General features: G+C 40.2%; 42 protein-coding genes, 19 tRNA genes and 3 rRNA genes (2 of these 64 only partly in view). 14 read left to right on the top strand and 50 right to left on the bottom strand.

From position 1 onward, the window contains the following. Positions 1-1,070: the 5' portion of an asparagine synthase (glutamine-hydrolyzing) gene (gene asnB / locus LJY09_RS03335; protein ID WP_098113554.1), read on the bottom strand. It extends 778 nt beyond the left edge of the window; the window shows 1,070 of its 1,848 coding nt (coding positions 1-1,070); the start codon lies at positions 1,068-1,070; its stop codon lies beyond the left edge, outside the window. 171 nt (positions 1,071-1,241) lie between these two features. Here asnB and LJY09_RS03330 point away from each other — a divergent pair, with 171 nt between their 5' ends. Beyond that, positions 1,242-1,802 carry a DUF2777 domain-containing protein gene (locus LJY09_RS03330; protein ID WP_028412409.1) on the top strand — a complete coding sequence of 187 codons (561 nt, stop codon included), beginning with the start codon at positions 1,242-1,244 and terminating at the stop codon, positions 1,800-1,802. Positions 1,803-1,887: 85 nt separating this feature from the next. Here LJY09_RS03330 and LJY09_RS27570 read toward each other — a convergent pair whose 3' ends face one another. The 3 genes from LJY09_RS27570 to LJY09_RS03320 all read right to left on the bottom strand — a co-directional run bounded on the left by LJY09_RS27570 (position 1,888) and on the right by LJY09_RS03320 (position 3,754). After that, entirely contained in the window at positions 1,888-2,022 is a 135-nt protein-coding gene (locus tag LJY09_RS27570; protein WP_255293414.1) for a hypothetical protein, read from the bottom strand. Positions 2,023-2,155: 133 nt separating this feature from the next. Continuing rightward, positions 2,156-2,503: a DUF1516 family protein gene (locus LJY09_RS03325; protein ID WP_013055360.1), complete on the bottom strand. Its 348-nt coding sequence runs from the start codon at positions 2,501-2,503 to the stop codon at positions 2,156-2,158. Between the two features lie 78 nt (positions 2,504-2,581). Then, a complete protein-coding gene (locus LJY09_RS03320) occupies positions 2,582-3,754 on the bottom strand; it encodes a DUF418 domain-containing protein (RefSeq protein ID WP_098625742.1) in 1,173 nt (390 codons plus the stop codon). Positions 3,755-3,952: 198 nt separating this feature from the next. Between LJY09_RS03320 and LJY09_RS03315 the strand changes: the two genes are divergently transcribed. From LJY09_RS03315 to LJY09_RS03290, 6 genes are all read left to right on the top strand, one after another. Then, positions 3,953-4,174: a spore germination protein gene (locus tag LJY09_RS03315; RefSeq protein WP_013055358.1), complete on the top strand. Its 222-nt coding sequence runs from the start codon at positions 3,953-3,955 to the stop codon at positions 4,172-4,174. Between the two features lie 30 nt (positions 4,175-4,204). After that, entirely contained in the window at positions 4,205-4,480 is a 276-nt protein-coding gene (locus tag LJY09_RS03310; protein ID WP_014461637.1) for a spore germination protein GerPB, read from the top strand. A gap of 89 nt (positions 4,481-4,569) precedes the next feature. Further along, positions 4,570-5,286 carry a spore germination protein GerPC gene (gene gerPC, locus LJY09_RS03305; protein ID WP_098625741.1) on the top strand — a complete coding sequence of 239 codons (717 nt, stop codon included), beginning with the start codon at positions 4,570-4,572 and terminating at the stop codon, positions 5,284-5,286. Then, positions 5,283-5,459, top strand: a complete 177-nt coding sequence (locus tag LJY09_RS03300; protein WP_013055355.1) for a hypothetical protein — start codon at positions 5,283-5,285, stop codon at positions 5,457-5,459. The genes gerPC and LJY09_RS03300 overlap by 4 nt, the downstream gene beginning before the upstream one ends. 12 nt (positions 5,460-5,471) lie before the next feature. Further along, on the top strand, positions 5,472-5,903 hold the full coding sequence (locus LJY09_RS03295) for a spore germination protein GerPE (RefSeq protein WP_014461639.1): 432 nt from the start codon (positions 5,472-5,474) through the stop codon (positions 5,901-5,903). A gap of 61 nt (positions 5,904-5,964) precedes the next feature. After that, the gene (locus LJY09_RS03290; protein ID WP_013055353.1) at positions 5,965-6,183 is read left to right on the top strand and encodes a spore germination protein; all 219 of its coding nucleotides are present in this window, start codon (positions 5,965-5,967) and stop codon (positions 6,181-6,183) included. Between the two features lie 46 nt (positions 6,184-6,229). On the opposite strand, the gene LJY09_RS03285 is transcribed toward LJY09_RS03290, so the two are convergent. The 8 genes from LJY09_RS03285 to LJY09_RS03250 all read right to left on the bottom strand — a co-directional run bounded on the left by LJY09_RS03285 (position 6,230) and on the right by LJY09_RS03250 (position 22,753). After that, positions 6,230-6,535: an HNH endonuclease gene (locus LJY09_RS03285; protein ID WP_155010436.1), complete on the bottom strand. Its 306-nt coding sequence runs from the start codon at positions 6,533-6,535 to the stop codon at positions 6,230-6,232. Between the two features lie 14 nt (positions 6,536-6,549). Next, the gene (locus tag LJY09_RS03280) at positions 6,550-9,942 is read right to left on the bottom strand and encodes an SbcC/MukB-like Walker B domain-containing protein (protein WP_155010437.1); all 3,393 of its coding nucleotides are present in this window, start codon (positions 9,940-9,942) and stop codon (positions 6,550-6,552) included. Beyond that, positions 9,939-11,123, bottom strand: coding sequence for an exonuclease SbcCD subunit D (locus tag LJY09_RS03275; protein WP_098625737.1), 1,185 nt, complete (start codon positions 11,121-11,123; stop codon positions 9,939-9,941). The genes LJY09_RS03280 and LJY09_RS03275 overlap by 4 nt, the downstream gene beginning before the upstream one ends. A 53-nt stretch (positions 11,124-11,176) precedes the next feature. Then, the gene (addA, locus tag LJY09_RS03270; protein WP_155010438.1) at positions 11,177-14,914 is read right to left on the bottom strand and encodes a helicase-exonuclease AddAB subunit AddA; all 3,738 of its coding nucleotides are present in this window, start codon (positions 14,912-14,914) and stop codon (positions 11,177-11,179) included. Further along, positions 14,907-18,407, bottom strand: a complete 3,501-nt coding sequence (gene addB / locus LJY09_RS03265; protein ID WP_228307483.1) for a helicase-exonuclease AddAB subunit AddB — start codon at positions 18,405-18,407, stop codon at positions 14,907-14,909. The genes addA and addB overlap by 8 nt, the downstream gene beginning before the upstream one ends. Positions 18,408-18,670: 263 nt before the next feature. After that, positions 18,671-19,411: a 3-oxoacyl-ACP reductase FabG gene (gene fabG, locus LJY09_RS03260; RefSeq protein ID WP_014461644.1), complete on the bottom strand. Its 741-nt coding sequence runs from the start codon at positions 19,409-19,411 to the stop codon at positions 18,671-18,673. A gap of 580 nt (positions 19,412-19,991) precedes the next feature. Continuing rightward, complete coding sequence (locus LJY09_RS03255; protein WP_028412419.1) at positions 19,992-20,609, bottom strand: TVP38/TMEM64 family protein; 618 nt, start codon at positions 20,607-20,609, stop codon at positions 19,992-19,994. A 164-nt stretch (positions 20,610-20,773) separates the two neighbouring features. Then, positions 20,774-22,753: a S9 family peptidase gene (locus LJY09_RS03250; RefSeq protein WP_098999233.1), complete on the bottom strand. Its 1,980-nt coding sequence runs from the start codon at positions 22,751-22,753 to the stop codon at positions 20,774-20,776. Positions 22,754-22,929: 176 nt separating this feature from the next. On the opposite strand from LJY09_RS03250, the gene LJY09_RS03245 reads away from it, so the two are divergent. Beyond that, on the top strand, positions 22,930-23,166 hold the full coding sequence (locus LJY09_RS03245) for an IDEAL domain-containing protein (RefSeq protein WP_028412421.1): 237 nt from the start codon (positions 22,930-22,932) through the stop codon (positions 23,164-23,166). Positions 23,167-23,361: 195 nt separating this feature from the next. Here LJY09_RS03245 and aceA read toward each other — a convergent pair whose 3' ends face one another. The 28 genes from aceA to LJY09_RS03105 form a co-directional block, all read right to left on the bottom strand. Further along, on the bottom strand, positions 23,362-24,645 hold the full coding sequence (gene aceA / locus LJY09_RS03240) for an isocitrate lyase (protein ID WP_028412422.1): 1,284 nt from the start codon (positions 24,643-24,645) through the stop codon (positions 23,362-23,364). A gap of 392 nt (positions 24,646-25,037) precedes the next feature. Further along, a complete protein-coding gene (locus tag LJY09_RS03235; protein WP_154973623.1) occupies positions 25,038-26,297 on the bottom strand; it encodes a M48 family metallopeptidase in 1,260 nt (419 codons plus the stop codon). Between the two features lie 209 nt (positions 26,298-26,506). Then, positions 26,507-26,578, bottom strand: a tRNA-Glu gene (locus LJY09_RS03230). Positions 26,579-26,582: 4 nt separating this feature from the next. Beyond that, positions 26,583-26,657: transfer RNA gene (locus tag LJY09_RS03225), tRNA-Asn, on the bottom strand. 3 nt (positions 26,658-26,660) lie between these two features. After that, positions 26,661-26,737 (bottom strand) — tRNA-Ile (locus tag LJY09_RS03220). Positions 26,738-26,743: 6 nt separating this feature from the next. After that, positions 26,744-26,817 (bottom strand) — tRNA-Gly (locus tag LJY09_RS03215). 11 nt (positions 26,818-26,828) lie between these two features. Continuing rightward, positions 26,829-26,904: transfer RNA gene (locus LJY09_RS03210), tRNA-His, on the bottom strand. A 10-nt stretch (positions 26,905-26,914) separates the two neighbouring features. Continuing rightward, positions 26,915-26,990, bottom strand: a tRNA-Phe gene (locus LJY09_RS03205). Between the two features lie 8 nt (positions 26,991-26,998). Beyond that, positions 26,999-27,074: transfer RNA gene (locus LJY09_RS03200), tRNA-Asp, on the bottom strand. Positions 27,075-27,078: 4 nt separating this feature from the next. Continuing rightward, a tRNA-Met gene (locus tag LJY09_RS03195) sits at positions 27,079-27,155 on the bottom strand. Positions 27,156-27,180: 25 nt separating this feature from the next. Continuing rightward, positions 27,181-27,273: transfer RNA gene (locus tag LJY09_RS03190), tRNA-Ser, on the bottom strand. 27 nt (positions 27,274-27,300) lie between these two features. Continuing rightward, positions 27,301-27,377: transfer RNA gene (locus LJY09_RS03185), tRNA-Met, on the bottom strand. A 30-nt stretch (positions 27,378-27,407) separates the two neighbouring features. Then, positions 27,408-27,483 (bottom strand) — tRNA-Ala (locus LJY09_RS03180). Between the two features lie 5 nt (positions 27,484-27,488). Then, positions 27,489-27,565, bottom strand: a tRNA-Pro gene (locus tag LJY09_RS03175). Between the two features lie 4 nt (positions 27,566-27,569). Then, positions 27,570-27,646 (bottom strand) — tRNA-Arg (locus tag LJY09_RS03170). Between the two features lie 6 nt (positions 27,647-27,652). Further along, positions 27,653-27,727: transfer RNA gene (locus LJY09_RS03165), tRNA-Gly, on the bottom strand. Between the two features lie 9 nt (positions 27,728-27,736). Beyond that, positions 27,737-27,809: transfer RNA gene (locus LJY09_RS03160), tRNA-Lys, on the bottom strand. Between the two features lie 4 nt (positions 27,810-27,813). Beyond that, positions 27,814-27,888: transfer RNA gene (locus LJY09_RS03155), tRNA-Gln, on the bottom strand. 6 nt (positions 27,889-27,894) lie between these two features. Beyond that, positions 27,895-27,978: transfer RNA gene (locus tag LJY09_RS03150), tRNA-Tyr, on the bottom strand. Between the two features lie 8 nt (positions 27,979-27,986). Beyond that, positions 27,987-28,062: transfer RNA gene (locus tag LJY09_RS03145), tRNA-Thr, on the bottom strand. Between the two features lie 4 nt (positions 28,063-28,066). Beyond that, positions 28,067-28,142: transfer RNA gene (locus LJY09_RS03140), tRNA-Val, on the bottom strand. Positions 28,143-28,248: 106 nt separating this feature from the next. Further along, positions 28,249-28,364, bottom strand: a 5S ribosomal RNA gene (rrf, locus tag LJY09_RS03135). Positions 28,365-28,427: 63 nt separating this feature from the next. Further along, positions 28,428-31,363, bottom strand: a 23S ribosomal RNA gene (locus LJY09_RS03130). Between the two features lie 258 nt (positions 31,364-31,621). Further along, a 16S ribosomal RNA gene (locus LJY09_RS03125) occupies positions 31,622-33,173 on the bottom strand. Together the 16S, 23S and 5S rRNA genes with 19 tRNA genes alongside form the textbook arrangement of a ribosomal RNA operon. 411 nt (positions 33,174-33,584) lie before the next feature. Continuing rightward, positions 33,585-34,361: an enoyl-CoA hydratase-related protein gene (locus LJY09_RS03120; RefSeq protein ID WP_047751671.1), complete on the bottom strand. Its 777-nt coding sequence runs from the start codon at positions 34,359-34,361 to the stop codon at positions 33,585-33,587. Between the two features lie 35 nt (positions 34,362-34,396). Beyond that, a complete protein-coding gene (locus LJY09_RS03115; protein WP_028412536.1) occupies positions 34,397-35,929 on the bottom strand; it encodes a fatty acid--CoA ligase family protein in 1,533 nt (510 codons plus the stop codon). 169 nt (positions 35,930-36,098) lie between these two features. Then, the gene (locus tag LJY09_RS03110; RefSeq protein ID WP_098626103.1) at positions 36,099-37,088 is read right to left on the bottom strand and encodes a lipoate--protein ligase; all 990 of its coding nucleotides are present in this window, start codon (positions 37,086-37,088) and stop codon (positions 36,099-36,101) included. A gap of 15 nt (positions 37,089-37,103) precedes the next feature. After that, entirely contained in the window at positions 37,104-37,835 is a 732-nt protein-coding gene (locus LJY09_RS03105; RefSeq protein WP_034267959.1) for an MBL fold metallo-hydrolase, read from the bottom strand. Positions 37,836-38,063: 228 nt separating this feature from the next. Between LJY09_RS03105 and yhfH the strand changes: the two genes are divergently transcribed. Then, positions 38,064-38,195, top strand: a complete 132-nt coding sequence (yhfH, locus tag LJY09_RS03100; protein ID WP_013055337.1) for a protein YhfH — start codon at positions 38,064-38,066, stop codon at positions 38,193-38,195. A 39-nt stretch (positions 38,196-38,234) separates the two neighbouring features. On the opposite strand, the gene LJY09_RS03095 is transcribed toward yhfH, so the two are convergent. From LJY09_RS03095 to LJY09_RS03085, 3 genes are all read right to left on the bottom strand, one after another. Beyond that, positions 38,235-39,818 carry a response regulator gene (locus tag LJY09_RS03095; protein WP_047751673.1) on the bottom strand — a complete coding sequence of 528 codons (1,584 nt, stop codon included), beginning with the start codon at positions 39,816-39,818 and terminating at the stop codon, positions 38,235-38,237. Next, positions 39,796-41,616: a cache domain-containing sensor histidine kinase gene (locus tag LJY09_RS03090; RefSeq protein WP_154990706.1), complete on the bottom strand. Its 1,821-nt coding sequence runs from the start codon at positions 41,614-41,616 to the stop codon at positions 39,796-39,798. Before LJY09_RS03090 ends, LJY09_RS03095 begins: the two co-directional genes overlap by 23 nt. Positions 41,617-41,765: 149 nt before the next feature. Beyond that, positions 41,766-43,055: an ABC transporter substrate-binding protein gene (locus tag LJY09_RS03085; protein WP_033580638.1), complete on the bottom strand. Its 1,290-nt coding sequence runs from the start codon at positions 43,053-43,055 to the stop codon at positions 41,766-41,768. Between the two features lie 281 nt (positions 43,056-43,336). On the opposite strand from LJY09_RS03085, the gene LJY09_RS03080 reads away from it, so the two are divergent. Then, on the top strand, positions 43,337-45,514 hold the full coding sequence (locus LJY09_RS03080; RefSeq protein WP_033580639.1) for a peptidoglycan D,D-transpeptidase FtsI family protein: 2,178 nt from the start codon (positions 43,337-43,339) through the stop codon (positions 45,512-45,514). Between the two features lie 52 nt (positions 45,515-45,566). Here the strand turns inward: LJY09_RS03080 and LJY09_RS03075 are convergent, their stop codons facing one another. The 5 genes from LJY09_RS03075 to LJY09_RS03055 all read right to left on the bottom strand — a co-directional run bounded on the left by LJY09_RS03075 (position 45,567) and on the right by LJY09_RS03055 (position 52,257). Beyond that, on the bottom strand, positions 45,567-46,136 hold the full coding sequence (locus LJY09_RS03075; RefSeq protein ID WP_028412542.1) for a TetR/AcrR family transcriptional regulator: 570 nt from the start codon (positions 46,134-46,136) through the stop codon (positions 45,567-45,569). Between the two features lie 162 nt (positions 46,137-46,298). Next, on the bottom strand, positions 46,299-47,720 hold the full coding sequence (hemY, locus tag LJY09_RS03070) for a protoporphyrinogen oxidase (protein ID WP_013055331.1): 1,422 nt from the start codon (positions 47,718-47,720) through the stop codon (positions 46,299-46,301). 137 nt (positions 47,721-47,857) lie between these two features. Continuing rightward, positions 47,858-48,790 (bottom strand): ferrochelatase, encoded by a 933-nt coding sequence (gene hemH / locus LJY09_RS03065; RefSeq protein ID WP_028412544.1) that lies wholly within the window; start codon positions 48,788-48,790, stop codon positions 47,858-47,860. A 97-nt stretch (positions 48,791-48,887) separates the two neighbouring features. Then, entirely contained in the window at positions 48,888-49,931 is a 1,044-nt protein-coding gene (gene hemE / locus LJY09_RS03060; protein WP_013055329.1) for a uroporphyrinogen decarboxylase, read from the bottom strand. Between the two features lie 196 nt (positions 49,932-50,127). Beyond that, positions 50,128-52,257: a transglycosylase domain-containing protein gene (locus LJY09_RS03055; RefSeq protein ID WP_033580640.1), complete on the bottom strand. Its 2,130-nt coding sequence runs from the start codon at positions 52,255-52,257 to the stop codon at positions 50,128-50,130. Between the two features lie 185 nt (positions 52,258-52,442). Between LJY09_RS03055 and LJY09_RS03050 the strand changes: the two genes are divergently transcribed. Further along, a complete protein-coding gene (locus tag LJY09_RS03050; protein WP_013055327.1) occupies positions 52,443-52,949 on the top strand; it encodes an antibiotic biosynthesis monooxygenase family protein in 507 nt (168 codons plus the stop codon). A gap of 83 nt (positions 52,950-53,032) precedes the next feature. Beyond that, the gene (locus LJY09_RS03045) at positions 53,033-54,421 is read left to right on the top strand and encodes a hypothetical protein (RefSeq protein WP_154990710.1); all 1,389 of its coding nucleotides are present in this window, start codon (positions 53,033-53,035) and stop codon (positions 54,419-54,421) included. 47 nt (positions 54,422-54,468) lie between these two features. Here LJY09_RS03045 and LJY09_RS03040 read toward each other — a convergent pair whose 3' ends face one another. Further along, positions 54,469-55,134, bottom strand: a complete 666-nt coding sequence (locus tag LJY09_RS03040) for a phosphatase PAP2 family protein (protein WP_028412547.1) — start codon at positions 55,132-55,134, stop codon at positions 54,469-54,471. A gap of 224 nt (positions 55,135-55,358) precedes the next feature. Here LJY09_RS03040 and LJY09_RS03035 point away from each other — a divergent pair, with 224 nt between their 5' ends. Then, positions 55,359-56,567, top strand: coding sequence for a M20 family metallopeptidase (locus LJY09_RS03035; protein ID WP_323134966.1), 1,209 nt, complete (start codon positions 55,359-55,361; stop codon positions 56,565-56,567). A gap of 113 nt (positions 56,568-56,680) precedes the next feature. After that, on the top strand, positions 56,681-57,400 hold the full coding sequence (locus tag LJY09_RS03030; RefSeq protein ID WP_028412549.1) for an EcsC family protein: 720 nt from the start codon (positions 56,681-56,683) through the stop codon (positions 57,398-57,400). A gap of 37 nt (positions 57,401-57,437) precedes the next feature. Here the strand turns inward: LJY09_RS03030 and LJY09_RS03025 are convergent, their stop codons facing one another. After that, positions 57,438-57,671, bottom strand: partial view of an ABC transporter permease gene (locus LJY09_RS03025; RefSeq protein WP_028412550.1) — the 3' portion only. 972 nt of this gene lie beyond the right edge of the window; only the last 234 of its 1,206 coding nucleotides appear in the window; the start codon falls outside the window, past its right edge; its stop codon occupies positions 57,438-57,440.

The following is a 57,671-nucleotide window of genomic DNA, read 5'->3' as shown; positions in this document are numbered from 1 at the left end:
ACATCAGCCATTCCAGGAAGATCTCTCACCTCTACAGCCTCTGTTAAATGCTGCACAAGGTCCTCCGTTGAAATAATGCAGCGATGATGATTTGTTTGAAACGTATCGGACATGAGCTTGATATAAGTTCCATCAGAATTTGGCTGAAACTCATTTGCTTTAAAAAATTTATCATTGTCTTCATAGTCGATAGAATACGTATGAAGGGAGCCCTTGCCGCTTTCTTTGAACGCATTTGCAGCAATTGCTGTAATGGCGCTTGAGTCCACTCCACCTGATAAAAATGTACAAACCGGGACATCCGACACTAGCTGTCTTACAATCGCGTCTTGCACTAAAAATTTAACTTTTTCTGTTGTTTCAGCTAAATTATCTGTATGCTGCTCACTTTTTACGTTCCAGTATCGCCAAATCTTCAACCCGTTACGCGTAAGCGTGAGCGCGTGAGCCGGACGCAATTCATTTATTTCTTTAAATACGCCGTGGCCGGGAGAACGAGAAGGTCCTAAGCCAAACACTTCTGCTAATCCATCTAATCCTACTTCTGCTTTTACCTCAGGATGAGCTAATATCGCCTTTAATTCTGATGCAAATTGAATTCCACCTTCATAAGATCGATAGAATAAGGGCTTCACTCCCATTCTGTCGCGTGCTATAAATAACTTTTCATTGGCTTCATCCCAGATCGAAAAAGCAAAGATACCGTTAAAATGATCTACGCATGATTCTTTCCATTCTATATAAGATGTTAGAAGTACTTCCGTATCTGAATGTCCCTGAAATTGATAACCTCTTTTTAGTAATTCTTTCCGAATATCTTCCGTGTTGTAAAGCTCTCCATTATAGCAAAGCGTGTAGAGCTGTTCATTTTTTTCTCGCGTCATCGGCTGTCTTCCGCCTTGAGGATCTACTACAACTAAGCGTTTGTGCCCAAAAGCAACATGCTGCTGTGTCCATACGTTGGTGTCATCAGGACCTCTTTTCGATAAAGTGTCAGCCATTTTTGTTATTGTTGCTGTTTCATTTAAAAGCGATCGCTTTAAATCGACCCAACCCGTTATACCACACATCGTTTATCATCCTTTCTTTCACGCTCTTGTTTATGAATGAAATAATGCCATTGTATGCACGCAGTAGTTACAGTTGAATTGTCCTTATATTTTATTTTTACTTTTCAGTTATAAAGAGAGCTTTTTTAGGCAATAAAAAAATATGGATAAATTTCACACGGAGGTTTGATTATGAATCATTATTCTAAACAACAAGCTATGAACAATCAGCCGCGTTCCTTCGTGATTGGTACGGTTGAATGTGTTGATTCACAGTGGATTTTCTTTGAAGATGAAAGTGACGAAGCTTCCATGCTTCATGAAGTAATGGATGAGACATTAGAACTTCTTATTGATACACGCTGGGAAAAAGCCATTATGGTTGATGACCGTCAAATAAAGCTTCACGATGGAACGTATTTATTGCGAAATGGAGATAAGCTAAGACTGACTAAAAAGCTACCTTATGCATACGAACAGCTTCTTCAATCACTACCGAAAGAGACCTTTTTATCATTCACTCAGCACTTAAATTCATTAAAATTCTCTCTTTATGATTGTATTTACTGTCACAACACATTATGTTTTTTACCGACAGACGGTGATACAAAAGGTGCTAATTTTATCATTTATGACAATGAGGAAAAAATTTGTGCCGTTCAGCATTTATTCGAACGAGGCACGCAATACCTAGACCGATTTGAATATACCGTTAACGATGGAGAACGTTCAATGAATCTTTTTTTAGATTAAAGTAAAAGAAAAGAGTTTGAGACATAACTTCATCAACCTAATCTAAAAAGAAAAAATTGGATATATGAGTTCGTATTGATTGCTTTTAAACCGCTATTGGTTTCCGTGCAAGGCTTCGCTTTCCGCGGGCGGCCGATGAGCCTCCTCGTCGCTTACGCTCCTGCGGGGTCTCACCTGTGCCACTTTTCCCGCAGGAGTCTTCGCCTTGCCCTCCAATCAACAGCTAGAAGCACCTACACGCATTAAATTTACTTTCACCATGACAACGAAAAAAAACCGAAGTATTAATCAGAATTCTGATTAATACTTCGGTTTTTCTTTGAACTAAAATACTCTTGCCCTATCCTCTTTTCTTATCCTAGTACGACATATCCGTAATAGAATACTAAGATAAGCGCAATTACAAGAACTGCCCAAGCAACGCCTGTACGTTTTCTTTTTTCAGTACGAACAAGGACCATTTCCATTCCCACAAGCACTAACACTCCGGCAATTCCTTTAATGAGCGCTGCGCCTTGAAAATGGTACCAAGCTGCTAACATATGCAGACCTGATACTAATACTAATAAGTATAGAAGTCTCGCTACCATATGTAAGATTTTTTGACCTTTAGCTTTACCTGCTCGATGTAAAATCAACGAAACCACAAACGAGATAATCAATAATGTCCAAAGCGTTACATGAATATGTAGTGGAGCCATTCATCTCACGTCCTTTCTGAAAATATCATATCATGAAAACCTTTCCTTCACCAATAATAAAAGGAAGGAAAAGGATTTTTAGCGACTTCGTCCATAAGTAGCATACCGAATGAGTTTTTCAAGGGGCCCATCTAAAAATAGGCTAATCCATATCCAGCTTCCCAGCAGTTGAATAGAAAGGATAATCGCCGCAATAGACAAACCTTCTACAATTGAAATATGCCCATAGTATCCTAATCCATATGAGTAAAAAAGAAATGTACATACAATAGACTGGACAATATAATTAGTTAAAATCATTCTTCCCAAAAAAGCAAATGGCTGCATGACTTTTTGAATAGATACGCTTCGCATAGCTAATGTAACCAACGTTACAATAAAAATTGCTCCTGCCGTTCCTCCGATTGTATCGTGAATATAGGATGTGGCTACATTGTGATCTAAAGCATAAGGCAATACAGATGATGCTCCGTATACGATGAATGAAATAAGACAAATCCACTTTGTCTCAACTATATATTCTTCTATTTCTTTAAACCATTCGCTTTTTGCTATAAAGCCGCCTAATAAAAACAGCGGAAATAGTGATAAAAACATAAAAGGAACCGTATTTAAATTATAAGCGTAGTACCAATCAAGCAGGCGCTGATGAAAGATTGATGCAAAACTTCCGTGTCCATATACTTGAAGAGCTTTATCAATAATTGGCTGGTAAATTCCTGCCGCTGTCTCTCCTTCATTAGCAAAAGCAGCTACTGTTAAAATAACAGTCATAATTACAGCGTAAATACTAAATATTCCGGTTCCCCACGCTAATAACACTTCTTTCTTTGCTTCTTGAAAAAACAGCATAATCAAAGCAAAAAAGCTGTATATCACAATCATATCACCATGCCAAATAAATAAAGCATGAATGGCTCCAACGATAAGCAAAGCCGCCATTCTTCGTACATAAAAAGGAGTAAAACTTATTTGTCTTTCATATGTACGCTCGAACATTTTCATAAAACCAAACCCAAACAAAATAGCAAGCAGCGCGTATCCTGTCTGCCCTACAACTAGATCAACTAATCCGTTAGCAACATAATTCATTCTTGAACCGTCCAACAAATTATTGTCGTAATACGAAGCAGGCGAATAAAAATTCGGCATGTTTATGAGCAAAATACCGATAAGGGCAATTCCTTTTAATACATCCGCCGCTTCAATACGCTGTTCTTTATCAGCTGCATTCATTTTAAAACGTTTCATTCTTTCACACCTTACATGATTTCATTATTGCCTTCACATTATATCGAACGCAAAAGTTTTTCTTCAATGTTTACTATTTCCATTCCTCTTTTTAATGTTTTACTTCTCCTCTGCATATAGATAAGGAAAAAGCATTAATCACCTTTTTATCTAGGCTTCATATGCTGTTACTAGACTAAATTAAAAGGGTGTTTGCCTATGCCTGCCATTGTTGGTGTTGTTAATCTTAACAGTGTTGGTTCAGCCAGCGTCTTTCATATTGGAGATGTTTATACAATAGCCCCTATTTCCACTGCTAAAACATTTGCTGGCGCAGGTTCGTTTAATACAGGTGACGGATTATATGTTGTGAATCAGCAGAGCTCAACCAATACGTCAGACAATGACGTAAATGACCAAAATGTCGCTGGAAATCTATAATAGAAATGAAGCTCATACAGGGGGATGCTTATGAACTTTTACGTGAATCAAAGTATCTGTATTCAAAGTATGAAGATTAGTGCTGTAAGTAACTCGTCGGTACTTCAAATTGGAAGCGTAGGTGTTATTAAACCGAACTCAAATCTCTTTAATACAGGAGGATTTACAGGCGCTGCACCTACTGAAACAAAAAAAGGAATTCTTGGATCTGTCTCTCCTTCTACCTTTACTCCAGGAACCGGCGCAGGAGCCGCCCCAGCCCCTTTTTCACAGTCGCTAACTCCTCCAGCTCGAGACAACGACTGACATGTTACAGCCTTCAGCGCCATATGTATATATATAACTATTTTCTTTATCAGAAGGTAAGGAAATCGAGGTGATTGAAGGTGGATAACATGGACTATATTCAGCAGGTACATCAGTATGTTCAGCAAATGTCTTCGTATATTCAGCAGCAAGAAGGACGAATTGCTCAGCTTGAAAAAAACGTACAAGAACTTCAGCAGAAAATAAAAGAGTTAGGTGAACAGCCACCTATTAAAATTGATAAAATTGAATATAAATTTGAACAGTTAAAAATTGATTCTTTAGATGGAACACTTAATATTGGATTAAACCCTCTTACACCCGATAATTTAGAAGATATCATTATTAATGAGAAACCAGAAGTAACATTTCCGCAAGGAGCTCAGCCACAAGGGCAGCCGCCTCAAGGTGAGCAGCCGGGACAACCCGGAGGTCCTGGACCGCAAAATCCCAGCTTAAAACCATTGGATCGCCAGCTAGAAAAGCAGTGGGTCTCTGATATTCATGAAACGATTTTAAATGAGCTTAATCAATATGGATTTTCTATGGTTCAACATGTGCTTGATGAGCGCTCGATGATGATTGATGAATCGTACTACGAGTTTATTTTAGAAGATATTAAAAAGCAGCTGCAGCAGCGGATTACTTTTTATATACAGCAAGTTCAACCGGAAGAAATGGAACGAAATTTCGAACAAATCAAACCTCAAATTATCGGTAAACTTTATGAAGATATGAAAAAAGGAATTGACGCATTTTTAACGTATTTACCTGAATCTTTAAAGAAAGGTGGACCCCCTTCATGAACTTTAACGTTGTAAACCGCGAATTGCTTGTTGGAGACGTTAGTATTACAGGCGTATCTTCTTCCTCTCTTTTTTTAATTGGTGATGCAAACTATATCTCTTTATCCTCAACATTTGATACGCCAGCTGAATCTTTGATTATCGGCCCTTATGTCCCACTATCGTTATCATAAAGGAGCTTATGTATGCTTTCACGCACATCTTCTGTTAATTATATAGAAATCAATTCCTTGTCGGCGAGCTCCTTTTGCCAAATTGGAGATTCAACAGAAATTCACTTACTTAATAGAGCTTTAGCTGATCGGAGACAGTATCCGTTTTTCTACGGCAGAGAAGGAAATTTTGATGATTATGCTATCTTTAGTGAGCCTATTCCCCATGGTGACTACGAACCTATTCCCGTTCAAACGTGGAATGAAATACCTTTAATCCGCGTTAACAGAATTGATATAAAAGGGTGCTCATTCTCGTCAGTTATTCATGTTGGCTCGACCTGCAATGTTTATGCAGAAGCCCGCATTAAGCATATTCGTGAACTGATCAACGATGAACCTTCAAAGGAAGCTGAAGCCGGAACATCGAAAAAAGCTGCCTCAGCACCTAGCGGCAGTGAGTGAACCTTTTAAGAAATGGCTCATATACTAAACTAATATCACGAAAAAAAGGGGTGTGAACCTCATGCCAGCAATAATCGGACCCGTTAGTATCACGAGCGTCGGGGGCGGTGTCGTAACGTTTGGAGATACGTTTTATGTTTCTCCAAAAAGCGCTGCTAAAACAGCCTCAGGCTCCGGCTCTTTAAATACAGGTAACTTTGTTAATACAAATAACGGCATTTCAGGAACAAATACGTTAGATCCAGATTTATTCGATCAAAATATAGCGGCAAATGCTTAAAAAAACCCCTTATCTTTGCTACTAAAGCAGATAAGGGGTTTTTTATTCACCTGGATTTTCGGCTGTTTGATTTTTTGGTTTTAGGTAATTTAGAAGAAGGCTGTTTACGAATCCATTTAATAAAAGAGCTAATTTTAGAATCAGCTTGTAATAAAGAAATCGTATTAAGACGAATGGCTAATTCATCATTTGTGTATAACGCATGAATTTGTTTATGACACGGAATACATAAGTTTGCCGTCGGTTCAAACGCTCCGCCCATTTCCTTTGGCGTTAAATGATGTACGGTCGTCAAGACCTCCTGCCTTCCGCATAATTCGCATGTTCCTATTCGCCTGTCTTTTTTCTTCATATAGATTTCCTTCCCTATAAAGTTTCTACTCTTACACTAGTTCCTTTGCCAGAAGGCTCGGATGGCTCAACAATCAAACGTTTTGGCAGCCGAGCTCGAAGTTCTTGTACGTGACTGATGACTCCAATTGATAAATTATTGGACTGAAGTTTTTCAAGCGCCGTAACCACTGTATCAAGAAGCTCTCCATCAAGCGTTCCAAATCCTTCATCTAAAAAGAAAAACTGCAGTGGATATTCTCCTCTTAGCTGTATTTGTGCAGATAATGAAAGGGCCAGAGCGAGGGAAGTTAAAAATGTTTCCCCTCCCGATAAAGTTGAAACCGGACGTTTTACGCCTCCATTTGCATCATCTCTCATGATAAAGCCGCCTTGTGAATCCACTTCAATCGCATAGCGCTGACGTGTTAATATACCCAGACGCTCTGAAGCATCTCGGCTGACGGACATCAGCTGTTCTTCAGCAATATATTCGACGAAAGCATTTCCTTTAAATACTGTTTGAAGCTTTTGATACTGTTCAAATAACGCTTGTTTTTCTTCACGGTCCTGTTCAAGCACTAAAAATCGCTCATGCCGTTCTTTGACACTTTTTAACGTTTGCTCAGCTGCTCCCTTGAGCTGAACGGCTTCTTTTACAGCCGCTTTTATATCATGAAGCAGCTGCTGAGTTTCTTCAAATTGCTGCTCTTCTATGGACTGGTGATTCAGCTGGATATTTAACTGTTCAATTGATGACTTCATCTGTTTTATGTTGTCCCAATAAGCCTGAACAGTTTCATCCAACAATTTCATCTCATCATTTGATAACAAAGCTTGCTGAACTTCTTTTCCTTCGCTGAATAAAGAATTTCCTATAGCTTCTTCCCATTTTTCAGCTGCTTTTTTATACTGGATATGAGCTGTTTCTAGAGATTCGCTCGCTGCTTTTTCATCCATTTGCAGCGTTTGATACGCTTTTTGAACAGTCTGCCAATGCTGATACGCCTGCTGTTCATTCGTCTCTAACTCCGCAAGTAAGTGAACTGTTTTTTGCAGCGCTTGTTCAATATCTTCTTGATCTGTAAGCGTACGCAAGCGTTCAATTTGCGAGTGAACAAGAGATTGTTTATGAGACAGCATTGCTTTTAATTCTGTAAATTCTTTTTCGCCCGCATATTTTTCTTCTTTTAGACGTTCGATTTTCTTTTGCTGATTTTCAAAAAATACGCTACTTTTTTCAATTCGAGCCTTTATTGTCTGCTCTTCTTTTTCTCGCTCATTTAGCTGTTCGTTAATTTTTTCCATCTCTTCAAATACAAAGGAAGGATAATCTTGTTGAAAAGCTTCTTTTCCTGCTTGTAACGTTTGTTTTTGCTGATTGACTTTTCCTTCTAATTCAATTTGTTCTTTTTGATAATGAGCAAGCTCTAATTCAATCTTTTCAAGACTTTGCTGGACCTTTTGTACCTGCCCTAGAATTGCCTGCTGTTTTTCACTTACCTGCAAATAATCCTGCTCAAGAGATTTGATTTCAACTTCTATTTTCTTAGCATACTGCCCAAAGGCATCTGTACCCATTTCTCCTAAAGCAGAAACTTCGCCAGCTTCGTTCATAAACTCAGCTAACTCAGGTATTTTTTCAACAAGAGGTTTAGCTAGCTGTTCAAGCTGCATTTTGAGCGACGAATAGCTAAATCGCTGTTCACGCAATTGATTGACTTGATCTTCGAACTGATCCGCTGACTCAGTTGTGACGTCATCTTCTTGTTGGTGTAACACGGGGTTAGGATGATGCTCAGAGCCACAAACTGGACAAGGCTCTCCTTGGGTCAGCTGCTCAGCTAATTGATGAGCCAGACGGCGTGACCATTCTTTTTCTTTGCGTCTTTTTAGATCGCTCATTAAACGATCTGCTTGTTGAAAAAGCTGCTGAAACTCTTTTTCCCGCTCACATACAGTATGATACAAGCCTTGAATATCTGAAAATAACGCTTTACTTTGTTCTATTGTTTGCTGATATCTCTCTTGGTGTGTCTGTTTTTGTGTATGCAAATGCTGAAGCTGTTCCGCTTTTTCTTTATACGTTTTTTGGCCTTCATCTAGATTTTTTTTATCATTATTCCATACTTGATAACGGTAAAATGCTTGCTGAACAGCCTGCCGATAATCAGGTTGAATCTCCACCTTTGTTAATGCTTCTTTTAACTCTTTTTGAAGAGCCAAGCCTTGCTGATACCGCTTATCCGCTTCCATTAATTCATCGTTTTTCGCTTGAAGTGCCTGCTGCTTTTGCTGAAGAGAAACTTCCGCTTCTTTTACTTCTTGCTGCCCATCTTTAATTTGTTTTTGAAGATCAGAAGCTTGTTGAAGCTGTTCTTTTTGAACAACTAATTTGGGCTGCTGTTCATTTTTTTGTAAGCGAGCCTGCTCATATAAGCTATTCGATCGCTTATATTCCTCACTTTGCTGAACAATTTGCACTTTTAATTTTTCTACTTTATCTTTATAAAGCTTCTGCTGTTTTTCAGCTTGTTCAAATGTTTCTAAATAAGGAAAAAGACGCTCTGCCTGCTGCGCTTTCGTCAGCAAATCTTGCTTTTGTTTAATCTCCTCTTCCTGCTTAGAAGCATGCACTAGTTTTTCTTCTAACAGTGTTTTTTCCTGCTGCGCTTTCCAAAGAGATGCCTGCTGATCGTATCGTTCCTGCAAATCAGCCGCTTCTTTTTCTCGTTTTTCCAAAAGTACAATGCTATCACTTACAAGCTGCTCGGCTTCTGTTACTTTCTCTGTTGAAGCTTCACCTAATCCCGTTTGTTCTGCCGTGATTTTATCTAGGTCTGTTTTTAGCTGCTGAACTTGATAGCGTATTTTCTTACTAAGCTGATCTCCGTACTGCTCGAGATTAAAAAGACGCTGAAGCATTTGACGACGTTCCGTCCCTTTTAACGATAAAAACTCTGCAAATTTTCCTTGTGGTAATACAACAGCTCTTGTAAAATCATCAATTGTTAAACCAAGAAGTTCCTGTACCTGCTGGTTTACATCATTTGTTTTATCCGCTAATACGTACGTTTCATCTTCGATTTCAATCAATCGACTGGAAGCTGATTTCACACGCAGCTCATCTGTCCGTTTAAAGCTTCGTTCAACAGTATAGCGTTTTTTATGACTAGCGTTTTCCAGCTCGAACGTAAACGATACTTTCAGTTCATTTTCCCCGTGATTTAAAATTCCTTGTGTATTATTGGCTGCACGCTCTACTTTTCCGTATAAAGCTAGTGTAATGGCATCCAAAATGGAGGATTTCCCGCTTCCAGTAGGACCAAATATTCCAAACACACCGCCTGAACACAGCGCTTCAAAGTCGACAGTTTGTTTTTCTCTAAAACTGTGAAGCCCCGAAACGGTCAAGTTAATAGGTTTCATTTTTCATCCTCCTTTCCCGATACTTCTTCATCGTTAATCAAGGTTAAAAACAGTTTGACTAACTCATCATCAGGTGCCCCTCCGCCGGTTTGCCTGCTGTAGAACTTTGTAAACAGTTCTTCGATCGGCACTTCGCGCTGTGAACGTGTTTCATGTGCTAGTTCTTCTGCTTTGAATACCGGACGAATATGAATAAAGCCTGCATGAAGCTTGCGAAGTCGATGGATTTCTTCTAGTGAAAGTGCATCTTCTACGTGAACTTCTAAATCAACCCATGCCTGCGCATCTTTCTGTTCATCAAGCCACGTATATACTTCTGCCAATCCGTTTTTTGCTTTCCAACGCGTCAAAGGCTTTCCGCTAGATAATGGAATTTCCGTCATTTCAACCTCTTTTCCTGGCTGAGCATCTAAAATGGTAACAGACTTTGCATATCCTGACTCTGAAAAGCTATAGGCAAGAGGTGACCCAGAATATCTTGCAAAGGTGTTGGCGCGATTGATCATTTGCGGGCGATGCAAATGTCCTAGAGCTACATATTGAGCATTAGCAGGCAAACTAGTTGCCGCCACCGTATAAGCTCCTCCTACTTCAATTGGACGTTCTGAGTCCGTTGAACTTCCGCCTGCTACGTAAATATGACTCATCGCAATATTAACGGTATCTGTTGTGAACTGCTCACTCATTTTATCGAAAATACCTTTTACTCTGGCATCGTATGAATTTCGAAGAGCCAGCTCATCATTTTCTTCTGCTAACAGTTCCTTTAACCTTGATTCAGATGGGTAAGGAAGAGCCGCAACCTTTAATATTTCATCTGATGTAGGAATGTGAATGCTTTCTACATCGGTAGTAGGCAAACCAAGAAGTGTAATATTTTGATGAACAGCTAATGGAGAAGCCGCCGACAGCCGATCTGGGTTATCATGATTACCTGCAATAACAATAATTGGACGTTTTCCATTGTTGCTCAACCTAGACATACTTTCGTAAAAGAGCTGCTCTGCCGCTGCTGGAGGGTTAACCGTATCAAAGGCATCTCCCGCCATGAGAATAGCATCTATCTTTTCTTCTTCCACAATGTCTGCCAGTTCATCTAAAAACTGTGCTTGCTCAGCTAGACGGCTTCGACCTTCTAACGTTCGCCCCAAATGCCAATCCGCTGTATGTAATAAACGCATGTTACTCTCTCCTTATTGGTGAAAAAGAAGAAGACTATCGCCTTCTTCTTTTCTTATATTTCAACAGCATGTCCACCATCTAAAAAGTAAAGATAGCGATGCTGAACAGGTTGTTTCACAATCCGCTCAATGGCCTTTGCGTAAAGCTCTAACTGAATGCGGTATCTTTCAATTAGAAATGGTTTTGCTCGTTCAAAATCCCCTTGAAAACGATCCGAAATATTATCTGTTTTAAAATCAAGTAAAACGAGGCCTTCTTCCGTTTCATATAAACAATCAATAATACCTTGTACTAAAATCGTTTCATCTTCCTGCTCCCAACGATCATAGATTTCTTTAGCGGAGACACCTAAACTAAAAGGCATCTCTCTATAAACCGTGCGAGCCGTTCGAATACCTTGTGCAATGTCACTGTCTAAAAAGTCTGCTACATCATTTGCATCAACGGCATCCGCTTGTTCTTGCGTCAATAATTCTTTGGTAACCATTGATTGAATAAAGTCTTGAACCATTTCGAGGGTATAAACTTTATTTAATGGAAGCTGCTGCATAACGGCATGTGTAGCTGTTCCTTTTTCAGCTCCTGTGAGAGATTTTTCTTGAAGAAACAGCGGACGGTTTTCAAGAGGTGCTTTAGATCCCCGAACGAGATCGTCGCTTCCACCTGCATCCGTCAGCTGCTGCTGCCTTTTTAGTTCAGAAACAGATTGCTTTGAACGATGAACGGAAGCTACACGATAATCATAAGACCAATTTAAGCGTCTATACACTTCCTCTTTATAATCGCTGGATTCTGTAACTGGCTCATGCTTTTGAAGAGCGTTCAAGAGCTCTTCATGATGTTGCTGCTCTTCAAGAGGCTGTTCGGCTAAATCAACCGCTAATAACGTTGAAAGTTTCCAGCTTGAAGCATGCTGATGAACCATCTCAGCCGGCTGGACCTCTCCTTCAACCATGTGACTAACATTTTGGTGACGAATTAAAGAAGGTCCAATCCAGTCTAAATAACATTTTGCATCTCTTCTCACGTGAGCTGGAAGCGTCCAATCTTCATGTGCCATAACAGAGCTCCACTGTCTAAGCTTTTCTGGTGCATCTTTTACTGTTCCGACTAAAATAAGCTTTTCTTTCGCACGCGTCAAAGCTACGTATAATACCCGCATTTCTTCTGCCATGCTTTCTTTTTTCATTTTTTTCTTCATGGTCTGCTGAAGAAGCGTTGGGTACGTAATACGCAGTTTCGGATCAATATATTTAGATCCAAAACCTAGTTCTTTATCGAGTAAATATGCTTTATTCAAGTCCATCAAGTTAAACTGACGAGCGAGGCCAGCTACAAAAACAACAGGAAATTCAAGACCTTTACTGCTGTGGATCGTCATCAAACGCACAACATCTTCTTGTTCTCCTAGTGCTCGAGCAGCTCCTAAATCGTTCCCCCGGTCCTGCATACGTTCAATAAAGCGTAAAAATCGAAACAGACCTCTAAAGGAAGTTGCCTCATACTGGCGAGCGCGATCGTAAAGAGCACGTAAATTGGCTTGACGCTGCTTCCCGCCAGGAAGTCCGCCAACAAATTCAAAGAAACCCGTATCGCGGTAAATTTGCCAGACTAGTTCTGACAAAGAGCTTTGTCTAGCTTGTGTTCTCCATGCTTTTAACTGATCATAGAAATATTTTACTTTATCGCGAAGTTCTTCATCATCTGAAACCGCTAAGTACGTTTTTAACGCATCGTAATACGTTCCTTTCTTTTGCTCTGCTCTCAGTGTAGCTAACTCTTCATCTGAAAGTCCTACTACCGGCGAGCGAAGAACAGAAGCTAATGGAATGTCTTGATGCGGGTTATCTACTACTTTTAATAAAGACATCATAATCATCACTTCAGTAGCATCAAAATAACCTGTTGATAAATCGGCATAAATCGGAACGCCTTCTTGTTTAAATTCATCCATAATCTGCGCAGCCCAAGGCATGGAACGAAGCAAAATAACAAAGTCACGATACGTCACGTTTCTCATAATATCGAGCTTGCGATCATATATTTGAAAACGGTTTTGAACGAGTTCTTTGATTTTACGCGCCATTGCTCTTGCCTCTAACTGAGCCGTTTCAAGCTCCGCTTCTGAAAAAGCGACGAGAGAAGAATCCGATTCTTCTTCCGCTCCTTCTTCTGCATTTTCTTTTGCAATTAGCAGAAGCTCCGTTTCCATTCCTTCCACTTTTGGATACGATGCTCCTAATTTTAAAGAAGCATCATCGTCATATGCAATTTCTCCTACTTCTTCATCCATCAGCTGGTTAAAAATAAAGTTTGTCGCATCAAGCACTTGAGAACGACTGCGGAAGTTTTTATTCAAATCGATACGTTTTCCGAACTGGCGACCATCTTGTGTAAAGCGCTTGTACTTTGTTAAGAATAAAAATGGCTCCGCTAAACGAAAGCGGTAAATGGATTGTTTTACATCTCCAACCATAAATAAATTTCCTTGTTCTTCACTATCTCTCGTCACTAATTTAATTAGTGTTTCTTGAACCATATTTGTATCTTGATATTCGTCAACAAGTACCTCTGCAAACTGAGTGCGATATTTTTGGGCAATGGACGAAGGCTTAAGCACACCGTCTTTTTTTACACTCAAGATTTGCAAGCAATAATGTTCTAAATCAGAAAAGTCCACTAACCCTTTCTCTTTTTTAATGTGTTCATATCGTTCACCGAAGCGCTGAACTAAAAAGATTAGCGTTTCAATAACCGGCTTCATTTTTTCAAAATCAGCCATGTAGCCTTGCAAAGGCCTAGAAAACAGATCAGCATGAAGCTTTTCAAGGCTTGTCTTAGCTTTTTTGCGAAGCTCTCCGAAGTCATCTAAAAGCTGAGGGTCGTATGCTTCTCCTTTACATGGCTTTAAACGAGTAAAATTCAAACTCTGCATTTCTTCATGCAAATCAGCAAAAGAATGCTTAGAAGCGCTGAGCAGCCGATGAATTTGAGCCAAGTCTTCCTCTGCATTAACAGCGCGAGGAGCAGGCCCTCCTGGCAGCTTTGTTAGCTCTAAGCATTGTTTTAAAATCGATTCAATGCCAATCAGCTGCGTTGTTACTTCTTGTAAAAGAAAAGATAGAAACGGAAGTGAATCAATAGAAGAGTCCTCTGTGACATCATATTGACTCACGATCATTTCAAGCCAGCCGTTTGGGTCAGGGTTAGATCTTGCAAAGTCATATAGCTTTCTTACCATAAGCTGAATATCTAAATCGTTTCGGTCACTTGTATAACGATCAATTAAATCAAAGAATCGCTCGTTCTGTTCAATACTGTACTGTTCTTCAAACAGTTCTTCCAATACTTCTTCACGAAGGAGCTCTGCTTCCGTATCATCCGCAATTCGAAAACCAGGGTCTACATCAATCATATAATAATACGTACGAATGACTTCTAAACAAAAAGAATGAAGCGTAGAAATAGACGCACGGTTTAATAAATTAAGCTGTCTGCGCAAGTGTAAAGAAGATGGATTCTTTTTTAACTCTTTTTCTAATGCTTCGCCAATTCGATTTCTCATTTCAGCTGCGGAAGCATTTGTAAACGTAGCAACAAGTAATCTATCAACATCGATTGGCTCATCACCCATCGTAATCTTTTTAATAATACGTTCAACTAAAACCGCTGTTTTTCCTGAACCAGCAGCCGCGGCTACTAATATATCTTGACCTGATGAAACAATGGCGTTCCACTGATCATCCGTCCACTGGGAGTCGGCCGGTTTTACGTGTATATCTTTACTCATCTCGTTTGGCCTCCTCTCGAATTTTATCTAAAATAACATTTTGGCTCTCTGTACTAAGCTGACGATATTCATTGTTTTCCATTGATTCGTCGAACTGACAGATTGAGCGGTATTCACAAAACGCGCATGGTGTTTTATCTTTTAGCTTATAAGGCGAAATATCAATTTTTCCATTTGTAATCTCTGTACCTGCCTCCACAAACTTACCTCGCACATACTGACGGAGATGTGTAAAATCTTCTTCGCTCGCAACCGAAGAATTGGAATAAAAGCCCCCTGTCTTTTTAATGCCCGCCGATATAACTTGTGAGTGCCCTGATTCTAACGTTTCATCCATTAATCGTACTGCTTCCTCGTCCCCTAAAAGTAGTCCTTTCATTTTAAACTTCTTGAAGATTTCGGCTTCAATTTGATCAGGTTGTAATGCTTTAGTACTGTTGATCATTGGATTATGAACGTGGAAATAAAGAACGCCAGCAGGCAATGCTCCTCTATTATCATGAAGAAGCTGTTCAGCATACGTCACGACTATGTCTAAATAAGCTAAAATTTGAAGAGATAAACCGTAGTACACTTCCACTAAGTTTAATGCTTTATCGCTTGATTTATAGTCGACAATACGCAGTAAAAGTCCTTTAGAGCTTTCCGCTTTATCTACCCTGTCAATTCGACCAACGAGTTCCATCGTATGGCCATTTGGCAGTGTGAACTGCATAGAAGGCAGCTCCGCGCTAGGTCCAAATCCAAGCTCCAATCCAACAGGAACAAACCCACTCACCTTAGCGTGCTCACTTAACACAAGCGACGCCCGTTCAATAATTTGCTGCAGCTTATGCGTTAAATAATGGTGACGATTAGAGCTCAATAAAATCTCGTTTTGTAAGCGCGGAGCAAGTTCGTGCACCGCAGCCGTAGAAAGCTGCTGACAGTCTTTTCTCGTTAAGTTCTTCCATTCTTTTTGACCGCCGCGAAGCTCGTCTGAAATCATCTTCAGCGCCGCGTGAAATAACTCGCCTATGTCAGGAGCTGCTAATTTGAAAACTTTTCGTTCTTTAAGTTTGAGCCCATGAGAAGCAAAATGAGCGTACGGACAGGCTTCAAATTTCTCCATTCTCGATACGCTTGCTTGAATATGCTTTCCATACAGACGCTGACTCGTTTTCTTTGTTAACCTTTTTGCTTCGTTTTTATAAAATAAACTGCTTAGTACTTTCTCGCTGTATGAGTTCCAATCTGAATTTTCTACATAAAAATTATATACATCCCACCAAGCGGAACTCATCGGATAATGGCGTTTCCACCCTTGCAGCTGGCTGGCTAAATACGCGATGCTCGTTAAGGGATTTGTTATATAATCAACTTGCTTTTCTTCTTCTAAATCCGTAGGCTCCGTCATTAACAGCTTTTCCTGCAGGAGCGGAAATAGCTCTTTTACTCGATTAATAACGAGTGAAGGCAGCAGAGTCTTCCCTTCCTCATTGGCAAGAGGATACGAAACATAAAGTTTTTCAGAAGAGCTGGAAAGTGCTAAATAAATGAGAAATTGTTCGTCAAACAGCTTTTGCCTTCCAGTTGGCGCAAGTAATAAGCCTGATTCAAGCAGCTGCTCTCTCTCTTTCTCAGATAACAGGCCATCGCTTTTTGGTTTAGCTGGAATCACACCGTCATTTACGCCTAGCACAAAGCTTGCTTTGATATCGGATAAACGCGAACGCTCAAAACTTGCCACAACCACTTGATCCAGTGCAGGCGGAACAAGTGCAAACTGCATGCTGTCAAGCCCTGTCTCAAATAGATCCGCGAACAAAGAAATCGATACTTTCTCTTCTCCCATCATTTCAACAAACTGATCAAATAAGTGAAGAATTGCTTTCCATACCTGCTCGTGCTCTCTTGCTTCTTGAAGCTTTCCTTCTTCTTCACATCGATTGCGCAGCGCTTCTATCTTTTGTGGAATATCTAAATTCGTTAAAAAACGATAGAGTGCTTCTGCTTTTTCTTTTCCTATTTTCGCTTGTTTTAATTTTTGCTGAAGCGAATAAATAGGAGGAACAATCATATTTTTTAATTCATTTATTTTTTGCTCAAAAGCAAGCTCTTCGTCAGTTTTCCCAAGGTTCATGTCTTCAAGCGAACGATATTTTCTGTAGGTAAATGGCTCCTTACTCGTCCACTTAGATCCTTGAATACCGTAAGCAAGTACGTAATTTTCTAATTCATCCATCTCTTCGCGAAGCTGGTGCACATCAGATGACAAAGGAAATAAAAGGTCTGTTTTCACTGCCCGAAAGATGGTTTCGTATCGCCATGACCCGCTTACCACCTCTAAGACTGAGCGAATAAATTCAACGAGTGGATGGTGAAACATCGCTCGCTTTTGGTCAATAAAGTACGGAATTTCATAATCTCGAAAAATGGTTTGAAGCAAGTCATGATAGTCTTCTGCATTTCTAACAATCAAGGCAATATCACGATAGCGATAGCCGTGATCGCGCACAAGCGACAGCACTTCTCTTGCAATCCCTTCTACCTCTGCTCTTCGGCTAACAGCAGGCAGCAGCTGAATGTGCTCGGGCTCTGACTGAAATTCCGGCGTTGGCCGTTCATCATAATATCGTTCTAAATAGGCAAGCTCTGGACTGTTTTGATGCCTTTTTTGTTCATTAAATACGTTTGGCTCTTGAATCTCTATCCCGTTTTCAGCCGCCAGGCCCATTATTTCTTGATACGTTTCGCTCGTTAATCGAAACAAGTGCAGGTCATTTGGAATAAAATCTTGATATGAATAATCAGAAGTAACCGCTATTTTCACTTCTCTACAAACTTTCATCAGCTCTACTAATACCGTTAATTCTTGAGGAGTATAGTGATGAAATCCATCTACATAAATCGTTGCTTGAGCAAGGTACGCAGAAGAGACTACTTTTTCGCTCAACAGCTTCAAATAATCTTCTCCATCTACATATTTTGTCATCAGCTGTTTTTCTAATTCTCCGTAAATGAGATGTAAATCATGTAATTTATCAGCAAGGACTTTCTCATCTTCTGCTTGAAGTTTTTGCTTCATCTCTTCGAGAGACGGTGCATCTACCGTGTACTGTTTAAATTCTTTAACCATTTTTTCTAGTTCTTCAATAAACCCTGCTTGTTCTGAAGAATTCGCAAACAATCGAAGCTCTTTTTTTTGATGCTCGATAATTTTTTTAAGCATCATATGAATACCTGTTTGATCCACATGATAGCGGCTAATACCTCCGACTTCTTGCAGAATACGCCACGCAAGACGTGTAAAACTATAAACTTGAGCACGCATCATGCCTTCTAACCCAGGTGTTTGAACAAGCGCATACTCCGACTGAAATGTCATCTGTTCAGGTACAATATAAATAAGTGGATGCCCAAGCGGAGCATTTAACAGCTCTTGGCGCATGCTATTTAAAAGATATTCCGTTTTCCCGCTTCCTGAACGTCCTAATAAAAACTGTAGCCCCACGTTTTCACCCCTTCATTTTTCTTCTCTATATTTTTAGTTGTTTAAGTGCAAAATGGATAAACGCCACGCAAACACGTGACGCAGTCGTCAAAATTTTATAGTGATAATCAGCTAAATCTCTCTATCTCTCTCCTTATTATTTTACTGAACTTGCAGACAAAATTCCACTTTGCACATATGTGAAATGCTGGATGCAACAAAAAAACTTTTCAGTAGCCAAATGACCACTGAAAAGTTTTAGAAAAGCGAGTTATTTTCTACTTTTACATCATGATTCCACCATCTACATGCAGTGTTGTGCCGTTAATATAGTTGGACTCATCAGAGGCTAAATAAAGATAAGCATAACCAATGTCAGAAGGCTGACCTAACCTTTGTAAAGGAATAGTAGATTTCATTTGATCAATGATTTTGTCCGGCATCGCCTTCACCATATCCGTCTCAATAAACCCGGGAGCTACAGCGTTTACATTAATTCCTTTTCGCCCAAGCTCTTTAGCCCATGTTTTTGTCATTCCCACTACGCCGGCTTTTGTCGCCGCATAGTTTGTTTGACCAACATTTCCATATACGCCGGATACCGAAGATGTGCTGATAATTTTCCCTTTACCTTGAGCAATCATATGCGGTACAACGGCTTGCGTACAGTGAAAAACGCCTGTAAGGTTTACGTTAATGACCGCTTGAAAATTTTCAACTGATAATTTAGTTAGCATTCCATCTCTGGTAATACCTGCATTATTAATTAAAATATCTATTTTAGAGAAGCGTTTCACGACTTCTTCTACCATTGCATCTACACTGTCTCGATCCGCTACGTTTACTTGAAAGAATGCTACATCTCCGCCTTCTTCTTTTAGCTGAGCTGCTCGTTCTTCTCCTACTTTTGCATCGTAGTCAACCATAGCGACCTTTGCACCCTCTTGTGCGAAAATTCGAGAAGCTTCGAACCCTAACCCATTTGCTGCACCCGTAATAATTGCCACTTTATCTTTTAATCTCATGTCACCCGCGCTATAAGACGCTTACTAACAACGATTAATCAGCAAGTCGCTTGAATCTTAGTAGCGCATTCCCCTCCTCAAAACGACGCCAAGCACGTCTTAATGATCATTCGGTGCTTTTCTAGTAATGATCCCTCTACTTACATCTTAGTAGTCAAGCTCAAAAATCATTCATATAATTTTTAAGAAAACGTTTTGAAATACATGAGGTGATAATACATGTTGAGAAAAAACATGTATATCTCTAGAAAACAAAGGGTTCATTACTTAGGTGCAACTAGGAATAGACGTCTAATTTATTCCCAGTTTTTTCTTTTATTTTAGCATATTTTTCACAATTGATAAACAAAAAACTTGTTCATTACTAGACAGATACTCTGTATGTGCATTGTTCTACCAACCGAATAAACAGACAAATAACTTCTTTAAGAAAAAGGCAAAAAGCCTTTCAAAAATGCTGCTGTATTCCTATAAGAAAAGGTTTTTCCATAGTTTACAATACCCTCTTCTGCTGTATGTATAACAAAAGACTGCCTATTAAAAAGCAGTCTTTCATCACTATTTGTTATATATAAACAAACTATTTGTCATACTGTTTCACTTTAGATTTTTCATTTAATCTTCGTTCAATTTGCTTTCCAACAAGCCATAGGACAAAAATGATCACTAGAACAAGTACTGCTTTTAAAGGCTGTTTCACAAATGAAACAAAATCGGCCCCAATAAAGCTCATCATAAATATCATGACCATTTTACCCGCTAATACAGCAAGCATAAACTGAGCCATACTGACACGTGATAGTCCAGCTACTACATTAATCGCTGAAGACGGCGTAAAAGGGAAACAAAGCATAATAAACAGCGGTCCAAAACCGTGTCTTTCCACCCAAATCATAATCTTTCGAATTTGCGCATGGCGGCTGATAAAATGTAAAAACCTCGCCTGTCCGTATTTTCTAAAAATCAAAAAGACAAGCAGTGATCCAACGCAGCTCCCGATCCATGAAATTAAAAAGCCTAACCATAAGCCAAAGGCAGCAGCATTAGCCATTACAAACGCAAAAAGCGGCAAGATAGGAATAAACGCTTCTAAAATAGGCAACAGCAGTCCGGGAATGATCCCAAATGATTGATATTGTTTTAATAACTCGAGGACGCCGTCTAATGTCAAATAATGCTTTAATGTTTCAAAATCCATCGAATGTTCTCCTTATTTAAACAACTGTGCTACTTTTCACTTATTGTACTACTTTCCTTTACCAAACAAAAGTTTTACAGCGTTTTATCTTTCCTGCCCTGTTGCGCTTGCCATATAGCCAGCCCTTACTTACACGAACAGAACCTCTAGAACAACATGTGCTTTTACTTAGACTGCTGCAAATAACGTTTAAACCAGCTGGTTAAATATTTTAGTCTCGCCGTTCGTAAATTAGGCTTACCGCTTCTAGAAAGTTCATGGTTAGACTGAGGAAAACGAATAAATTCTACTTCTTTATCTTTTCTTTTTAGTGCCACATAAAGCTGTTCAGCTTGTTCAATTGGACATCTATAATCCTGTTCGCTATGCAAGATTAACAGCGGTGTTTTCACGTTCTCCGCTAAACGAAGCGGCGAGTGGTTCCAAAGTTTTTCCGGATTCTCATAAATATCAGCTTTCAATTCCCATTCGGTAAAATAATAGCCAATATCACTAACGCCGTAAAAACTCGTCCAATTTGAAATAGACCGTTGCGTCACCGCTGCTTTAAACCGATTTGTACTTCCTACAATCCAGTTTGTCATAAATCCTCCGTAGCTTCCTCCTGTTACGCCAAGTTTATCTTCATTAATATAAGAGTAGCGGTTAATTGCTTCGTCGGTTACTGCCATCAAATCCATATAATCCATGCCTCCGTAATCTCCTCGAACGGCATCTGTAAAGGCTTGACCATATCCTCTTCCGCCTCTTGGATTAGAAAAGAGGATATTGAACCCTTTTGATGCAAGCACTTGAAATTCAAACATAAATGTATGACCATACATAAGATGCGGACCTCCGTGAATTTCTAAAATGGTTGGAGATACATCGTTGGCAGCAGCCGCTTTTACGACCCAACTGTGGATATGTATACCGTCCGTGGCAGTCGCGCAAAAAGATTCTGCTTCCGTTAACTGCACATGCTTTAAAAATGAATCATTAACGTTTGTCAGCTTCACTAGTTCCTCTGTTTTTAAATTTAAAGAATAAAGATCTCCGGGATGTGTAAATGTACTGATTGCTACGATAGCTTCCTCACCGTTGGGAAGAACAGATACCCCGTATACGTGAGCATTATCCATAAGCACAGAGTCTAACTTTCCATTTACATTTCCTTTATATATGCCTACAGAACCCTTTTCACTTACGACAAAATAAAATTCTTCCTTACTGCTCCACATAATTCCCGCTGCGGTTCTTCCAAAGTGAAAATCTCCTGCTACCATATCTCCTATTTCTAAGTCTATACCTGCAGTGATACAAGCTGTTTTTTGATTGGAGACCTGATAAATATATATGTCATTCATTGAAGCCGATCCGTATGTACGTTCATTTCCAATGTAAGCTATGTATGACCCATCTGGTGACCACGAAACTTGATGAAAATATCCTGTTTCTGCTGTAATAGATGTTAACTTTTTAGTATCACGATGCAAAATAAACACGTCCATGGTTAACGATAAATCCGGATTCTCTCCTCGGCTGCTGCAAAATACAATTGAATTTGCATCAGGGGCCCAGCATCCTACAGAGTGATGATAAGGTCCATCCGTTAAAAACGTCACTTCTTTATTTTTAAGTTTAACGACCGCAACTTGCGTATATTCACCTTTTAAATAGCCACTAGCATCGGATTTATACAACAAACGTTCCACTTCGTATGGCTGAGGATGCTCATGATTTTGTTCAACTCTTACAGCTTTTTCTTCCACTTTTGTAGAAAACATAATTTCGTCACTATAAGGAGACCATACGGGATTACTAACGCCTTTTTCACAATCTGTGAGTGCTTCTGCTTCCCCGCCTGTCGCTGCTAATAGATAGAGCTGAACGGTTTGACTGCGATCTGATAAAAAAGCAATCCACCTGCCGTCAGGAGACCATGCAGGAGAGTGATTATTTCCTTTATAATACGTCAATTGCTTTGTTTTTTTTGTTTCAAGATCTAACATAAACAGCTGCGTCTCATAACCGTTTTCTATTTTTTTCGTTTCTCGAACCGTATAAACTACACTTTTTCCATCTGGAGAAATCTGAGGGTTATACACAGACTTCAATTCATACAAATCCTCTACCGTTACCGTACGCTTTTTTACATGATTCAATTTCTTCGCCCCCAAGGATTCATTTTTAAACCAAATAGCCAATCGATAAAAACGAAAGTAGCGTTTCCCTCTTACTTTATCATTTCTAAAAATAAAAATCTAAAAATTTAGAAAATTAGTTGTTTTTTCTTCTTTTAATCTATATAATAATAAAAAGGGTGCAGAGGTGATGAGGTATGAACAATGAAAAATCGTACACGGAAATGATGAAGTCCCTCGCTCGCAAGAAAAAAGTAATTGATACTGTGAGTATGTTGGATGTTTATATCGAAATGGTAATTGATGAATCGCTTTTTAAGCGTCAAAAAGAACTGTTAGAAACAAACATTAACACGGCATTAGATCAACGTGATGAAACTGCTTTTTATGAGCTATCAGCACAGTACCAATCCTTACTTCAAACATCTACTTAATATTTCAAGAAGTTCATTCATGTTAATGATTTATATGTACGTTTAACAGGCAGAACCTTTCTTCTCAGGAAGAACAGCTGTCTGTTAAATCGTGTTTACTACATAAAAAAAGATTCTTACAGATGTAAGAATCTTTTTTGTTAGAATTTTTTCTATGAGTGGAAGTAAACAACCGTTCCACTCATAGATTTTTTGTTATTTATGCGCCTGAAACTGCTCTTCTTCTGTTGAACCTTTTAAAGCTGTTGTAGAGGAAGTCCCACCGGAAACTACTTGCGCCACTTCATCAAAATAACCCGTTCCTACTTCACGCTGATGTCTTGTAGCAGTATATCCATTTATTTCACTAGCAAACTCTCTTTCTTGTAACTCTGAATAAGCTGCCATTCCTCTTGTTTTATATCCTCGTGCCAGTTCAAACATGCTGTGATTTAAAGCGTGGAAGCCAGCAAGCGTAACGAATTGGAATTTGTAGCCCATTTTTGCGATTTCTCTTTGAAACTTTTCAATCGTTTTCTTATCTAATTTTTTCTTCCAGTTGAAAGATGGTGAACAGTTATAAGCAAGCATTTTACCTGGGAATTTTTCATGAATAGCATCTGCAAATTTTTGTGCCTGTTCCAAGTTTGGTTCAGACGTCTCACACCATACTAGATCAGCATATGGCGCATATGCTAAGCCACGAGCGATAGCTTGATCGATTCCGGCTCTCGTGCGATAAAACCCTTCAGCGGTGCGTTCACCTGTAATAAACTGGCGATCTACAGGATCAACATCACTTGTAATTAAATCAGCGGCATCAGCATCGGTACGAGCAATCAGAAGTGTTGGAACACCCATTACATCAGCAGCTAAACGAGCAGCAATCAAGTTTTTCACAGCTGTCTGAGTTGGAAGCAATACCTTGCCGCCAAGATGACCACACTTTTTCTCAGATGACAATTGATCTTCGAAGTGTACCGCAGATGCTCCTGACTCAATCATTCCTTTCATTAATTCAAATACGTTCAACTGTCCTCCGAACCCTGCTTCTGCATCTGCTACAATTGGAGCAAAGTAATCAATATCTCCTTCTCCTTCTAAATGCTGAATTTGATCGGCACGCTGCAGCGCTTGATTGATTCGTTTCACAACATGCGGCACGCTGTTTGCTGGATATAGACTTTGATCAGGATACATATTTCCTGAAAGGTTTGCATCTGCAGCTACTTGCCATCCACTGAGATAAATGGCTTTTAACCCTGCTTTTACCTGTTGTACTGCTTGATTTCCTGTTAAAGCTCCTAATGCATGAACGTATGGCTCTGTTTTTAATAAGTTCCAGAACTTTTCGGCCCCTCTTCTAGCAAGCGTGTGTTCAATATCAATGGATCCTCTCAGTCCAATGACTTTTTCTGCAGAATATGGACGTTCAATTCCTTTCCAACGCTCATCGCTTTTCCAGTTCTCTTCAAGGTTTTTTACACGAATCTCTTTCATTCTTTATACCCCCTAATGAATTTAAAATTCTATATTCATAAAAATATAAAACGCAGCAGTGAGAATATGTCTGTTTCATGATGAAGTAAATTAGCAGTTTGCCATAGTTTTAGTAAGAACGTAGATGAAATAAGTAAATAGTTGAAGGACATGTAGTAAGACTTTGCTGAGGTGAATATACGCTGATAAGTTTGACTGCTATCTTTTCAATCACAAATAACTATTCCTCCCTATTGTTATAAAACAGTTTTTATTTTACATACGTTATTATATAACAGTACTTTCGAAAATGAAACCTCCTTTTAGAATTTTTTTCCTACTCGCAAGGAGGCTTTTCTATTAATACCTACGTATAAAAGGCTTCATATATCCTTTACTTTTTCTTATATCACTTATTCATTTCTTTCATACTTCTCAACAAATGAAATTCTTTCCAATATTGTTGGATGACCATATCGAAAAATTTTCACTAAATACGGCGGATTCACCTGGGACAGTCCTGATTTTGTTAAATCCTGAAATGTTTTAATAGCAGCTTGTTTATCTCCTGTTAAGTCCATGGCGTACGTGTCAGATTGAAGTTCATGATGACGCGACTGCATATTTGTTAAAGGACTTACAGCAAATGTGAGCACAGAAAAAATAAGTAGAATAAGCGGTAATGAATTTAAATCACTAAGAGAAGTGATTTTTAATGCTTTCCCCCATCTCTTAATCACAAAGCTAGCTAAATGTTTCGTTAGCCATAAACCTACAATCGATAAAACTAAGGCTGAAGCAATCCCTACATAAATATGTTTCTTCACATAGTGACCCATTTCGTGCGCCATGATAAACAAAATTTCACGTTCCGTCAATTTATTAAGAGTAGTATCCCATAACACAATTCTTGAATTAGAACCTATTCCCGTTACATATGCATTGAGAGAGTTCGTTTTTTCAGACATGTTTACTTCATATACATGCTTAGCAGGTATATGAGCTTCATCTGCTAAATGCAAAATTTTCGTCTCCAGCTCTTTATTCTTTAATGGATAAAAATCGTTATATAACGGATCGATAACCACTGGTTGAATAAACGTCAAAAATAGCGTAAATGGAATAGATACTAGCCACGCATACAGCCACCATCTTTTTGAAAACTTACGAATGAATGCATATAACACAGCAATCACTAAAAACATCGTGGCATAGTTCACCCAAAAATCTGTAAAAAGATCTTTCATCCATCCTTGGAAAGGTTGCGTCGTAATATGGTAAGCCGTTGAAAGCTTATAGCTAATCCAGTCCATAGGAAAAGAGTAGATCAGCAGCAGAACAGATAACCAAAATACATAAATAGCAGTTTGGAGAAGACTGAAACGACTGACGTCTTTAGACCACTTATTCACTTTCTTAGACACACCTAACACTAAAATTAAAATAAACCCTAACCACTCATATGGAATTCGGATAAAAAAGAGCGCATCTCTAATCTTTGAATATTTTTCGGTTAACATAAGTTCTCTTGCATTCATAAACGTAGCAGGATCCACGCTGGTACCTTTTAATGATTGTGGAATAGAGGTGTCACTTATATAAAATAAATACACCCATATACAAGCTGCATACACAAGAAAAACTCCGATGGACCACAAAACAAGTTTTTTCACGCATTCCCCTCCTTTTGTACAAACAGTATTCTGTTATTACTATTGTAGGTTTTTTTTCGAAATTTAGAACAAGCGTTTAGAGATGTGCCATAGGAAATGCAAATTGTGAAGAGAAAATCATAGAAAAACGAAAAATAGAGTTTATTCTTTTGTCTAAACTCTGTTTACAAACAAAAAAAGCAGTTTGCATATGCAAACTGCTTTTGAGATGACCCGTACGGGATTCGAACCCGTGTTACCGCCGTGAAAGGGCGGTGTCTTAACCGCTTGACCAACGGGCCAGTATGGCTCCACAGGTAGGACTCGAACCTACGACCGATCGGTTAACAGCCGATAGCTCTACCACTGAGCTACTGTGGAATATGGTGGGCCTAAGTGGACTCGAACCACCGACCTCACGCTTATCAGGCGTGCGCTCTAACCAGCTGAGCTATAGGCCCATTATTTGGAGCGGGTGATGAGAATCGAACTCACGACATCAGCTTGGAAGGCTGAGGTTTTACCACTAAACTACACCCGCGTTACTTAAGATGGGGCGACTGATGGGAATCGAACCCACGAATGCCGGAACCACAATCCGGTGCGTTAACCACTTCGCCACAATCGCCGTCTTAAAATGGTGGCTCGGGACGGAATCGAACCGCCGACACAAGGATTTTCAGTCCTTTGCTCTACCAACTGAGCTACCGAGCCAAATAAAATGGCGGTCCCGACGGGAATCGAACCCGCGATCTCCTGCGTGACAGGCAGGCATGTTAACCGCTACACCACGGGACCACTTTGGTTGCGGGGACAGGATTTGAACCTGCGACCTTCGGGTTATGAGCCCGACGAGCTACCGAACTGCTCCACCCCGCGATGATATGAATATGATATAAATAAATGGCGGAGGAAGAGGGATTCGAACCCCCGCGGGCTTTAACACCCCTGTCGGTTTTCAAGACCGATCCCTTCAGCCGGACTTGGGTATTCCTCCGTATATTTATAACAAATGTAACTTATATGGTAGCGGCGGAGGGAGTCGAACCCACGACCTCACGGGTATGAACCGTACGCTCTAGCCAGCTGAGCTACACCGCCATATTATTCGTTACAATTATTTAATTTCATTGGTGGAGCCTAGCGGGATCGAACCGCTGACCTCCTGCGTGCAAGGCAGGCGCTCTCCCAGCTGAGCTAAGGCCCCATAAATGGTCGGGAAGACAGGATTCGAACCTGCGACCCCTTGGTCCCAAACCAAGTGCTCTACCAAGCTGAGCTACTTCCCGTTTATGGCGCGCCCGAGAGGAGTCGAACCCCTAACCTTTTGATCCGTAGTCAAACGCTCTATCCAATTGAGCTACGGGCGCTTTATATGGAGCGGAAGACGAGGTTCGAACTCGCGACCCCCACCTTGGCAAGGTGGTGTTCTACCACTGAACTACTTCCGCTTATTAAAATGAGCCATGAAGGACTCGAACCTTCGACCCTCTGATTAAAAGTCAGATGCTCTACCAACTGAGCTAATGGCTCTCTATGGCTGGGCTAGCTGGATTCGAACCAACGCATGACGGAATCAAAATCCGTTGCCTTACCGCTTGGCGATAGCCCAATAAAATGGTGGAGGGGGGCAGATTCGAACTGCCGAACCCGAAGGAGCGGATTTACAGTCCGCCGCGTTTAGCCACTTCGCTACCCCTCCGATATAAATGGTGCCGGCAAGAGGACTTGAACCCCCAACCTACTGATTACAAGTCAGTTGCTCTACCAGTTGAGCTACACCGGCACGGTGGTGGAGGATGACGGGATCGAACCGCCGACCCCCTGCTTGTAAGGCAGGTGCTCTCCCAGCTGAGCTAATCCTCCAAATATCATACACAACATTAAATGTGTATATAAGTTTTTTACAAATGAGCCAAATAAAAAACCCCTAGACTCTTTTACAAGAGCATAAAAAGGGGTCTTATTCATTGCCTGGCAACGTCCTACTCTCACAGGGACAAAGTCCCAACTACCATTGGCGCTAAAGAGCTTAACTTCCGTGTTCGGTATGGGAACGGGTGTGACCTCTTCGCTATCGCCACCAGACAAGAGATTGCTCTCTCAAAACTAGATAACAATTTGCTGAGTAAAGCTTACGCTTTTAAAAGTTTGGTTAAGTCCTCGATCGATTAGTATCAGTCAGCTACACATGTCGCCACGCTTCCACCTCTGACCTATCAACCTGATCATCTTTCAGGGATCTTACTAGCTTGCGCTATGGGAAATCTCATCTTGAGGGGGGCTTCATGCTTAGATGCTTTCAGCACTTATCCCGTCCACACATAGCTACCCAGCGATGCCTTTGGCAAGACAACTGGTACACCAGCGGTGTGTCCATCCCGGTCCTCTCGTACTAAGGACAGCTCCTCTCAAATTTCCTACGCCCACGACGGATAGGGACCGAACTGTCTCACGACGTTCTGAACCCAGCTCGCGTACCGCTTTAATGGGCGAACAGCCCAACCCTTGGGACCGACTACAGCCCCAGGATGCGATGAGCCGACATCGAGGTGCCAAACCTCCCCGTCGATGTGGACTCTTGGGGGAGATAAGCCTGTTATCCCCGGGGTAGCTTTTATCCGTTGAGCGATGGCCCTTCCATGCGGAACCACCGGATCACTAAGCCCGACTTTCGTCCCTGCTCGACTTGTAGGTCTCGCAGTCAAGCTCCCTTGTGCCTTTACACTCTACGAATGATTTCCAACCATTCTGAGGGAACCTTTGGGCGCCTCCGTTACATTTTAGGAGGCGACCGCCCCAGTCAAACTGCCCACCTGACACTGTCTCCCGGCCCGATCAGGGCCGCGGGTTAGAATTTCAATACAGCCAGGGTAGTATCCCACCGACGCCTCCACCGAAGCTAGCGCTCCGGCTTCTCAGGCTCCTACCTATCCTGTACAAGCTGTACCAAAATTCAATATCAGGCTACAGTAAAGCTCCACGGGGTCTTTCCGTCCTGTCGCGGGTAACCTGCATCTTCACAGGTACTATAATTTCACCGAGTCTCTCGTTGAGACAGTGCCCAGATCGTTACGCCTTTCGTGCGGGTCGGAACTTACCCGACAAGGAATTTCGCTACCTTAGGACCGTTATAGTTACGGCCGCCGTTTACTGGGGCTTCGATTCAGAGCTTCTCCCAAAGGATAACCCCTCCTCTTAACCTTCCAGCACCGGGCAGGCGTCAGCCCCTATACTTCGCCTTGCGGCTTCGCAGAGACCTGTGTTTTTGCTAAACAGTCGCCTGGGCCTATTCACTGCGGCTCTCTCGGGCTATACACCCTACCAGAGCACCCCTTCTCCCGAAGTTACGGGGTCATTTTGCCGAGTTCCTTAACGAGAGTTCTCTCGATCACCTTAGGATTCTCTCCTCGCCTACCTGTGTCGGTTTGCGGTACGGGCACCTCCCGCCTCGCTAGAGGCTTTTCTTGGCAGTGTGGAATCAGGAACTTCGGTACTATAATTCCCTCGTCATCACAGCTCAGCCTTTATGATGAGCGGATTTGCCTACTCATCAGCCTAACTGCTTGAACGCGCATATCCAGCAGCGCGCTTACCCTATCCTACTGCGTCCCCCCATTACTCAAACGGCGGGGAGGTGGTACAGGAATATCAACCTGTTGGCCATCGCCTACGCTTTTCAGCCTCGGCTTAGGTCCCGACTAACCCTGAGCGGACGAGCCTTCCTCAGGAAACCTTAGGCATTCGGTGGACAAGATTCTCACTTGTCTTTCGCTACTCATACCGGCATTCTCACTTCTAAGCGCTCCACCAGTCCTTACGGTCTGACTTCACAGCACTTAGAACGCTCTCCTACCACTGACATCAAAGATGTCAATCCACAGCTTCGGTGATACGTTTAGCCCCGGTACATTTTCGGCGCAGAGTCACTCGACCAGTGAGCTATTACGCACTCTTTAAATGGTGGCTGCTTCTAAGCCAACATCCTGGTTGTCTAAGCAACTCCACATCCTTTTCCACTTAACGTATACTTGGGGACCTTAGCTGGTGGTCTGGGCTGTTTCCCTTTTGACTACGGATCTTATCACTCGCAGTCTGACTCCCATGGATAAGTCTTTGGCATTCGGAGTTTGACTGAATTCGGTAACCCGTTGGGGGCCCCTAGTCCAATCAGTGCTCTACCTCCAAGACTCTCACAACATGAGGCTAGCCCTAAAGCTATTTCGGAGAGAACCAGCTATCTCCAGGTTCGATTGGAATTTCTCCGCTACCCACACCTCATCCCCGCACTTTTCAACGTGCGTGGGTTCGGGCCTCCATTCAGTGTTACCTGAACTTCACCCTGGACATGGGTAGATCACCTGGTTTCGGGTCTACAACCACATACTAAACGCCCTATTCAGACTCGCTTTCGCTACGGCTCCGCCTTATCAGCTTAACCTTGCATGGGATCGTAACTCGCCGGTTCATTCTACAAAAGGCACGCCATCACCCGTTAACGGGCTCTGACTACTTGTAGGCACACGGTTTCAGGATCTCTTTCACTCCCCTTCCGGGGTGCTTTTCACCTTTCCCTCACGGTACTGGTTCACTATCGGTCACTAGGTAGTATTTAGCCTTGGGAGATGGTCCTCCCAGCTTCCGACGGAATTTCACGTGTTCCGCCGTACTCAGGATCCACTCAAGAGGGAACGAAGTTTCAACTACAGGGTTGTTACCTTCTTCGACGGACCTTTCCAGGTCGCTTCATTTACTTCGTTCCTTTGTAACTCCGTATAGAGTGTCCTACAACCCCAAGAGGCAAGCCTCTTGGTTTGGGCTAATTCCGTTTCGCTCGCCGCTACTCAGGAAATCGCATTTGCTTTCTCTTCCTCCGGGTACTTAGATGTTTCAGTTCCCCGGGTCTGCCTTCAATATCCTATGTATTCAGATAAAGATACTGTTCCATTACGAACAGTGGGTTTCCCCATTCGGAAATCTCCGGATTAAAGCTCACTTACAGCTCCCCGAAGCATATCGGTGTTAGTCCCGTCCTTCATCGGCTCCTAGTGCCAAGGCATTCACCGTGCGCCCTTTCTAACTTAACCATTAGCGAATAAATGGTACAACATAAAGTTGTGTTATTTATTGGTTTGATTAAAGAAAAATTTCACTTTTCCTCAGCAATTACTGTTATCTAGTTTTCAAAGAACAAAACAACTGACTTCAATCACATCATGATGAACATCACTGTGATATCTACGTGCAGTTTTGCGCCGAGTAATCGCAGGCGCAATTATTAATGAGAGATTGAACTCTCAAAACTGAACAAAGTGTCAAAACGTACGTCATGTAAAAATCCTTAGAAAGGAGGTGATCCAGCCGCACCTTCCGATACGGCTACCTTGTTACGACTTCACCCCAATCATCTGTCCCACCTTAGGCGGCTAGCTCCTTACGGTTACTCCACCGACTTCGGGTGTTACAAACTCTCGTGGTGTGACGGGCGGTGTGTACAAGGCCCGGGAACGTATTCACCGCGGCATGCTGATCCGCGATTACTAGCGATTCCAGCTTCATGTAGGCGAGTTGCAGCCTACAATCCGAACTGAGAATGGTTTTATGGGATTGGCTTGACCTCGCGGTCTTGCAGCCCTTTGTACCATCCATTGTAGCACGTGTGTAGCCCAGGTCATAAGGGGCATGATGATTTGACGTCATCCCCACCTTCCTCCGGTTTGTCACCGGCAGTCACCTTAGAGTGCCCAACTAAATGCTGGCAACTAAGATCAAGGGTTGCGCTCGTTGCGGGACTTAACCCAACATCTCACGACACGAGCTGACGACAACCATGCACCACCTGTCACTCTGTCCCCCGAAGGGGAACGCTCTATCTCTAGAGTTGTCAGAGGATGTCAAGACCTGGTAAGGTTCTTCGCGTTGCTTCGAATTAAACCACATGCTCCACCGCTTGTGCGGGCCCCCGTCAATTCCTTTGAGTTTCAGTCTTGCGACCGTACTCCCCAGGCGGAGTGCTTAATGCGTTAGCTGCAGCACTAAAGGGCGGAAACCCTCTAACACTTAGCACTCATCGTTTACGGCGTGGACTACCAGGGTATCTAATCCTGTTTGCTCCCCACGCTTTCGCGCCTCAGCGTCAGTTACAGACCAAAAAGCCGCCTTCGCCACTGGTGTTCCTCCACATCTCTACGCATTTCACCGCTACACGTGGAATTCCGCTTTTCTCTTCTGCACTCAAGTTCCCCAGTTTCCAATGACCCTCCACGGTTGAGCCGTGGGCTTTCACATCAGACTTAAGAAACCGCCTGCGCGCGCTTTACGCCCAATAATTCCGGATAACGCTTGCCACCTACGTATTACCGCGGCTGCTGGCACGTAGTTAGCCGTGGCTTTCTGGTTAGGTACCGTCAAGGTACGAGCAGTTACTCTCGTACTTGTTCTTCCCTAACAACAGAGTTTTACGACCCGAAAGCCTTCATCACTCACGCGGCGTTGCTCCGTCAGACTTTCGTCCATTGCGGAAGATTCCCTACTGCTGCCTCCCGTAGGAGTCTGGGCCGTGTCTCAGTCCCAGTGTGGCCGATCACCCTCTCAGGTCGGCTATGCATCGTTGCCTTGGTGAGCCGTTACCTCACCAACTAGCTAATGCACCGCGGGCCCATCTGTAAGTGATAGCCGAAACCATCTTTCAATCATCTCCCATGAAGGAGAAGATCCTATCCGGTATTAGCTTCGGTTTCCCGAAGTTATCCCAGTCTTACAGGCAGGTTGCCCACGTGTTACTCACCCGTCCGCCGCTAACGTCATAGAAGCAAGCTTCTAATCAGTTCGCTCGACTTGCATGTATTAGGCACGCCGCCAGCGTTCATCCTGAGCCAGGATCAAACTCTCCGAAGAAATGTTTGACTTGCTCATTTAAAAAATAAAAATTAACGTTGACGTTTGTCGCTTTGTTCAGTTTTCAAAGTTCAACCGCCGCTCTTAAGCGACTTTATTATCTTATCAAGTTACCGACGTAATGTCAACAACTTTTTAAAATTCTTTTTTCAGCTTCGTTGTTAATGTTATGTCTCAACGACGCTTTATAATAATAAAATATATCTTTATTAAAGTCAACAGTTTTTAACAAAAAAATTCGAAATCATTACTTTTTGATTCAGATGGCTGTTTTATCTAGATCATATCATCATATTATAGGCAAAAGCTAGGTTTAAACTTTGCCTTCTCTATTCTTGAACCCTTTACTTTTTTCAATTTCTTCATTATACGAAGAAATTAAAAAAGAGCTGTCCATTAGACAGCCCCTGCTTATTTCCCTTTAAAACTAGGTCTTCTCTTCTCAGCAAATGCTTGAAGCGCCTCTAGACGATCTTCTGTCGGAATCGTTAACTCATATGCTTTTCGTTCAATTTGCAAACCAGTCTGCAAATCGGCCTTCATTCCTTCTTTGATAGCAAATTTTGCTTGCTGAAGTGCAATTGGCCCATTTTTTAATAAAAGCGAGATAAAAATATCTATTGTTTCTTCTATTTGATATCCAGGAGCTACCTTCGTTACTAGACCACATTCTTTTGCTTCTGATGCCGTGAGGCGCTGAGCTGTTAAAATTAGTTCCATTGCTTTTGCTTCACCAACTAGGCGAGGGAGACGCTGTGTTCCTCCTGCGCCTGGTATAATCGCTAAGCTTGTTTCCGTTAAACCCATAAGCGCTTCTGTTGAAGCGATCCGGAAATCACATGCTAAAGCCAGCTCCATTCCTCCTCCAAATGCATATCCGTTGATGATTGCTATCGTTGGCTGAGGAAGCTGCTCTATCTTAGAAAACACTTCTCCTATTTTGTAAATATTGCGCTTTACCTCTTGATCAGAGAGGGTTTTACGTTCTTTTAAATCCGCACCTACACTAAAAGATTTTTCACCTGCCCCTTTAAACGTCACAACTCGAATATCTTTTTGAATACGAATTCCTTCAATTACTTCTTCCAATTCTTTAAGCATATCGTAATTAAAAGCATTCATCGCTTCCGGACGGTTCAGTATCACATGAGCGACGTGTCCCTTTATTTCATAAGAAATAGATGACATTCTTTTACCACCTCCAAATTGGAATCGCTTTCATTTTATCGCTCCTGAGATACCTGCTGCTTCAGTGCACGCCTTAAAATTTTTCCCGTTGTATTTTTAGGAAGTTCTTTTAAAAATTCAATTTCACTTGGCACTTTATATTTAGCAAGGTGCTCTTTGCAGTAGGCAATAAGCTTCTCTTCCGTTATCTCTTGATTATTGCAAACCACGTAACACTTCACACATTCACCTAAAGAAGGATCAGGAACTCCGATAACAGCCACTTCTACAATATCCCGATGCGCATATAGCACTTCTTCTACTTCGCGAGGATAAACATTATATCCTCCTACAATAATTAAATCTTTTTTACGGTCAACGATATAAAAATAACCTTCCTTATCCATTCTTGCTAAGTCACCTGTATACAGCCAACCATCTCGGAGAGCATATTCCGTATCTTCAGGAAGCTTATAATACCCTTTCATCACATTAGGGCCTTTGACGATAAGTTCGCCAACTTGTCCTACTTCTACTTCTTTTCCCAGTTCATTTACCACTTTATTTTCAACATTCATAATAGATGTGCCTATAGAACCTGCTTTTCTCTCTCGATCAATCGGATTGAAACACGTCACAGGAGAAGCCTCAGATAATCCATAGCCTTCTGCTACCATGACCCCAAACTTACGTTCAAAATGGGTTAGAAGTGCCACCGGCATTGATGCCCCGCCTGATATACAAAGCCTTACCGTGTGAAAGTGCTCTTTTTTCCCTTTGTCATGCTGAAGTAAAAAATTATACATTGTCGGAACGCCAGCAAAAATAGTCGCTTGTCGATTTTGAATTAATTCAAATATAGAAGATGGACTGAATTTTGGTTCAATTAATATCGTTCCTCCATTCATTAAAGGCGCATTCAATGAAACAGTTAAACAAAATACGTGAAACATCGGCAAAGCAGCTACGACTCGGTCATTCCCATTTATACTTAAATAATCTGCTACGTCTTGAGCGTTTGAATAAATATTCTTATGCGTAAGCATAGCTCCTTTTGGTTTTCCAGTCGTTCCTGACGTATACAGAATGATGGCCACATCTTCTTCTTTTAACTCGAGAAAATCATATGTAGCTTCCCCTCTGTTTACAACTTGCGAAAACGTGTGAAAATAAGAAGGTATACTTTCCACTGTATCTGTCGTTTCACATAAGATAACGTGTTCCAAAAATGGAGTGTGTCCAATGATTTTTTTTAAAACAGGGAGAAGTAAATCAACCGCAATAACTGCTTTTACATCTCCATCCTGAAGCATGTAGCTAATTTCATCCGCTGTGTAAATAGGATTAATGGGTATAACAGTAGCTCCTACTCGAAGAGCACCGTACAATCCAATAACAAAATGAGGCGAGTTGCCGACAATTAAAGCGATATGATCTCCTTTTTTTACACCTAATTGCTTCAGACCATTAGCAAACTTAGATACCGATGCATCAAGATCTGCATAAGATGTTTCCTGATCCATAAAAACATATGCCGATTTTTGCGGAAATTGCTCAGCTGTTTTATGAAGCTGTGCTGACAAATTCATCTCATAACTTCCTCCTTTTAATAACGAATGAATGAACAACCATTCATTATTAAGTCATAATAATGGAAAAATTCTTACTTCTTCTATTCTATTATAATGTTACTGCTGTTCTATTGACAAGACTCATCTGTTTAAAAAGAAAAAAAGCCTGATGTGGCAGACTTTTTTCTTAATAGATTAATTCAACAAACTCTTCTTTTGTAATATTACCAAAATAATGTGGAATATCGATGTCCTCTAAGGCTTGTTCAATAGAAGCTTTTTCATAACGAACACCTGTTAATTTTCCCTGTACTTCCTGGACATCTCCCACTCCAAAGAAATCTCCATAGATGGTGCAAGCATCGATTTTCCCTTTATTCACTTCCAAACGAACGTCAATTTGTCCCACAGGAAAGCGGTGAGAGTGCTGTAAGTTAAATTTAGGTGATTTTCCATAGTTCCAATCCCATGACTGATAGCGCTCTTTAGAAATTTGATGAATCGTTTCCCAATCTTTTTCCGTTAGTTTATATTCTGTTATATTTTCTTCTCCCTCAAAGATATACCGAAGCAGCATTTCTCTAAATTCTTCCACCGTTACTTTCTGTTCTAAAAATTCACTGATATTCGCTACTCTATTTCGAATAGACTTAATGCCTTTGGATTCAATTTTATCTTTTTTTACTTTTAACGCTGATACCACGTTTTCAATCTCTGAATCAAAAAGAAGAGTTCCATGGCTGAACATTCTTCCTTTCGTCGAAAACTGAGCATTTCCAGAAATTTTACGTCCTTCCGCCATTAAATCATTTCGTCCGCTTAACTCAGCATTGACTCCTAATTTCTTTAACGCTTCCACGACTGGCTCGGTAAACTTTTTAAAATTATGAAAGCTATTTCCATCGTCTTTCGTAATAAAGCTGAAGTTTAAATTTCCTTTATCATGATAAACGGCACCGCCTCCAGATAGACGTCTCACTACATGAATATGCTGATCTTCAACATATTTTGTATTAATCTCCTCAATGGTGTTCTGGTTTTTTCCAATAATAATAGAAGGTTCATTAATATAAAACAGCAGATATGTCTCATTAATATCTAGATGCTTGAGCGCATATTCTTCAATTGCTAAGTTAATTCGGGGATCATAATTTTTTTGATTATCAATAAATAACATTCATTTTCCTCCTTGTTATTCCCATACGTATCCTGATTCAGCTAACGTAAGCGTACCTTGATAATGAGCAGCAGCTTCCTCTACTAGCTGTTGGTGTTCTCCGTAGTGTGGAAGGTGAGTAAGCATGAGTTGTTTGACACTTGCTTTAGAAGCAAGTGTACCGGCTTCTGTACTTGTCATGTGTCCAGCACCGCTTCCATCTTGGCTAGCATAAAAGTTACATTCACAAATAAGAAGATCTGCATTTTCTGAGAAAGAAACAAATTCTTCTAAATAGCTCGAGTCCGCTGTGTACACGACGGTTTGATTGCCAGCACTTATTTTCATGGCATAACAAACGACTGGATGTTTCGTTTTCATAAATTCGATTGTAAAAGGCCCAACGTCAAGTTTTTGACTCGGATCGTACTCTACTCCTTTGGTAATTCCTTTATGAGTAAGTTTGTTGAAGCTTTCCTGATCATATGTATGTCCGTAAATAGAAAGTTCCTTAACAGCGTTCCCTAGATGAGTCTGAATGAGGCGAGCATATTGAAATACTCCGACATCAGCCACGTGGTCATGATGGTAATGAGATAAAATCATCGCATCTATTTCTTCTGGTTTTGCATATTTTTGCAGCTGAGCCAATGCACCGCTTCCACAATCAACAAGCAGCTGAAATCCATCGTGCTCAACTAAATAGCTAGAAGTAGCTTCTGAAACAGCAGGATATCCTCCCCAAAAACCAATAACAGTTACTTTCATTTCAATCACCCTTTCGTACTATTTTTATTACGTTCAGTATACCCTACTTTTTTTTGAAAACTAACTGAAAGATACTCGTTTTGCCTATTTTATCGAAATAACTCATTGTTATATAACAAATAACCACTTAGAATAGCAAAATAGGCTAAATTGTTATAAAACATAATTGACATTTCAACATCTGTTATAATACAATGTTAGTAACAAAAAACAACGGAGGGGATTTAAATGTTAGAAAAAATGACTGAATTTTTCAAAAGATTACCCAATAAAAAGTGCGTAGAATGCGGAAACGACATCGAGGAACAGCATGAGTGCTACGGAAACAAATGCGATCACTGCCTAGATATCATGAAATAAAAAAAGCTGAAACTGTTTTATAACAGTTTCAGCTTTTTTTTATACGGTCAAACTGCGATACTCGTTTGGCGTAATGCCTTCTACTTTTTTAAACACTTTTCGAAAGTATTTATCATCATGATATCCAATCATATTCGCAATTTCATAGATTTTTAGTTCTTCATTTAGTAAAAGTGATTTGGCTTTATTCATTCTGACTTTCACCATATAATCTGAAATATTTTCTTGAAATTCTTGCTTAAACTTTCTCGAAATGTATTCACGGCTTAAATAGAAACGTTCCGATATTTCTTGAAGCTTCACATCTCGATGAAAATTTTGCTGCAAAAATTGTTCGATCTCATAAATAACGTCGCGATTGTTTTGCTTGCTATACCTTTTTATTACTTTTAAAAAACGCTTTACTTCACGCTTTTTTCTCTCTACATACTTTGCTAGCTGAAACTGCCCATCTTGGTTATAGAAAAAAGAAAGAACATATTCAGGACCATTACTTATCGTATAAGGAATGTGATATCTTTTTAACCAATGCTGGCTTAACAGCTGATATTCCTGCTCAAAATGCAGAATTTGCTTTAATGATAGATAATTTTGTGCTTCAAAAGCTGTGATAATTTCGTTGAATACCGGCAAAAAAGCTTCAAACTTCCCTACTTGCAGCGCCTCTTCAATTTTACTGTTATAATCCATCATATTTATTAATAAAGCACTTGCTAAAACGTCTTGCTCGCCGTAGACCTTCACTTTATTTTGATCAAGAACATTGCTTAATAAAAGCGAATTTTTCGCATGTTCATAGGATTTCATTAGCTGATCAATAGAAGAGACTTTGCATCCTCTTGCAATCCGACAGCTCACGTCTAACGTACGGCGAATTGCTGTATGTAAAGTCGTCAGCAAAGAAGTTATGCGTTCAAAATCATTCCAAAATATAATGATAATTTCCCACTTATTTGATAAATAACGGAAGGCTACCCCATTTTCTTCTGCCATCAGCATTTCATTGATTACATTTAAAATTGAAAAATAGGCTAAATCCCGGTCACCGCCAAAAGAACGAATAATGGATTCATCTACACGTACAATCCCCACTTCATATTCTCTAGTCAGATGGAAACCAAACTCTTCATAGATTGATTGATTTAGCAAATAATTGTTCATTAACTGCGTCAGTTTTCGATCTCGATAAATCGGCTTCATTTCATTGATTAAACGATAGCTGCTATTATGGACTTTTCTTGACTCTTCTTCTTTTTTCCATTGGGTTACAGCTCGTACAAGCGTATCGTTTAAAATCGAAGGATCCACTGGCTTTAGAATATAATCCGTACTTCCAAAATGAATAGCTTTACGCATATAGTGGTAGTCATCATACCCTGTTACCACAATCGTTTTGCTAGAAGGTGAATTCTCTTTAATCCACTCCAACAAAGCAATTCCATCGATATTAGGCATCTTCATATCAGTAAAAATGATTTCAGGTCCGTGATCCTCAATAAGCGCAATCGCTTGCTCACCGCTATCAGCTTCTATCACATCTGTAATTTCATGCTCTTCCCACTGTCCAAGCAGCTTTATTCCTTCTCTTACATGCTCTTCATCATCCACGATTAATACTTTCATCACTATCCCTCTTTTCTTCAATTGTTGTTAGCTTTATGACAACGGTAAAATCGTGATTTTCTTGACTGCTAATTTGCATTGAAGCATGATCTCCATAGTAGATGCGAAGTCGTTCATAAATATTTTGCAACCCAATATGCTCATCTGTTTGATTATACGATTGCTGAAGTCTCGCTTTTAATTGATTCAACTCTTTCTCTCCTATCCCTTTTCCGTTATCAGAAACAGTTAGAATCAGTTCTTCTCCGTTTAACTTCGCTGAAATCAACAGCTTTCCGCTTCCTGTGCGGGTTTCGAATCCATGCTTAAAAGAATTCTCAACAAGAGGCTGCAAGACCATTTTCGGTATTCGCATAAGCTCTGCCTCTTTTTCGATATTTAACTCATACTCAAACTTTGAACCAAACCGCTGCTTCTGCAGACTCAAGAAAGCTTTTACGTGATCGACTTCTTGCTTTAAGCTAACGATATCCTCTTTCATATTCATGCTGTAACGCATAATGTGAGAAAGTGAGGTTAATAAAGAATATACTTCAACTGCTTTATGCTTAAGGGCAAGAGTTCCAATCGATTGAAATGCGTTGTATAAAAAATGCGGATTAATTTGTGACTGCAGCACTTTTAGCTGCGTTGATTTATTTTCTAACTCCAATCGGAATTTACGTTCAATTAAGTCATTAATTGTTTCCACCATAGAGGTAAAGTGCCTTCCTAAAACACCAAATTCATCGTTTCCAAGCGATTTAAACCGGACTTCAAATGATCCTTTTTCCACTTCTTTCATATTGCGAATTAATACGTTAATCGGCTGTGTAAAACGGACCGATATAAAAAGCGTCGCGATAACGAGCATACACAAAAATGGCAGGCCAATTAATACATTCATAAGTGCTGTCTTTCTTGCATCTTCATATAAAACACTGTAAGGAATTCGCTTCACAATGTATAAGTCCTCAAAAGGCTGTTTAAGCTTTTCATACATTAATACGCCTGAGAAGCTTTTATCTTCCCATTCCATGCTGTGATCCTCTTGAGACGTAAGCGCCTTTAGCCACGGGTAGTTTTCGTTTTTTCCAATAACCTTTGAATCCGAAGAATACAAAACCTTCCCTTTATTGTTCATTAAATAAAAATCTTCTGACTCTTCATTATATAAGCGCTGCGATATAGATTGAATTTGTGTCATGTTAATGTCTAAAGATAGATAAGCTAACAACTTGTCTGATGGAATTTCATCAATCCGCTGATGAAAGCTAATAACTTGATTCGGCAGTGAGTCAATTAACGTTGATAAATTATTGTAGCTATAAATTTCATGGGTAGGCTCAATGGCAAGAAATTTATGATGTTTATTTAAATAAGAATAGTAAGGCTGGGTGTAAATATCATCGTACTTCCCTCTGCTGCTCACTTTCGAATTATAAGCTGTATACGAGTCATGCCCGTTCTCAATATAAAGATGGAGCTGTTCAATCTCTGGACGAGTATTATATAAATAAAGAAGAGTGCGTGATATTTCCAGTTGATTGGCTCCTAAGTCACTTGATACGCCTTCATCTAACACTTTAATAAATGGGTGGTAGCCGTACAGCCTTTTTGTAATATTAGCAATTTCATTTAAGTAATCACTCAAATCATTGCTTCCATTTTTAATAACTTGATAGTTGGTAGAAATAAATCGATTCTTAACCGTTTCTTTTGTGTATTGATACGTAAAAATCGTTGAAATTAAAAAGGGAATAACGGTTGCGAATAAGAAAAACAAAATTAATTTCTTGCGTATGCTCCAGCCTTTCACAACTAACCTCCTTTGACTAATGTCATACATTATGACTATTATTATACATTAAAAGCGCTTTCAATTAACTATTATTTTTTCATAACTATGAATCTAACCAGCTATTTTTTCACACCAAAAAGTCCGCGTTTTCCACGCGGACTTTTTGGTTATTTTTTCATTTTTGCCCAAATTGCATCTAATTTCTTCATAAACTCTTCTTCCGTCATTTGTTTGCCTGCGTAAGACTGCATTGCTGCGCCTACTTCTTGAACCGTTCCTTCTGGATACTTAAACCAGTTCCAAGATAATGTTTTGCCTTCTTCAGAGTATTTTAAGATATCATCAGATAAAGAATCGATTCCTTTTCCATCGATGTTTTTGAACGCTGGAATGAACTTGAACTTTTCAACTAAGAATTTTTGACCTTCTTTAGAAGAAACCATCCAATTTAAGAATTCCTTCGCTGCTTTTTTATCTGCATCTGGTGCATTTTTGTTCACTACCCAGTTATTTGGAACTCCGATTGCTAATTTATCATTTTTCTTCGCATCGTTGCTGATCGGCATTGGGATAAAGCCCATTTTCATGTCCGGATTGATTTTCGTGATCATATTTACCGTCCAGTTACCTTGTTGCATCATCGCTGTTTCACCAGAAGCAAATTGAGTAACTTGTGTATTGTAATCTGTCGTTAATGGATTTTTATTTCCATACTTTAACGTTAAATCGAACAGATTCATAAATTGCTTAAACGTTTCATTGCCTTCAAATTTTGCTTTTCCTTCGTTTAGACCTTTAATAAACGCATCTGGATCATCTTGCTGCGCCATTGGAATATTAAATAAGTGGTTACCTAGCACCCACCACTCGCCGTATCCGTTAGAAAATGGCGTAATGCCTTTTGCTTTAAGCTTTTTAGAAGCTGCTTCTAATTCCGACAGCGTCTTAGGCAATTCTTTAATGCCTGCTTTTTCAAATAAATCTTTATTATAAATAAAACCATAACCTTCTAAGTTTAGCGGCTGACCATAGATTTTCCCGTCCATTGTCATCGGTTCTTTAGCGATATCATACAGATTATCTACCCACGGCTGATCAGACAAATCTTCTAATTTATCCTTCCACGTTTGCGCTTCTTGGAACCCTCCATTATTAAAGATATCAGGTTCATTTCCAGAGGCAAACTGTGCTTTTAATGCTGCACCATAGTCCGCTCCTCCGCCGACTGTTTGGATGTTAAACTTTACGTTTGGATGTTCTTTTGTATATTCATCCGTTAATTCTTTCAGCTGATCTGCAATTTCCACTTTGAACTGGAACATATCAATAACAACTTGATCACCTGAGCCTGTTGATTTACTTGCTTTTGAATCCGTACCTGAGTTTGAACATGCTGTCGCAAATAAAAGTGATGTTGCTAACACGCCAGACATTATTGAAAGCCTTTTCATTTTCATTCGTTTTGCCCCCCTTGATATCTATCTCTCTTTATTTTAACGATTCTAGGACATTTGAACAGGTAACAATATTGAACAACCGAGTGGAAAATATTGAACACCCCCCTTCAGCACCCTTCGACAGCTCTCTCTTCTTTCGCAAAAATTTCTATAAAATTTTTATCTGTTTTATTCCACCTAATAACATTTATAGACAAAATTATGTTAATATGTAGAGTGATAGATTCATAAGAAAATTTATGAATTTTTTTAACTTGTATAAACAAAGTGAAGGGGTTTACATGAAAACTAAAAAGCGCAAAAAAACACATGTCTCATTTCGAATTAACTGGCTGTTTATTGTGGTTTTCCTGCTTTTTTCTGCACTCATTTTACGATTAGGCTTCGTACAGATTGTGTACGGAGAGAACTATAAACGAGAAGTTGAAAAAACAGAAGATGAAACGGTAGATTCACCGGTTCCTCGCGGAAAGATGCTAGACCGCTATGACCGCGTTATCGTGGATAATAAACCGTTGAACGCTGTCACGTACACGCGTTTGAAGGGCGTCACTCAAGAAGACAAGCTAAAAGTAGCTAAAAAGCTTGCCACTCTTATTGATGTTCCTGTTACAACAGACGTGTTTGGCAAATCGGATAAAAAGAAAGATAAAAATACGATTAAGCTAACAGAACGCGACTTAAAAGATTATTGGATTGCAACTCATCCAAAAGCAGCAGCGAAAAAAATTACCGCAGCAGATAAGCAAAAAGTAAAAGAAGAAAAAATTTCTGAAGATGATTTGTATCCTCTTCAGCTGAAGCGCATCACTAAAAATGAACTTTTATCGGTGAAAGACGACCTTGAAGTGATTGCCATTAAAAGCAAGATGGAAGGCGGGTATGCGTTAACTGCTCAAATTATTAAAAGCGGCTTAACTGATAAAGAGCTTGCCGTTATTAGTGAGCAGCTGAGTGACTTGCCTGGCGTCGATACGACAACTTACTGGGACCGTATGTATACATACGATGACTTACTTAGCACGCTGCTTGGTAAAATCACATCGGCAGACGAAGGGTTACCAAGCGAAAACTTACAGTACTACTTGTCCCACGGCTACAGCCGAAATGACCGAGTAGGAAAAAGTTATTTAGAAAAGCAGTACGAAGACGTTCTTCGTGGTCAAAAAGCGCGCATACAAAACGTAACCGATCGCTCCGGCAACTTAGTGAGTCAAGAGACCGTTACTGAAGGTCAGCGCGGCAGTGACTTAATTTTAACGATTGATATGGAACTGCAAAAACAAGTCGAAGATGTTTTAACGAAAGCTGTACTTGAAGGCTCTGCGAGGAACCGCTTAATGGACCGAGCGTTTGCTATTATGATGGACCCACATACGGGAGACATTTTAGCAATGGGAGGAAAACAGCTTGTTACTGACAAACAAACAGGAGCACGCAAAGTTCAAGACTTCGCGCTTGGAAATCTTACAACTTCTTATGAAGTAGGTTCCGCGGTTAAAGGAGCGACCGTTCTAGCCGGACTTGACTCAGGTGCAATTCAGCCTGGTACTGTTTTTTATGACGCACCAATGAAGTTTGCTGGTACTAAACCGAAGAAATCTTCTCACAATATGGGAGCTACAGGTATCGAAAAAGCTCTCGAGCAATCTTCTAACGTTTTTATGTATAGAACAATTCTAAACATGGCTGGTGAAACTTATCGACCTGGCGGATCATTGCATATCTCGCCTTCTATTTTTAATAAAATGCGTTCATACTACAGTCAGTTTGGCCTTGGAATTCCAACGGGAATTGATTTAGAAAACGAATCAACCGGTATTCGTAACACCGTGACAAACGAACCTGGTAAAGCTCTCGACTTTGCAATTGGTCAATACGATACGTATACACCGCTTCAGCTTGTTCAATACATTTCAACAATTGCCAATGGTGGATACAGAATGAAACCTCACCTTGTGAAAGAAATTCGTGAGCCTGAACTTGACAGTGAGCTAAAAGGAAGTATACAAAGTTCCGTGGAACCACAAGTATTAAACCGTATTACAATGAATCAGTCGCAAATTGACATTGTAAAACGTGGTTTTCGTCGTGTTGTTACTGCTCAAGGTGGTACTGGACACGCCTTGTATACAAATCCAAAATACAGAAAATATAATATAGCAGGCAAGTCAGGAACAGCTGAAACCTATAATCAAGGCGTAAGCGTACGTAACTCCACTTTTGTCTCTTATGCACCTTATGACAATCCTGAAGTAGCTGTAGCAGTTGTTATTCCTTCTGCGTATGTTGCTGGAGCGAATTCTGGCGGACAAAGTAAAACTATTACAGGTGATGTTATTGATGCCTACTTCAAACTTAAAAAGCAAGGAAATACAGAAGTAGAACAAAAAGAAGAAGATGCAAAAACAGGAAATACAGAATTAAACGGCGTAAAAAAAGATGATAATGAACAATAAAAAAGGTCTCGTCATGAGACCTTTTTTGTTTTTTCTATGAAAAAAGCCTATCTCACTGAGACAGACCGCGTAAAAAGTATAGTTCAATTAATTCAGCAATTTTTTCTTCTGAAAGCGGCTCATGCCGTTTTTCCCAATCATAGACGAGTGCAATGTACATTTTAAATAGTAAAAAAGCTGTGAGCTCCGGGTTGCACGGTTTGATTTCTTTTTTAGAAATCGCAATTTCGATTTTGTTTTTTATATAAGTCAAAATCTCTTCTTCTACTCGCACAAGCACTTCTTGCACTGCTGTAGTGCCTAACTGCTGTTCCTGTACCAGCTTCAGCATGAGCTGATGCTCAGTGCGGAATTCTAAGATTCGAAAAATGGCTGCTTGGGCATTTTCAAAAAAAGGACGGCTGCTGTCAATGACAGTTTCAGCTGCATCTGTCATTTCTCGAATCATTCGTGTCACAATTTCATCGAATAACTCTTCTTTGTTTTTAAAAAAAGTATAAATCGTTCCTTTTCCGACATTTGCAAGCTTCGCCACTTGCTCCATAGTCGTTGCTTTATATCCAAACAGCGCAAATGATTTTGACGCTGCATCAACAACTGATTGCTTTCGGTCTATCGCCACGTTATCCCCTTCTTTCTGACCAAATGAATATTTCAGTCAACAAGTACGGTTTTACTATAGCACAAGTTTCTTTTGCTTTTCAACCACAATCTCTTCTCTTAGTATAACCTTTCTCTACGGGTAGTAGACAAAAAAGCGGAGCATTGATTCACCGCTCCACTTCTACAGTTGCTGCACATATTTAACCGCTTTTTTAGCCACATCTTCTCCTTGCTCTACACATTCTGGTATACCTAGACCCTCGTACGAGCTTCCCGCTACATAAAGACCGGCAAGCTCTTTTTCAAGCTGTTCATTCATTGTATCTAGCATATCGTGATGTCCGACCGTATACTGAGGCATTGACTGCTTCCATCTCGTTACCGCGTAAAATTCAGGCTCCGCAGAAATCGTAATGAGCTTCTTCAAATCCTCCAGGACAATTTTAAAAATTTCATCGTCAGGCTGATCCACCACAGCTTCATCCCCGGTTCGTCCAACTAAACATCTTAGCAGCACTTTTCCTTCCGGAACCGCATGCGGCCACTTTTTATTTAGCCACGTGCATGCCGTAATCGTGTAATCGCTATTTCTGGAAACGGCGATGTTCATTGCATCTAGATTGTCTTGCAGCGCTTCTTGTGCAAAGGCTATCACAACAGTAGCTACTGAAGTGGAAGGCATATGCTTTAACGGTTCGAATATTTTATATTCCGAGAGCATAGACTGAGCAGCTGCATGAGGGGAAGTTACAATAACGCTGTCTGCTTTTATTACTTTCCCGCTATTTAAGGATAATTCATATGTGGTATCTTCTTTATAAATTTTCTCTACCTTTATTCCTTTTGTAATAATATCAGGATCTATTGCTTTTTCTACCCCATCTACTAGCGATTGAAGACCTTCTTTTAATGTTAAAAAGACGCTATTTTTTTTAAACTCCGAATCATCACCGTGCTGTGGGTGAATTTCTTTTAGCTTTTTCATTCCAACAATTAAGCTTCTGTACTTATGTTCAGCATGCAAAAACTGTGGAAATGTTGATCTTAAACTCAAACGATCAACGTCTCCTGCGTAAATTCCTGATAATAGAGGCTCAATTAAATTTTCAACAACTTCATCACCAAACCGTCTTCTAAAAAATACGCCTAGCGAACGGTCATCCTGATTTTTTGTCTTCGGTATAAAAAAATCAGCTGCTGCGCGCAGCTTGCCAACAGGCGAAAATAGCCCTGTTGTGATAAAAGGAGATAACTTGGTTGGTATCCCCATTACAGCACCATCAGGTAGCGCATGCGGTGTATCTTTTACCAGAATATAGGATTTCCCCTTTTCATTTCCGACTAGCTCCCGACCTAGCCCCACTTCTTTTGCCAGTTTTGTAGCAGCTAGCTTACGCGCTAAAAATGAATCAGGACCTTTTTCAAATAAATAACCGTCTCGTTTGACCGTTTGAATTTTCCCGCCAAGCCGATGCGTCGCTTCTATTAGTTGAAGATCAATAGGCAGCTGATGATCCTTTATTTTTTTTTGCAAATAATAGGCAGCTGAAAGACCTGTTATTCCTCCACCGATGATGACAACCTTTTTTCGTCTATCCGTCACGTTATCATCGCCTTTTCTGTAAAATTCAATATAAAGAGAAGCGATTATGGAAACCCATAGCTCGCTTCTTACTTTTCTTTATATTGATTATAAGTTACTTTTCGTCCCTGTTCAACGTACAAAGAATCTATATTGACTTAACGAGCAATTCGTTTTAACACAACTGTAGCTAACCCATCGATAAATTCAGGCTGTGCATTCGGCATTTCAGGACGGTAATAATCAGCCCCAATTTCATCTGTTACCACTTTGCATTCGTAGTCGTTATCATAAAGTACTTCTAAGTGATCCGCGATAAATCCAACCGGGGTATAGACGAACGACGTATAGCCTTTTTCTTCATGCAGTTCTCTTGTTAAATCTTGGACATCAGGACCTATCCATGGCTCAGGCGTATTTCCAGCACTTTGCCAGCCAATTTCGTAATGTTCAATACCAGCTGCTTGTGCAATTAAATCCGCTGTTTCTTGAAGCTGATTTGGATATGGATCTCCTGCTGCAATAATTTTTTCTGGCAAGCTATGCGCAGACACAATCAATACGGCTTTTTGGCGTTTCTCTTCGTCTATTAAATCAAACGTTTGTTTAACACGTGTAGCCCAGTACTGAATGAACTTTGGCTCACTGTACCAGCTTTCTACGGAATGAATGATTGGTCCTCCTAATTTTTCAGCTGTTTCTTTGGCGCGTCCATTATAGGATTTTACGCTAAACGTTGAAAAGTGAGGTGCAAGCACAATGCTGACCGCTTCTTTAATTCCGTCTTTATGCATGGCTTCTACTGCATCTTCAACAAACGGTTCAATATGCTTTAAGCCAAGATACGCTTTAAATTCAATTTCATCCTGTACTTCATTCAAGCGCTTTTCTAGACTTTCCATTTGCTGCTGCGTAATTTTTGCAAGAGGTGAAATGCCCCCAATTGCTTCGTAGCGGTTTTGTAAATCTTCCAAGGCTTCCGGTGAAGGTTTACGTCCGCGGCGGATATGTGTATAGTAACGTTCAATATCTTCTTCTTTATATGGTGTTCCATATGCCATTACAAGTAATCCCATTACTTTTTTACTCATGTGTTCGACACCTCTTTGTTAGATTCAATACTTGTCTTCATTTTGCCATGAATAAAAAGAAAAATTCAAAGTTTAGCGCTCCAAATCATTTGACAATTTATTGTCTATTTGCAGAATATTCATGAATAAAGGTTGTTAAACGCTTCAACGTTTCCGGCTGAACCTGTGGAAAGACGCCGTGCCCCAAGTTGAAGATGTAACCAGGACTGGCCATCCCTTTATCTAATATTTCTGTTACACGTTCTTCAATAACTTCCCATGGAGCTAACAAAATAGCAGGATCTAAGTTTCCTTGCAGTGTTTTTGTTAAGCCTAGTGCACGTGCTTCATCCAGCTGCGTTCGCCAATCTAATCCCACTACATCCAGCGGCAGATCATGCCATTCTTTTGCCAAATGACTTGCTCCTACTCCAAACATAATGAGAGGTACATTTTTTTCGCGCAAAGAGGTAAAAATCCGCTCCATAACAGGCTTTATAAAATAACGATAATCCGCTACATTTAAAGCCCCCACCCATGAATCAAAGATTTGAATGGCTTTTGCTCCAGCGTCAATTTGCGCTTTTACATATGTAATCGTCATATCTGCTAACTTATCCATTAGCGCAAACCATGCTTTAGGTTCCGTGTACATAAATGCTTTTGTTTTATTATAGTTTTTTGAAGGTCCTCCTTCAATCATATAGCTTGCTACTGTGAAAGGAGCACCGGCAAAACCAATTAGAGGTACGTTTAACTGTTCTGTTGTTAACAGCTTAATCGTATCTAATACATACGGAACATCTTCTTCCGGGGTAATTTCTCCTAGCTTTTCTACATCGCTTAAAGATTGAATTGGATTAGAAATGACAGGACCAATTCCTGACTTGATTTCAACATCCACTCCAATTGAAGGAAGCGGTGACATTATATCTTTATATAAAATAGCTGCATCCACTCCGTACTGTTCAACGGGCAGGCGTGTTACGTATGCCCCAAGCTCCGGCTGATGAGTGATTTCAAATAGAGAGTACTTCTCTTTTAGCTTTCGGTATTCCGGCTGTGAACGCCCTGCTTGGCGCATATACCAAACCGGAACATGATCCGTTTTTTCCCCTCTACAGGCTTTTAAAAAAGTATCGTTAAACGTTCCTTGACTCATAATTTCCACCTTTCTCGATTGTCTTCCATCCGTATTTTCTTCGATTAGACAGACAATAATCAGCAAAGGAACATACCGGTTCCTCTACTGATTAAAGTTTCACGTTATATTCTCTACTTGTCACTATACCCATTTCTTTACGACTTGTATAGCCACCTGCTAAAAATGTCAAAAAATCGCCCTACTCTTCCTTTTTTTATTGAAAAAGAGCAGGTGTTACTTCGTTGGATTTTTTTCCTTTTTGTTGTGTTTGGGAATTGTAAGGAACTACATAATAAGTAGGACTGTCGAGCAGATTCACACGCTCTTTTTCAAATGCTCCTTTTCCCTTCACTTTGCCAATCAATTCGGCTTTATCCCCTTTTTTCTCATAAACATAATAAACAGCTCTTTTATCAGGTGAAGGTGTCCACGATAAACTTACCGTTAGCAAACCAAATGGATGGAATGTTAATTCTTGTTTTAAGTCTTTAACTTGCTCTAAACGTATTGGTTTTGGCAGATCTTTAACGCCTGCTGGCTTTTGAAATGCAGCTTCGTCGTAACCAGCTCTTGTTAAAATGTCTTTAAATAATAGAGTCGGATAAGAACTTCCTTTTGTTAAATAATGCTGGTCATTTGTAGAATCATATCCCATCCACACGCTTCCTACAACATCTGGGGTATATCCAACAAACCAAGCATCTCTTGTGGCTCCTTTAACATTCGTATACGAAGTAGACCCTGTTTTTCCTGCTAACTCTCCTTTAAACTCTCCATTTTTTGCCGTTCCTTCTTTAACAACTCCTTGAAGCATTTTTGTCATATACCAAGCCGTCTGTTTTGAAAATGCTTTGTGAGTGTCGGGAACAGCTTTTGCAATCACTTTTCCATCTTGATCTTTTATCTCTTGAATAAAGTACGGTTGGATGTTTTCTCCATTTTCAGCAAATGCCCGGTACGCTCCTGCTAATTGAAGCGGTGTAATTCCTTCTTTTAATCCTCCAAGAGCAATCGCAAGCCCTTTATCTTCTAACGGAATTCCTAGCTTTGTGAGATACTGCTTACTTGTTTCAACTCCTAGCTGATTCAATGTCCAGACGGCAGCTGCGTTTTTAGAATCTTTTAGGGCATCGTACATCGTTACCTTTTTAGCATATTGCCCGTCTACGTTTTTAGGTGTGTATCCCCCGTAGCTTCTAAGCTTGTCTTGCAGCAACGAATAAGGCTTGAATTGACCTTCTTCTAACGCAGGGCCATATACCGCAATAGGTTTCATCGTAGAACCTGGCTGTCTTTTGACATTTACGCGGTTGAGCGATTTTTGTACATAATCTCGTCCTCCCATAACAGATAAAACTCCTCCGCTTTTGTTATCGACTAATACAAAAGCACCTTGGGCACTGTTATCTGTACCTGGAAAATAACGATTTTCTTTCATCAGCTCGTAGGCGGCTTCTTGTACTTTTATATTCATCGGTACTTTGACCGTATAACCTCCGCGCAGAAGCTCATTGCCCGAAATGCTGTATTTCTTCTCTGCTTCTTGGATAACCATATCGATATAGGTTAAATACGCTGGATTTTTAGCCTGCTCCTTTATGTTCAACCCCAGCGTTCTTCCTTGCAAACGGACATTTTTTTCAGCTGATAAATAACCTGCTTTTTGCATGGCATTTAACACAACATTTCTACGTTCTATACTTTTTTCTGGATGTAAAATAGGAGAATAGGAATTCGGTGCTTTTGGCAGTGCAGCGAGAAGTGCACCTTCTTCTACCGTTAATTCGGAGACATCTTTATTGAAGTAAAGCTTGGATGCAGCTTGGATTCCATAGGCTCCGTGTCCAAAGTATATTTGATTCAAATACATTTCAAGCAGTTTTTGCTTACTGTAACGCTGCTCCAGGTTAATAGCCACCACTACTTCTTTTGTTTTTCTAAGCAGCGTTTTATCATTCGATAAAAACACATTTTTAGCCAGCTGCTGTGTTAAAGTACTTCCTCCTTCAACACTTCCCCCAGCCAATATATCTCGGTATAATGCTCGGCCAATAGATTTAAAATCGATTCCGTGGTGTTCATAAAAACGAACATCTTCAATTGAAATAAATGCTTGTTGCACATGCTTTGGAATCTTGTCAATTGAAACCAAGTCCCGATTTTTCACATAGAGCTTTGTTAATTCGTCTCCATTTTCATCGACTAATCTCGTAGCCGAGTCCATGACGATTTTTTTCTCATCAATTACATAGTTTCCAAGAAACAAGATGATAATATATCCAATCAATCCTAATAGAAAAATTCCAACTAAGGCAGCAATTGCGTATAAGCCTTTTTTGTACATCGTGCCACCCCTTTTCTTCCGCTAAACTTTTGATAATATGGAAAACAACTTCATCAATGTTTTACTTTACCATCTTCATTAGAAGTTCACAATTTTTGAATTTTTGTGTGTAAAATTTTATAATTTTAGTATGATTTACAATTGTAAATTGTATGCAATTCCCAATTAGAAAGGAAGTATAATCCATGAAGATCTTTATTACTTACGGAACAGGCCCTTACCTTCAAAAGTTGATCGACGAACATCCGAGTGAACGTTTATTACTGCTTCACAAAGATGACGATCAATTTGCACTAGTCCACGAAACAGATGGAGATACAATTTTTAAAGAAGGACATGCTTATGAAGTATTAGATGCTTCTGGAGATCTTGCAGATAGCGGATTTGCTGTACTAAATAATATTTCAGTTACAGATGAAGGCCGTCCTTTGTTTGAACAGCGATTTAGCCAACGCGCTCGTTTAATTGAAAATGAAGCAGGCTTTTCAGCTATTCGTGTGCTTCGTCCACTGCAAAATGACACATACATTATCTTTACAGGATGGAAAGATGAAAGTTCATTTAGCGATTGGCAGTCTTCAAAAGCCTATAATGAAGCACACAAAAAACGCGGTACGTCAGAAGGCGTGGATCAGCAGCCATCGATTTTCTCTCGCCCTTCTTATGTGACCTCATACCACGTAGTTAAATAAGTAAACATCCTCCTAGTAGGCGAGTATCACAATAGGCATAAACGTCATATTGTATACTACATCACCTATTGGGAGGAATTTTTATGGGCATAGAGCTTGGAGCTCTTCATTGGATGTATGTCCTTTTTATCGCCTTCATTATCGGCTTTATGATTATGCGGCGAGATACGAGTATCCTTTGTATACTCGGGATTTTTTTGCTTTCCTTAACGGCTACCTCTTCGTTAAGCCACTCCGTCAGCGCTGTTTTTTCCAGCTTCATTTATGCCATTACAGAACTGCTTCCTACCATTTTAATTATTTCAATTATTGTATCCATGAGCAAAGTCTTAATGGCTACAGGAATAAATGAATCGATGATTTCACCTTTTGCTCGCCTCATTAAAACACCCACTCTTGCCTATTGGGTTATTGGATTAGTTATGATGACCATCTCCTATTTTTTCTGGCCTTCTCCAGCAGTTGCTTTACTTGGAGCCGTGCTTTTACCAGTTGCCATCCGCGTAGGGCTTCCAGCTATAGGCGTAGCTGTAGCGATGAATTTATTCGGCCACGGCGTTGCGCTTTCAGGAGACTTTGTTATTCAAGCTGCCCCTAAGATAACCGCTGACGCAGCAGGTCTTCCGGTTCACGAGGTTGTTCAAGCAAGTGTCCCTCTTGTCATTGTGATGGGAGTCGTTACCACACTCTCTGCTTTTTACTTTCTAAAACAAGATATGAAGCACAATAAAATTCAGTCGCAACCGACAATTTTAACAAGCAACTCTTCTAACCAATCCACACCTCTTTCTCCTTCATTACGCCGGGCTTTAGCCATTATAGTTCCTCTTTTCTTTGCTATAGACGTATGGGCAATGTTCGCCCTTCATTTACAGGGAGGAGATGCCACTGCTCTCGTTGGAGGTACAGCTCTATTTATTTTAGTAGTGGTGTCGCTTATTGCTCACAAAGGAAAAGGTCTCGAACAAACCACTTCCTACTTGATTGAAGGCTTGCAGTTTGGGTTTAAAGTATTCGGTCCCGTTATTCCGATTGCCGCTTTTTTCTATTTAGGAGATGCTGGATTCAAAACAATCATTGGTGACTTTCTTCCGAAAGGATCACATGGACTTGTCAATGACCTAGGCGTTGCGCTTGCTTCGACTGTACCGTTAACTGCACAGGTCGCTACTGTGACGATAACTGCGCTAGGAGCTATTACAGGGTTAGACGGTTCAGGCTTTTCAGGTATTTCACTCGTAGGCTCTGTCTCTCATTTATTTGCATCTGCTTTAGGATCGGGCGCTGCCACGCTAACTGCTTTGGGGCAAATTGCTGCGATTTGGGTTGGAGGGGGAACGTTGATTCCATGGGCGCTCATTCCAGCTGCTGCGATTTGTGGAGTCAGTCCGTTTGAACTCGCTAGACGCAATTTAAAACCTGTAGCGATTGGATTAGTTGTTACAACGATTGTCGCAATGTTCCTAGTTTAAACAAAAGCCCCCTTCTTTTGATGAAGGGGGTCATATGTATATATTTGTTACATACCTTTTGGAAACTCTTTTTCCGCTGACGGCCTTACATACGCATAAACAAGCGTATAGAAGAAAATGCCTACAATTAGCCACATAAGCCCTAAGCTGTAGCCAGCTAATACATCTGTTAAAAAGTGTTCTCTTAACAGAATACGGCTCACGCCGATTAACAAAACAATTAAAGTAATTGCCCGCTGATACCACTTGGCCACCTTTTGATTGTTTATATGCTTGATCAGAAAAAAGAAAATCAGACCGTAGATAAGAATTCCCATCATTGCATGGCCGCTTGGAAAACTGTAGCCTTCGATGCCTTCAAGAGGACGGGCTCGTTCTACCGCATCTTTAACTGCTTTATTAATAATATCGCCGCTTAAAATAAGTAAAAATGAGGATATCATGCCAATATAGTCTTTTTTTAAAAATAAAAAAACAATAAGTACAGCTAAAAGAACCATAATCATCACTTTTGAAGCTAAAAAAGACAGGCCGTGAAAAACAGATGACGCTGACTGAAGAATAGTGCTGTCATCTATAGCTGAAACAAGCCAGCGGTCTCCTTGAAAAGAATCTGTCGACACAGCAAACAACACTCCTAAAAAAACGAGACCCGCAATCCCAAACGCCCACATCAATTTTTTGTACAGAGATACAGTTTGTGAATCTACCATATCGTTACCTCCTATTATCTCACGAGAAAATTGGTAAAAAACTCATTCTTTGTCCCTATTTCTCATCTTATGTATCTATTATGTATATAAAATATTTCATGATTCAATTACTTTTTTCAATAACAACGCTTACATTCTTTTCTTTTTTATAGATAATGATATAATGATTAAAATGTCAAAAAATTCAAAACTTTATTCAACTTACACAGAAAGGATATGGTTATGTGAACTCCAAGCTACATACTTTACTTGAAGAAAAATTTGATGAAATGGTTCAAATTCGCCGATATCTGCATCAGTATCCAGAACCGTCTTTTAAAGAATTTCAAACTGCTGCCTACATTCGGTCTTTTTATGACAAGATCGGTATTTCTTACCAAGCAAATGTAGGAGGAAACGGCATTGTAGCAAGCATTCAAGGAGGAAAACCTGGTCCTACTGTAGCTTTGAGAGCCGACTTTGATGCCCTTCCTATTCAAGATGAAAAAGATGTACCCTATCAATCAACTGTTCCGGGCGTGATGCATGCATGTGGCCACGATGGTCATACGGCTACTCTTTTAGTCCTTGCTAAAGCGCTTTTTGAAATAAGAGATTCTCTCCCTGGTAAAATCGTCTTCATTCATCAGCACGCCGAAGAGTATGCTCCCGGAGGCGCCAAGTCCATGATTGAAGACGGATGCTTAGACGGTGTAGACGCGATATTCGGAACGCATTTATGGTCATTAACTCCCACTGGTGTGGTTCAATATCGACCGGGCCCTATTATGGCTGCTGCTGATCGCTTTGAAATTACGATCAAAGGAGCAGGCGGACACGGTGCACAGCCCCACAAAACAAAAGACTCAATCGTCATCGCCTCTCAGCTTGTTGTTAATTTACAGCAAATTGTAAGCAGACGTGTAAATCCAATTGATTCAGCGGTTGTAAGCATAGGTTCTTTTGTAGCGGAAAATGCATTTAATATTATCGCTGATTCTGCTCGACTAATTGGAACGGTAAGAACATTTAATGAAGATGTACGAAATGATGTCGAAAAAGAAATCGAACGAATTGTCCAAGGTACATGCTTAACGGCTGATGCTTCTTATGAGCTGAGTTATACGCGCGGCTATCCTTCCGTCGTAAACCACCCGGAAGAAACGGCCTTTCTTGCTTCTGCTGCTTCTCAAATCGATGAAGTTCATACAATCGAAGAAACGGAGCCTCACATGACTGGAGAAGATTTCTCTTATTATTTGCAGCATATTAAAGGAACGTTCTTCTTTACAGGAGCTCAGCCAGAAGGTGTAGATGCTCCTTATCCTCATCATCATCCTAAATTTGATTTTAACGAAAAAGCAATGCTTATCGCAGCGAAAACGCTTGGTACGGCTGCTGTTGAGTATTTAAGAGAACAAGCTCATTCTAAAAACGCAATAAAAGCGAATTAATCATTCAGCAAGCATTCGTACAGATAAACAGACGATTGCTTGCTGTTTTATTTTAGGAAACTTTTTCTCACTTAAAACGTAGTATTTATATCGACTGAAAAGAGGTGACTTTTTTGAATACGTATGAAGAAAAAGTGTTACGAGAAGCTGAACATTGGAAATTTAGCATGTTGAAACGACCTTCTAAATTTCAGCGTACCGCAAAATCCTTACAGCTTAAACTAAATGAAAAAATCCCTGCTAAAGTCCATAGAATTATAACTGAAAGTATAAAAAAAATGGTTGAAACCACGCTTGTTGGGTCCGATTTCACGACTAAAAAAAGAGATGTCAGCGGTCTTTCGTTTGAAGAAAAAGAGAAAAGAATTTTGGAGCTCATACCTAAGTACAAAAAAACAGCTGCTGTAGAAGGAGCTGGTACTGGTGCAGGTGGTCTCCTTTTGGGCGCAGCAGATTTCCCACTTCTTCTTTCCATAAAAATGAAGTGCTTATTTGACATTGCCGCGACGTATGGTTTTGATGTAAAAGAAAAAGAAGAACGCATTTATATGCTGTATATTTTTCATCTTGCCTTTTGCAGCGACGACCATAGAACGAAGCTGCTCGAAGTAGTAGAAAGCTGGGAGGAAAAGAAAGAGGAACTTCTTGAGCTTGATTGGAAAGCTTTTCAACAAGAATATCGCGATTACATTGATGTTGTGAAAATGTTTCAGCTGATGCCGGGAATTGGAGCTGTTGTAGGTGCGTATGCGAATTATCAGCTTCTTGATCATCTCACAAAAGTAGCGATGAACGTCTATCGCTTTCGGATATTATCTTCGTCTCAAAAGTAGTCTAAAAACGTAAAAAAAGCTCCATTCGGAGCTTTTTTTACGTTAATTTTTTATTTACATATGCATTTACAAATAAGTGAATAAATATAGCACCTGCTGCCAAGGAAAGCAGTGCAGCAACTATATTAGAAAAAGCCACCACTATGGCGAGCACAAGAATTTGTACATACAGCGCTTTTTTCCATACGTCCAAAAATGCCCTTTTTCGTTCTTTAGCTTCGACTGGATAAAGAGAAAGCCATAAAATTTGCTTGTGCTGCTTCCAAAGCGG

It is taken from the genome of Priestia sp. J2, assembly GCF_020790095.1.
GTDB lineage: Bacteria > Bacillota > Bacilli > Bacillales > Bacillaceae_H > Priestia > Priestia zanthoxyli.
Note: the sequence above shows the minus strand (reverse complement) of the source record. Positions and strands in the feature narration are given on the sequence as shown.

Coding starts and splice junctions, on each gene's coding strand:
- LJY09_RS03315 (WP_013055358.1), top strand. CDS start 3,953: ATGCCTGCCATTGTTGGTGTTGTTAATCTTAACAGTGTTGGTTCAGCC.
- LJY09_RS03040 (WP_028412547.1), bottom strand. CDS start 55,134: ATGGTAGATTCACAAACTGTATCTCTGTACAAAAAATTGATGTGGGCG.
- LJY09_RS03325 (WP_013055360.1), bottom strand. CDS start 2,503: ATGGCTCCACTACATATTCATGTAACGCTTTGGACATTATTGATTATC.
- LJY09_RS03300 (WP_013055355.1), top strand. CDS start 5,283: ATGAACTTTAACGTTGTAAACCGCGAATTGCTTGTTGGAGACGTTAGT.
- hemE (WP_013055329.1), bottom strand. CDS start 49,931: ATGAGTCAAGGAACGTTTAACGATACTTTTTTAAAAGCCTGTAGAGGG.
- yhfH (WP_013055337.1), top strand. CDS start 38,064: ATGTTAGAAAAAATGACTGAATTTTTCAAAAGATTACCCAATAAAAAG.
- LJY09_RS03115 (WP_028412536.1), bottom strand. CDS start 35,929: ATGAATTTGTCAGCACAGCTTCATAAAACAGCTGAGCAATTTCCGCAA.
- addA (WP_155010438.1), bottom strand. CDS start 14,914: ATGAGTAAAGATATACACGTAAAACCGGCCGACTCCCAGTGGACGGAT.
- LJY09_RS03110 (WP_098626103.1), bottom strand. CDS start 37,088: ATGTTATTTATTGATAATCAAAAAAATTATGATCCCCGAATTAACTTA.
- LJY09_RS03055 (WP_033580640.1), bottom strand. CDS start 52,257: ATGTACAAAAAAGGCTTATACGCAATTGCTGCCTTAGTTGGAATTTTT.
- LJY09_RS03245 (WP_028412421.1), top strand. CDS start 22,930: ATGAACAATGAAAAATCGTACACGGAAATGATGAAGTCCCTCGCTCGC.
- LJY09_RS03295 (WP_014461639.1), top strand. CDS start 5,472: ATGCTTTCACGCACATCTTCTGTTAATTATATAGAAATCAATTCCTTG.
- fabG (WP_014461644.1), bottom strand. CDS start 19,411: ATGAGATTAAAAGATAAAGTGGCAATTATTACGGGTGCAGCAAATGGG.
- aceA (WP_028412422.1), bottom strand. CDS start 24,645: ATGAAAGAGATTCGTGTAAAAAACCTTGAAGAGAACTGGAAAAGCGAT.
- LJY09_RS03275 (WP_098625737.1), bottom strand. CDS start 11,123: ATGCGTTTATTACATACAGCGGATTGGCATTTGGGGCGAACGTTAGAA.
- LJY09_RS03120 (WP_047751671.1), bottom strand. CDS start 34,361: ATGTCATCTATTTCTTATGAAATAAAGGGACACGTCGCTCATGTGATA.
- hemH (WP_028412544.1), bottom strand. CDS start 48,790: ATGAGTAAAAAAGTAATGGGATTACTTGTAATGGCATATGGAACACCA.
- LJY09_RS03280 (WP_155010437.1), bottom strand. CDS start 9,942: ATGAAACCTATTAACTTGACCGTTTCGGGGCTTCACAGTTTTAGAGAA.
- LJY09_RS03290 (WP_013055353.1), top strand. CDS start 5,965: ATGCCAGCAATAATCGGACCCGTTAGTATCACGAGCGTCGGGGGCGGT.
- LJY09_RS03255 (WP_028412419.1), bottom strand. CDS start 20,609: ATGGATTTTGAAACATTAAAGCATTATTTGACATTAGACGGCGTCCTC.
- LJY09_RS03045 (WP_154990710.1), top strand. CDS start 53,033: ATGGGCATAGAGCTTGGAGCTCTTCATTGGATGTATGTCCTTTTTATC.
- LJY09_RS03330 (WP_028412409.1), top strand. CDS start 1,242: ATGAATCATTATTCTAAACAACAAGCTATGAACAATCAGCCGCGTTCC.
- LJY09_RS03085 (WP_033580638.1), bottom strand. CDS start 43,055: ATGAAAATGAAAAGGCTTTCAATAATGTCTGGCGTGTTAGCAACATCA.
- LJY09_RS03310 (WP_014461637.1), top strand. CDS start 4,205: ATGAACTTTTACGTGAATCAAAGTATCTGTATTCAAAGTATGAAGATT.
- LJY09_RS03320 (WP_098625742.1), bottom strand. CDS start 3,754: ATGAAACGTTTTAAAATGAATGCAGCTGATAAAGAACAGCGTATTGAA.
- gerPC (WP_098625741.1), top strand. CDS start 4,570: ATGGACTATATTCAGCAGGTACATCAGTATGTTCAGCAAATGTCTTCG.
- LJY09_RS03080 (WP_033580639.1), top strand. CDS start 43,337: ATGAAAACTAAAAAGCGCAAAAAAACACATGTCTCATTTCGAATTAAC.
- LJY09_RS03105 (WP_034267959.1), bottom strand. CDS start 37,835: ATGAAAGTAACTGTTATTGGTTTTTGGGGAGGATATCCTGCTGTTTCA.
- LJY09_RS03050 (WP_013055327.1), top strand. CDS start 52,443: ATGAAGATCTTTATTACTTACGGAACAGGCCCTTACCTTCAAAAGTTG.
- LJY09_RS03095 (WP_047751673.1), bottom strand. CDS start 39,818: ATGAAAGTATTAATCGTGGATGATGAAGAGCATGTAAGAGAAGGAATA.
- LJY09_RS03285 (WP_155010436.1), bottom strand. CDS start 6,535: ATGAAGAAAAAAGACAGGCGAATAGGAACATGCGAATTATGCGGAAGG.